The sequence below is a fragment of the Curtobacterium sp. 22159 genome, from assembly GCF_052045775.1.
GTDB lineage: Bacteria > Actinomycetota > Actinomycetes > Actinomycetales > Microbacteriaceae > Curtobacterium.
Window position 1 is genome coordinate 1 of record NZ_JBQEPN010000011.1, and the last position, 56,427, is coordinate 56,427.

Annotated in this window: 53 protein-coding genes and 1 tRNA gene (1 of these 54 only partly in view); 22 read left to right on the top strand and 32 right to left on the bottom strand. The window is 71.6% G+C overall.

Annotated elements, in window-relative coordinates:
• On the bottom strand, positions 1-357 hold a 357-nt coding region (locus ACTJKO_RS13050), incomplete at its 3' end, for an aldo/keto reductase (protein WP_440689366.1).
• A gap of 210 nt (positions 358-567) precedes the next feature.
• Here ACTJKO_RS13050 and ACTJKO_RS13055 point away from each other — a divergent pair.
• The 3 genes from ACTJKO_RS13055 to ACTJKO_RS13065 all read left to right on the top strand — a co-directional run bounded on the left by ACTJKO_RS13055 (position 568) and on the right by ACTJKO_RS13065 (position 2,938).
• Entirely contained in the window at positions 568-1,128 is a 561-nt protein-coding gene (locus ACTJKO_RS13055) for a YceI family protein (RefSeq protein WP_440689368.1), read from the top strand.
• Between the two features lie 230 nt (positions 1,129-1,358).
• Positions 1,359-1,925, top strand: coding sequence for a TIGR03086 family metal-binding protein (locus ACTJKO_RS13060; protein WP_440689370.1), 567 nt, complete (start codon positions 1,359-1,361; stop codon positions 1,923-1,925).
• Positions 1,922-2,938, top strand: coding sequence for an aldo/keto reductase (locus ACTJKO_RS13065; RefSeq protein ID WP_440689372.1), 1,017 nt, complete (start codon positions 1,922-1,924; stop codon positions 2,936-2,938). The genes ACTJKO_RS13060 and ACTJKO_RS13065 overlap by 4 nt, the downstream gene beginning before the upstream one ends.
• Positions 2,939-2,996: 58 nt before the next feature.
• On the opposite strand, the gene ACTJKO_RS13070 is transcribed toward ACTJKO_RS13065, so the two are convergent.
• Entirely contained in the window at positions 2,997-3,929 is a 933-nt protein-coding gene (locus ACTJKO_RS13070) for an oxygenase MpaB family protein (RefSeq protein WP_440689374.1), read from the bottom strand.
• Positions 3,930-4,002: 73 nt separating this feature from the next.
• On the opposite strand from ACTJKO_RS13070, the gene ACTJKO_RS13075 reads away from it, so the two are divergent.
• Complete coding sequence (locus tag ACTJKO_RS13075; RefSeq protein WP_440689376.1) at positions 4,003-5,688, top strand: long-chain-fatty-acid--CoA ligase; 1,686 nt, start codon at positions 4,003-4,005, stop codon at positions 5,686-5,688.
• Positions 5,689-5,704: 16 nt separating this feature from the next.
• Here ACTJKO_RS13075 and ACTJKO_RS13080 read toward each other — a convergent pair whose 3' ends face one another.
• The 5 genes from ACTJKO_RS13080 to ACTJKO_RS13100 are packed head-to-tail and all read right to left on the bottom strand — an operon-like array spanning position 5,705 to position 11,370.
• A complete protein-coding gene (locus ACTJKO_RS13080) occupies positions 5,705-6,640 on the bottom strand; it encodes a DMT family transporter (RefSeq protein WP_440689378.1) in 936 nt (311 codons plus the stop codon).
• A complete protein-coding gene (locus ACTJKO_RS13085) occupies positions 6,637-8,622 on the bottom strand; it encodes an amino acid transporter (protein ID WP_440689380.1) in 1,986 nt (661 codons plus the stop codon). The genes ACTJKO_RS13080 and ACTJKO_RS13085 overlap by 4 nt, the downstream gene beginning before the upstream one ends.
• A gap of 53 nt (positions 8,623-8,675) precedes the next feature.
• Positions 8,676-9,524: an ABC transporter permease gene (locus tag ACTJKO_RS13090; RefSeq protein WP_440689382.1), complete on the bottom strand. Its 849-nt coding sequence runs from the start codon at positions 9,522-9,524 to the stop codon at positions 8,676-8,678.
• Positions 9,521-10,537, bottom strand: coding sequence for an ATP-binding cassette domain-containing protein (locus ACTJKO_RS13095; protein ID WP_440689384.1), 1,017 nt, complete (start codon positions 10,535-10,537; stop codon positions 9,521-9,523). The genes ACTJKO_RS13090 and ACTJKO_RS13095 overlap by 4 nt, the downstream gene beginning before the upstream one ends.
• Positions 10,538-10,593: 56 nt before the next feature.
• Positions 10,594-11,370 (bottom strand): hypothetical protein, encoded by a 777-nt coding sequence (locus ACTJKO_RS13100; protein WP_440689386.1) that lies wholly within the window; start codon positions 11,368-11,370, stop codon positions 10,594-10,596.
• 211 nt (positions 11,371-11,581) lie between these two features.
• Here ACTJKO_RS13100 and ACTJKO_RS13105 point away from each other — a divergent pair, with 211 nt between their 5' ends.
• Positions 11,582-11,962, top strand: coding sequence for a helix-turn-helix transcriptional regulator (locus ACTJKO_RS13105; protein WP_440689654.1), 381 nt, complete (start codon positions 11,582-11,584; stop codon positions 11,960-11,962).
• A 10-nt stretch (positions 11,963-11,972) separates the two neighbouring features.
• Positions 11,973-12,377 carry a VOC family protein gene (locus tag ACTJKO_RS13110; RefSeq protein ID WP_440689388.1) on the top strand — a complete coding sequence of 135 codons (405 nt, stop codon included), beginning with the start codon at positions 11,973-11,975 and terminating at the stop codon, positions 12,375-12,377.
• On the opposite strand, the gene ACTJKO_RS13115 is transcribed toward ACTJKO_RS13110, so the two are convergent.
• Positions 12,368-13,957: an inositol monophosphatase family protein gene (locus tag ACTJKO_RS13115; protein ID WP_440689390.1), complete on the bottom strand. Its 1,590-nt coding sequence runs from the start codon at positions 13,955-13,957 to the stop codon at positions 12,368-12,370. The two genes, ACTJKO_RS13110 and ACTJKO_RS13115, sit on opposite strands and share 10 nt — an antisense overlap.
• Positions 13,958-14,029: 72 nt before the next feature.
• Between ACTJKO_RS13115 and ACTJKO_RS13120 the strand changes: the two genes are divergently transcribed.
• Positions 14,030-14,449, top strand: a complete 420-nt coding sequence (locus ACTJKO_RS13120) for a DUF3054 domain-containing protein (protein WP_440689392.1) — start codon at positions 14,030-14,032, stop codon at positions 14,447-14,449.
• A gap of 16 nt (positions 14,450-14,465) precedes the next feature.
• Here ACTJKO_RS13120 and ACTJKO_RS13125 read toward each other — a convergent pair whose 3' ends face one another.
• Both ACTJKO_RS13125 and ACTJKO_RS13130 read right to left on the bottom strand, forming a co-directional pair.
• Positions 14,466-15,119, bottom strand: coding sequence for a spermidine/putrescine ABC transporter substrate-binding protein (locus ACTJKO_RS13125; protein ID WP_440689394.1), 654 nt, complete (start codon positions 15,117-15,119; stop codon positions 14,466-14,468).
• 51 nt (positions 15,120-15,170) lie between these two features.
• Positions 15,171-16,112 (bottom strand): DUF3097 domain-containing protein, encoded by a 942-nt coding sequence (locus ACTJKO_RS13130; protein WP_440689396.1) that lies wholly within the window; start codon positions 16,110-16,112, stop codon positions 15,171-15,173.
• 79 nt (positions 16,113-16,191) lie between these two features.
• On the opposite strand from ACTJKO_RS13130, the gene ACTJKO_RS13135 reads away from it, so the two are divergent.
• From ACTJKO_RS13135 to ACTJKO_RS13165, 7 genes are all read left to right on the top strand, one after another.
• Entirely contained in the window at positions 16,192-17,241 is a 1,050-nt protein-coding gene (locus ACTJKO_RS13135) for a zinc-binding dehydrogenase (RefSeq protein WP_440689398.1), read from the top strand.
• Positions 17,242-17,334: 93 nt separating this feature from the next.
• The gene (locus tag ACTJKO_RS13140; protein WP_440689400.1) at positions 17,335-18,576 is read left to right on the top strand and encodes an ROK family transcriptional regulator; all 1,242 of its coding nucleotides are present in this window, start codon (positions 17,335-17,337) and stop codon (positions 18,574-18,576) included.
• A gap of 150 nt (positions 18,577-18,726) precedes the next feature.
• Complete coding sequence (locus ACTJKO_RS13145; protein ID WP_440689402.1) at positions 18,727-20,076, top strand: extracellular solute-binding protein; 1,350 nt, start codon at positions 18,727-18,729, stop codon at positions 20,074-20,076.
• A gap of 2 nt (positions 20,077-20,078) precedes the next feature.
• Positions 20,079-21,134, top strand: a complete 1,056-nt coding sequence (locus ACTJKO_RS13150; RefSeq protein ID WP_440689404.1) for a carbohydrate ABC transporter permease — start codon at positions 20,079-20,081, stop codon at positions 21,132-21,134.
• A complete protein-coding gene (locus ACTJKO_RS13155; protein ID WP_440689406.1) occupies positions 21,134-22,027 on the top strand; it encodes a carbohydrate ABC transporter permease in 894 nt (297 codons plus the stop codon). The genes ACTJKO_RS13150 and ACTJKO_RS13155 overlap by 1 nt, the downstream gene beginning before the upstream one ends.
• A 7-nt stretch (positions 22,028-22,034) precedes the next feature.
• The gene (locus ACTJKO_RS13160) at positions 22,035-23,342 is read left to right on the top strand and encodes a 6-phospho-beta-glucosidase (protein WP_440689408.1); all 1,308 of its coding nucleotides are present in this window, start codon (positions 22,035-22,037) and stop codon (positions 23,340-23,342) included.
• Entirely contained in the window at positions 23,330-24,487 is a 1,158-nt protein-coding gene (locus ACTJKO_RS13165; RefSeq protein WP_440689410.1) for an N-acetylglucosamine kinase, read from the top strand. Before ACTJKO_RS13160 ends, ACTJKO_RS13165 begins: the two co-directional genes overlap by 13 nt.
• A 445-nt stretch (positions 24,488-24,932) precedes the next feature.
• On the opposite strand, the gene gap is transcribed toward ACTJKO_RS13165, so the two are convergent.
• The 11 genes from gap to mnmA form a co-directional block, all read right to left on the bottom strand.
• Positions 24,933-25,937, bottom strand: a complete 1,005-nt coding sequence (gene gap, locus ACTJKO_RS13170) for a type I glyceraldehyde-3-phosphate dehydrogenase (protein ID WP_440689412.1) — start codon at positions 25,935-25,937, stop codon at positions 24,933-24,935.
• Between the two features lie 105 nt (positions 25,938-26,042).
• A complete protein-coding gene (locus ACTJKO_RS13175; protein ID WP_440689414.1) occupies positions 26,043-26,993 on the bottom strand; it encodes a GlxA family transcriptional regulator in 951 nt (316 codons plus the stop codon).
• Positions 26,994-27,010: 17 nt separating this feature from the next.
• Positions 27,011-27,733, bottom strand: coding sequence for a methyltransferase domain-containing protein (locus ACTJKO_RS13180; RefSeq protein ID WP_440689416.1), 723 nt, complete (start codon positions 27,731-27,733; stop codon positions 27,011-27,013).
• Positions 27,730-28,890 carry a type III polyketide synthase gene (locus ACTJKO_RS13185; protein ID WP_440689418.1) on the bottom strand — a complete coding sequence of 387 codons (1,161 nt, stop codon included), beginning with the start codon at positions 28,888-28,890 and terminating at the stop codon, positions 27,730-27,732. Before ACTJKO_RS13185 ends, ACTJKO_RS13180 begins: the two co-directional genes overlap by 4 nt.
• Before the next feature lie 49 nt (positions 28,891-28,939).
• Positions 28,940-30,445 carry an Asp-tRNA(Asn)/Glu-tRNA(Gln) amidotransferase subunit GatB gene (gene gatB, locus ACTJKO_RS13190; protein WP_440689420.1) on the bottom strand — a complete coding sequence of 502 codons (1,506 nt, stop codon included), beginning with the start codon at positions 30,443-30,445 and terminating at the stop codon, positions 28,940-28,942.
• Positions 30,445-31,992: an Asp-tRNA(Asn)/Glu-tRNA(Gln) amidotransferase subunit GatA gene (gatA, locus tag ACTJKO_RS13195; protein WP_440689422.1), complete on the bottom strand. Its 1,548-nt coding sequence runs from the start codon at positions 31,990-31,992 to the stop codon at positions 30,445-30,447. The genes gatB and gatA overlap by 1 nt, the downstream gene beginning before the upstream one ends.
• Positions 31,989-32,288: an Asp-tRNA(Asn)/Glu-tRNA(Gln) amidotransferase subunit GatC gene (gene gatC / locus ACTJKO_RS13200; protein ID WP_440689424.1), complete on the bottom strand. Its 300-nt coding sequence runs from the start codon at positions 32,286-32,288 to the stop codon at positions 31,989-31,991. Before gatC ends, gatA begins: the two co-directional genes overlap by 4 nt.
• Positions 32,289-32,336: 48 nt before the next feature.
• Complete coding sequence (locus ACTJKO_RS13205; protein ID WP_440689426.1) at positions 32,337-34,658, bottom strand: transglycosylase domain-containing protein; 2,322 nt, start codon at positions 34,656-34,658, stop codon at positions 32,337-32,339.
• Positions 34,659-34,743: 85 nt separating this feature from the next.
• Positions 34,744-35,958, bottom strand: a complete 1,215-nt coding sequence (locus ACTJKO_RS13210; RefSeq protein ID WP_440689428.1) for an alpha/beta hydrolase — start codon at positions 35,956-35,958, stop codon at positions 34,744-34,746.
• A gap of 327 nt (positions 35,959-36,285) precedes the next feature.
• On the bottom strand, positions 36,286-38,631 hold the full coding sequence (gene ligA, locus ACTJKO_RS13215; protein WP_440689431.1) for an NAD-dependent DNA ligase LigA: 2,346 nt from the start codon (positions 38,629-38,631) through the stop codon (positions 36,286-36,288).
• A 66-nt stretch (positions 38,632-38,697) separates the two neighbouring features.
• Positions 38,698-39,804, bottom strand: coding sequence for a tRNA 2-thiouridine(34) synthase MnmA (gene mnmA, locus ACTJKO_RS13220; protein ID WP_440689433.1), 1,107 nt, complete (start codon positions 39,802-39,804; stop codon positions 38,698-38,700).
• 39 nt (positions 39,805-39,843) lie between these two features.
• On the opposite strand from mnmA, the gene ACTJKO_RS13225 reads away from it, so the two are divergent.
• The 3 genes from ACTJKO_RS13225 to ACTJKO_RS13235 all read left to right on the top strand — a co-directional run bounded on the left by ACTJKO_RS13225 (position 39,844) and on the right by ACTJKO_RS13235 (position 42,142).
• Positions 39,844-41,136 carry an MFS transporter gene (locus ACTJKO_RS13225; RefSeq protein ID WP_440689435.1) on the top strand — a complete coding sequence of 431 codons (1,293 nt, stop codon included), beginning with the start codon at positions 39,844-39,846 and terminating at the stop codon, positions 41,134-41,136.
• A 57-nt stretch (positions 41,137-41,193) separates the two neighbouring features.
• A tRNA-Leu gene (locus ACTJKO_RS13230) sits at positions 41,194-41,274 on the top strand.
• A gap of 127 nt (positions 41,275-41,401) precedes the next feature.
• Positions 41,402-42,142: a DedA family protein gene (locus ACTJKO_RS13235; RefSeq protein ID WP_440689437.1), complete on the top strand. Its 741-nt coding sequence runs from the start codon at positions 41,402-41,404 to the stop codon at positions 42,140-42,142.
• Between the two features lie 34 nt (positions 42,143-42,176).
• Here the strand turns inward: ACTJKO_RS13235 and rdgB are convergent, their stop codons facing one another.
• Genes rdgB through murI form a run of 3 tightly spaced genes read right to left on the bottom strand, consistent with a single transcriptional unit; the run spans position 42,177 to position 44,343 of the window.
• Entirely contained in the window at positions 42,177-42,764 is a 588-nt protein-coding gene (rdgB, locus tag ACTJKO_RS13240; RefSeq protein WP_440689439.1) for an RdgB/HAM1 family non-canonical purine NTP pyrophosphatase, read from the bottom strand.
• A complete protein-coding gene (gene rph, locus ACTJKO_RS13245; RefSeq protein ID WP_440689441.1) occupies positions 42,761-43,501 on the bottom strand; it encodes a ribonuclease PH in 741 nt (246 codons plus the stop codon). The genes rdgB and rph overlap by 4 nt, the downstream gene beginning before the upstream one ends.
• Positions 43,498-44,343 (bottom strand): glutamate racemase, encoded by an 846-nt coding sequence (gene murI, locus ACTJKO_RS13250; protein WP_440689443.1) that lies wholly within the window; start codon positions 44,341-44,343, stop codon positions 43,498-43,500. The genes rph and murI overlap by 4 nt, the downstream gene beginning before the upstream one ends.
• A 79-nt stretch (positions 44,344-44,422) precedes the next feature.
• Here murI and ACTJKO_RS13255 point away from each other — a divergent pair, with 79 nt between their 5' ends.
• Positions 44,423-45,712, top strand: coding sequence for a nicotinate phosphoribosyltransferase (locus ACTJKO_RS13255; protein WP_440689445.1), 1,290 nt, complete (start codon positions 44,423-44,425; stop codon positions 45,710-45,712).
• A 27-nt stretch (positions 45,713-45,739) separates the two neighbouring features.
• Here the strand turns inward: ACTJKO_RS13255 and ACTJKO_RS13260 are convergent, their stop codons facing one another.
• The 3 genes from ACTJKO_RS13260 to ACTJKO_RS13270 are packed head-to-tail and all read right to left on the bottom strand — an operon-like array spanning position 45,740 to position 48,919.
• Complete coding sequence (locus ACTJKO_RS13260; protein WP_440689447.1) at positions 45,740-46,000, bottom strand: DUF3039 domain-containing protein; 261 nt, start codon at positions 45,998-46,000, stop codon at positions 45,740-45,742.
• Between the two features lie 49 nt (positions 46,001-46,049).
• Positions 46,050-47,621, bottom strand: coding sequence for an ABC transporter permease (locus ACTJKO_RS13265; RefSeq protein ID WP_440689449.1), 1,572 nt, complete (start codon positions 47,619-47,621; stop codon positions 46,050-46,052).
• The gene (locus ACTJKO_RS13270; protein ID WP_440689451.1) at positions 47,597-48,919 is read right to left on the bottom strand and encodes an ABC transporter ATP-binding protein; all 1,323 of its coding nucleotides are present in this window, start codon (positions 48,917-48,919) and stop codon (positions 47,597-47,599) included. The genes ACTJKO_RS13265 and ACTJKO_RS13270 overlap by 25 nt, the downstream gene beginning before the upstream one ends.
• A 300-nt stretch (positions 48,920-49,219) precedes the next feature.
• On the opposite strand from ACTJKO_RS13270, the gene ACTJKO_RS13275 reads away from it, so the two are divergent.
• The 4 genes from ACTJKO_RS13275 to ACTJKO_RS13290 all read left to right on the top strand — a co-directional run bounded on the left by ACTJKO_RS13275 (position 49,220) and on the right by ACTJKO_RS13290 (position 51,967).
• Positions 49,220-49,915 carry an NTP transferase domain-containing protein gene (locus ACTJKO_RS13275; protein WP_070416669.1) on the top strand — a complete coding sequence of 232 codons (696 nt, stop codon included), beginning with the start codon at positions 49,220-49,222 and terminating at the stop codon, positions 49,913-49,915.
• Positions 49,916-49,959: 44 nt separating this feature from the next.
• On the top strand, positions 49,960-50,784 hold the full coding sequence (locus ACTJKO_RS13280) for an ABC transporter permease (protein WP_440689453.1): 825 nt from the start codon (positions 49,960-49,962) through the stop codon (positions 50,782-50,784).
• Entirely contained in the window at positions 50,784-51,554 is a 771-nt protein-coding gene (locus tag ACTJKO_RS13285; protein ID WP_440689455.1) for an ABC transporter ATP-binding protein, read from the top strand. Before ACTJKO_RS13280 ends, ACTJKO_RS13285 begins: the two co-directional genes overlap by 1 nt.
• A gap of 110 nt (positions 51,555-51,664) precedes the next feature.
• Positions 51,665-51,967 carry a hypothetical protein gene (locus ACTJKO_RS13290; RefSeq protein WP_440689457.1) on the top strand — a complete coding sequence of 101 codons (303 nt, stop codon included), beginning with the start codon at positions 51,665-51,667 and terminating at the stop codon, positions 51,965-51,967.
• Between the two features lie 28 nt (positions 51,968-51,995).
• On the opposite strand, the gene ACTJKO_RS13295 is transcribed toward ACTJKO_RS13290, so the two are convergent.
• From ACTJKO_RS13295 to ACTJKO_RS13315, 5 genes are all read right to left on the bottom strand, one after another.
• Complete coding sequence (locus ACTJKO_RS13295; RefSeq protein ID WP_440689459.1) at positions 51,996-53,228, bottom strand: CDP-glycerol glycerophosphotransferase family protein; 1,233 nt, start codon at positions 53,226-53,228, stop codon at positions 51,996-51,998.
• 42 nt (positions 53,229-53,270) lie between these two features.
• Positions 53,271-54,179: a glycosyltransferase family 2 protein gene (locus ACTJKO_RS13300; protein WP_440689461.1), complete on the bottom strand. Its 909-nt coding sequence runs from the start codon at positions 54,177-54,179 to the stop codon at positions 53,271-53,273.
• Entirely contained in the window at positions 54,176-54,994 is an 819-nt protein-coding gene (locus ACTJKO_RS13305) for a CDP-alcohol phosphatidyltransferase family protein (protein ID WP_440689463.1), read from the bottom strand. The genes ACTJKO_RS13300 and ACTJKO_RS13305 overlap by 4 nt, the downstream gene beginning before the upstream one ends.
• A gap of 9 nt (positions 54,995-55,003) precedes the next feature.
• Positions 55,004-56,047: a glycosyltransferase family 2 protein gene (locus tag ACTJKO_RS13310; protein ID WP_440689465.1), complete on the bottom strand. Its 1,044-nt coding sequence runs from the start codon at positions 56,045-56,047 to the stop codon at positions 55,004-55,006.
• Positions 56,048-56,214: 167 nt separating this feature from the next.
• A protein-coding gene (locus ACTJKO_RS13315; RefSeq protein WP_440689467.1) for a S1C family serine protease crosses the window boundary here: on the bottom strand, positions 56,215-56,427 show its 3' portion. The gene runs 1,734 nt beyond the window's last position; only the last 213 of its 1,947 coding nucleotides appear in the window; the start codon falls outside the window, past its right edge — the gene reads right to left on this strand; it ends in the stop codon at positions 56,215-56,217.

A 56,427-nucleotide genomic window follows, 5' to 3' on the forward strand; every position in this document is an offset into this window, starting at 1 on the left:
GTACAGGTCGACGTAGTCGGTCTGCAGGCGCTCGAGCGATCCGTCGATCGACTCCATGATGTGCTTGCGGCTCAGGCCGACGTCGTTGTGGCCCTTCGGACCGGTCGGCCAGTAGACCTTCGTGAAGATCTCCAGCGACTGGCGCCGCTCGCCCTTGAGCGCCTCGCCGAGGACCTTCTCGGCCGCGGTGTTGGCGTACGTGTCGGCGGTGTCGAACGTGGTGATGCCGGCGTCGAGCGCTGCCCGCACGCACTGGGTGGCGACGTCGTTCTCGACCTGCGAGCCGTGCGTCAGCCAGTTGCCGTAGGTGATCTCGGAGATCTTGAGTCCGGAGTTGCCCAGGTACCTGAATTCCATGGTGCCGACGCTAGCGGAGTGAGCGCTCCCGTGAGGGGTCGCGCGAGTACCTGCCGGGCACCGCTCGGCGACACGGGGATGAACATTGGTTGACGCTTCAACCAAACCGGTGCAGAATGGGCTAGCATCAACTTCGATGCAGGCGCATGGAACACGGTTCCGCCCGACGCCTGCTCGGGAACGCAGTCCACACGCTTCGAAGGAGTCACCATGACGCTCACCGCCTCGACCATCCCCGGCTACCAGACCGGCACCTGGAAGATCGACCCCACGCACTCCGAGGTCACGTTCTCGGTCCGCCACCTCGCGATCAGCAAGGTCAAGGGCAAGTTCGAGACCTTCGACGCCACCGTCGTGACCGCCGAGAACCCGCTCGAGTCCACCGTCGAGGCGAACATCGACGTCGCCTCGATCAACACCGGCCAGGAGCAGCGCGACCAGCACCTCAAGACGAGCGACTTCTTCCTCACCGAGGAGCACCCGCAGCTCACCTTCCGCTCGACGGGCATCGAGGCCAAGGGCGACGACCTGCACATCGCCGGCGACCTCACCCTCCGCGGCGTCACCAAGCCCGTCGTCCTCAAGGCCGAGCTCGGTGGCTTCACCACCGACGGCTACGGCCAGGTCAAGTTCGGCGCCGAGGCGACGACCAAGATCGACCGCACCGAGTTCGGCGTGAACTGGAACGCCGCGCTCGAGGCCGGCGGCTTCACGCTCGGCAACGAGGTCACCATCAACCTCGACGTCCAGTTCGTCCTCCAGGCAGCCTGACGCCCGAAGGACTCCCGACCCGCAGGGTCCGCCACCCGGCGTGACCCTGGGGACACCGAACCGCAGCACACTGCAGCACCCGAGACGGACGGCCCGACTCCCCCGCGGAGTCGGGCCGTCCGCCGTCTCCGGGCAGTAGCGTGGGGAATCCGCGGTGGCACCCGCTGGTTGCACGGGAGCACCGCTCGACCGAGCACCGCACGCCGACCCCCACGAACAGGAGCACCACCATGGCCACGGACTGGATCGCGCTGCAGGCCCTCGCGGCGGCCGAGTTCGGACGCCGCGTCGCCGCCGTCACGGACTGGGACGCACCGACTCCCGACTCCGAGTGGACGACCCGCGACCTCGTCCGCCACGTGGTCGAGGAACAGCGCTGGATCCCGAAGCTCCTCACCGGCTGCGACCACGCCCAGGCCGAGGCCGACCTCGAGGACGTCGGGGACGACCTGGTCGCCGAGTGGCAGCGATTCGCCACGGCCGCGACCGCAGCATGGCGGGACGCTCCGCAGGACACGCCCGTGCACCTCGCGACCGACGTGGTCCCGGCGGGCGAGTACCTGACGGAGCAGACGAGCGACATCACGATCCACACGTGGGACCTCGCCCGCGCGACCGGCAGCGACGAACAGCTGCCCGACGAGCTCGTGCGCGCGGTGTGGGAGTACTTCGAACCGAAGATCGAGCACCTCGCCGCGACGGGGCTCTACGCCGCCCCCGTCGACGTCGGCGACGACGCTCCGTTGCAGGTCCGCCTGCTCGCGGTCACAGGCCGCGATGCCAGGGTGAACGCATGAGCGCAGACGCAGCATCCCCCACCCCCGCCGTCGGCACCGTCCGTCTCGGTGACAGCGGCCTCGAGATCAGCGGCGTCGTCCTCGGGATGATGTCCTACGGCGACCCCGACCAGGGCTCGCACGCGTGGAGCATCGGCCTCGACGACGCCCGCCCCTTCGTCCGCCGCGCGTTCGAGGCGGGCATCACCACGTTCGACACCGCCAACGTGTACTCCGCGGGCAGCAGCGAGGAGATCACGGGCACCCTCCTCAAGGAGCTCGCCCCGCGCGAGGAGGTGCAGGTCCTCACCAAGGTCTTCAACCGGATGCGACCCGGCCGCAACGGCGCCGGACTCTCCCGCGCGGCGATCATGCACGAGATCGACGCCTCGCTCACACGCCTCGGCACGGACTACGTCGACCTCTACCAGATCCACCGCTTCGACCCGCGCACGCCGGTCGAGGAGACGATGGAGGCCCTGCACGACGTCGTCAAGGCCGGCAAGGCGCGCTACATCGGCGCGAGCAGCATGTGGGCGTGGCAGTTCGCCGAGATGCAGCACGTCGCGGACCTCCACGGCTGGACGCGGTTCGTCAGCATGCAGGACCAGTACAACCTCCTCGAACGCGAGGAAGAGCGCGAGATGCACCCGTACTGCCTGCACACGGGCGTCGGCGTGATCCCGTGGAGCCCGCTCGCACGTGGTCGGCTCACCCGCTCCTGGGACGCCGCCGGTTCCGGCACGCGCGCGGACACCGACGAGTTCGGCAAGACGCTCTACCGTCAGGACGAGGACGCGAACCGCGCGATCGTCGACGCCGTGCGGTCGGTCGCCCACGAGCGGGGCGTGCCGATGGCGCAGATCGCCCTGGCGTGGGTGGCGGGCAAGGAGGCCGTGTCGGCCCCGATCGTCGGTGCGACGAAGGAACACCACATCGACGACGCCGTCGCCGCAGCGGCCATCACGCTCACCGACGACGAGGTGACACGGCTCGAGTCCGCCTACACCCCGCGGGTGCCGTCGGGCTTCTGACGGACAGGAGCGTGAGACACCAGGCGCGGTGCACGTCGTGCGCCGTGCCCGGTGTCCGTCACGGGGTCGGTTCGGACGTCCGCCGCTCGCGCTCCAGCCGCGCGATGCGGACGAGCGCCGCGCGCTCCGTGCCGGGGCGGTGACCGAGCACGGCACCGATGCCGTCCAGCACGACGCCCGCGGTGCGGCGCACGGGGAACGACACCGGGCCGATCCCCGGCGTCCGCAGTCCGAGCATCGACCGGTGCCGGGGATCGAGCGAGGCGACAGCACCGTCGAACACCGCCCGGTACCCCGGGCGCAACAGGCGGGCGAGGGGCGGGTCCTTGATGAAACGCACGACGTCGCGTGTCCGCGCGGTCACGGCGAGTTCCCCGCGGTCGAGGTAGCCGTTCATCTGCCGCCGGAGCTCGGCGTCCGACTCGGGAGCGTCCTCGACGCCCATGAGACGGCCCGCCACGGCCCATTCCCGGACGTAGGCGTCGGGACCGCCCGGGATGGGGTCGCCCCAGAGCTGCGCGCTCCGCAGGAACGCGTCGGTGAAGGCCAGGTGCACCCACCGGGCGAGGTCCGGGTCGTTCGCGGCGTACGGCCGGGTGACACCGTGGCCGTCGACGTACTCGCCGCGGACCCGCTCGTGCAGACCACGTACCCACGCACTGGCACCCTGCGCGGCGGCGGTGTCCCCGTGCGACACCGTGTAGATCCACCGGATCGTCCCCGCGAGGCGGCCGAACGGGTCCTCGCGGTAGCGGGAGTGGTCGGCGACGCCGGCGAGCGCACCCGGGTGCAGCGCCTGGACGAGGAGCGCGCGGACCCCGGCGAGGATCGTCTGGTTCCCGCCGTGCACGGCCCAGGTCGCCGAACCGGGCCCGAAGTAGCCAGCGTCGCTCCCCTGCTCGAGCTCGTCGATCCACGCCGGACGCTCCGTCGCACCACCGGTGAACGTGTCGTTGAGACGGGAACGGAAGGCATCTGCGACCGAGGGCATGCCGCCATCGTCCGTCGCGCCCCTGACAACCGGCTCCCAGCCGCTCCACCGGCGGCCCGCTAGGTTGGTCCGCGTGAGCATCGACACGCCTCGTCCCTGGCTTGCCTCGTACGCCCCGGGGGTCCCGCACGACATCGACGAGCCGACGGGGTCGCTGTACGACATCGTCGAGGGGTCGGCCCGGCGCTTCCCGAAGAAGGTCGCGCTCGAGTTCTTCCGGCGGACCACGACGTACGCCGAGCTCGAGGAGCAGATCCTCCGCGCGGCGAACGGACTGCGCAAGCTCGGTGTGACCGCCGGTGACCGGGTGGCGATCGTCCTGCCGAACTGCCCGCAGCACATCGTGGCGTTCTACGCGGTGCTCCGGCTCGGGGCCGTCGTCGTCGAGCACAACCCGCTCTACACGCCGCGGGAGCTGCGCCACCAGTTCGAGGACCACGGCGCGAAGGTCGCGATCGCCTGGGACAAGTCCGTGGCGACGCTGCAGGACTTCCCCGCCGACGTGGCGCTCGACGCCGTCGTCTCCGTCGACCTGACCCGGGCGATGCCCCGCAGCACCCGGCTCGCGCTCGCGCTCCCCGTGGCGAAGGCCCGCGAGTCCCGGGCGAAGCTGACGACCGCGGTCCGGGGCACGACGAAGTGGGACGACCTCGTGTCGAACCGTCGGCTGCCGAAGCGTCACCCGCGTCCCGGGACGGACGACATCGCCCTGATCCAGTACACGTCCGGCACCACCGGCGTGCCGAAGGGCGCCGTCCTGACGCACCGGAACCTCATCGCGAACGCCGCGCAGTCCCGCGCCTGGGTCCCGCAGATCCAGCCGGGCGACGGCAGCGTCGTGTACGCGGTGCTCCCGATGTTCCACGCGTACGGGCTGACGCTCTGCCTGACCTTCGCGATGAGCATGGCCTCGCGGCTGGTGCTCTTCCCGACGTTCGACCCCGCGCTCGTGCTCGCCGCGATGAAGAAGCACCCGCCGACGTTCCTGCCCGCCGTGCCGCCGATCTACGCGCGGCTGCAGCACGCGGCGGACTCCGCGAAGGTCTCTCTCAAGGGCATCGCGATCGGGATCTCGGGGGCGATGCCGCTCTCGAAGGACGTCGTCGAACCGTGGGAAGCGCGCACCGGCGGCTACCTCGTCGAGGGGTACGGGCTCTCCGAGTGCTCCCCCGTGATCATGGCGAACCCGGTGTCGGACGACCGCCGCCTCGGGTCCATCGGCCTGCCGTTCCCCTCGACCGAGGCCCGCGTGGCCGACCCGGACGACCCGACGAAGGTGCTCGGGACCGACGAGCCCGGTGAGCTCCAGGTCCGCGGGCCGCAGGTGTTCCGCGGGTACTGGGGCAAGGCCGAGGCCACCGACGAGGTGTTCACGCCCGACGGTTGGTTCCGGACCGGCGACATCGTGGCGATCGACGCCGACGGGTACGTCCGGATCGTGGACCGCCTCAAGGAGCTCATCATCACGGGCGGCTTCAACGTGTCCCCCTCCGAGGTCGAGGACGCGCTCCTCAAGCACCCCGGCGTCAAGGAGGTCGCCGTCGTCGGCATCACGCAGGGCGGCAACGAGCAGGTGGTCGCCGCGGTGGTGCCGAAGGACCCCGCGACGTTCGACGGCGAAGCGCTCCGCGCCTGGTCACGTGAGCAGCTCGCGGCCTACAAGGTGCCCCGCCGTGTCGTCGTGGTGGACGACCTGCCCCGCTCGATGATCGGCAAGGTCCTGCGCCGCAAGGTCCGCGACCAGATCCTCGGCGACTGACGGCTCCGCGCGGTCCTCACGGGCGGCGGCGCGTCGGCAGGGCGAGCAGCGCCAGACCGCCGACCACGAGCCCGATCCCCGTCCACCCGGTCGGGCCGAGGTGCTCACCGACCACGACGACCGCCAGCCCGGCCGCGACGACCGGCTCGAGCAGGGACAGCAGCGTCGCCACCGACGCCCGCACGCTCCGGAGGCCGACCGCGTAGAGCGAGTGTCCGAGCACCGTCGGGACGAGCGACAGGTACAGGAACACCGGCCAGTGCGACGCGACGCCGAGGGACTCGTGCCCACCGACGACGGCGAGCACGACGAGCGGCAGCGCCGCGAGGCCGAACACCGCCCCGACCAGTCCGCGCTCGCTCGACCGCTGCCCGCTGGCGCCGACCGCTTCCATGCCCCGTCCGACCGCCCAGGAGTACAGCGCGTAGGTGAGCCCGGCGAGGAGGGCGCAGCCGAGCCCGAGGACGAGCGGGTGATCCCGTCCGTCCTGACCGCCCGCGCCGTCCGACCGGGCGAGCGTGACGGCGACCATGCCCACGACGCTCACCAGCGTGGCGACCACCCAACGGGTAGTGACGCGCCTGGCGTCCACCGCCCACTCGACGAGACCGGCGAACACGGGCGACGAACCGATCGCGACGGTGGTGCCGAGCGCGACACCGGCACCGGCGAGGGCAGCGTAGAAGGCGACGGCGTACACCACGAGCGCCCCGGCTCCGAGCAGCACCCATCCCCGGGTCCCGCGTCCGGCGAGGACGCCCACCGTGCTGCGCCCCGCGGTGACGGCGAGGACGAGCCCGCCGAGCCCGAAGGTCACCGCGCCGAACACGAACGCGGGAACGCCGGGCGCGAAGTGCGTCGCGGTCCCGGTGGTGCCCCACACGGCTGCGGCCACGACGACCGCCGCGGCGCCCGTGACGGGGCGGGAGGACGGACCCGCGGGCACGCTCACGACACGTGGACGCTCGGTCGGCGGTTCACGTCGGGCTCCGCCTCGCGAAGGACCTCGCGGGTCACCGGGGCGACGTCGCCCACCCCCGTGAAGACGAAGCGCAGGGCGTTCCGGATCGGGCTGCCCTCGTTCCACTCGAAGTAGATGCTCGGCACCACCCCGGCCAGGTCACGGATCGCCAGGAGCGTCGACGCGATCGTGTTCGGGACGTTCCCGGAGCGGACCTTGAGCACCCGGAAGCCGTGGATCACGTGCCCCTCGACGACGAGGTCCTCCTCGAAGTCGGAGGAGTCGGCGGGCAGGACCTCGAGGAACATCGTCGGCACGCGTGCGGGGATGCCGGAGTCGCGCCGCTCCTCCCGGCCCTTCGATCGGTACGCCTCGGCCGTGCCCGCGCCGGGTTCGTTCGCGATGATGCAGACGGAGCTGAACTGGTCGGCGTCGGCCTCGACGAACTGCCGTGCGGTGGCGTCCAGCTCGATCGACGAGGCACGCAGCTCGAACGACCGGCGCACCCGCGACACGAGCGAGACGACGACGATCGCGATGATGAAGACGGCCGCGATCCGGACGCCGTCGGGTCGCTCGATGACGTTCGCGATGGTCGTGTACACGAACACGAGCGAGATCACACCGAACGCGATCGTCCGGCCGCGCTGCTGCTTCCGGCGCGCGGACAGCGTCACCGCCACCGCGGCGCTCGTGATGAGGACGAGCACGCCCGTGGCGTAGGCGCCGCCCTGCGCGTCGACGTTCGCCTGGAAGATGAGCGTGATCGCGAACGCGATGAGCGTGAAGATGATGACGAGGGGGCGCACCGCACGTGCCCACTGCGGGGCCATGCCGTAGCGCGGCAGGAACCGCGGCACGAGGTTGAGCAGTCCGGCCATCGCGCTCGCACCGGCGAACCAGAGGATCGCCACGGTCGAGAAGTCGTAGACGGAACCGAACACGCCGCCGAGGTACTGGTGGGCCAGGTAGGCGAGCGCTCGGCCGTTCGCGCCGCCGCCCGGCTGGAACTCGTGCTGCGGGATGAGGAACGTCGTGGCGATCGACGACGTGATGAGGAACGAGCTCATGATCACCGCCGCGACGGTGAGCAGCCGCTTCGTGCCGCGGATGCGACCCTCCGGTCGCGCGGCCGTGTCGTCCGACGCGTCCCCGCGGATCTGCGGCATGACGGCGACGCCGGTCTCGAAGCCCGACAGGCCGAGCGCCAGCTTCGGGAAGACGACCAGCGCGATGCCGACCATCACGAGCGGATTGCTGTGCTGCGCCGTGAGGCCGCTCCACCAGTCGCTCGCGACCATCGGGTGCTCGAAGACGTGCCAGAGCGCCACGACCACCACGATCGCGTTGAGCACCAGGAACACGCCGACGAGGCCGACCGCGATGCCGATCGCCTCCTTGAAGCCCCGCAGGAAGACGATGCCGAGCAGGAGCAGCAGTGCCAGGGTGATCGGCACGGGGATGTCCGTGAACCAGTGCGGCGTGTACGGGTTCTCGGCGATGTGGGCGGTGGCGTCGGCGGCGGACAGCGTCATCGTGATCATGAAGTCCGTCACCGCGAACCCGAGCAGCACGAGCACCAGCAGCTTGCCGGCCCACCAGGGCAGCAGCTTCTCGAGCATCATGATCGACCCGGCACCGCGGAAGCTGTCCTGCGCGACCCGTCGGTACACGGGCAGCGCACCGAAGAGGGTGACGAGGACGAGCACGATCGTGGCGATCGGCGAGAGGAGCCCCGCGGCGAGCGCTGCGATCGCGGGTTGGTACCCGAGCGTCGAGAAGTAGTCGACGCCCGTCAGGCACATGACCCGCCACCAGGAGTGCGTCTTCTCGACCTCGACCTGGTGCGGGCCCTGGTGGGAGGCGCCCTGGTCGGCCCCGTGGAGCATCCACCGGCGCAGGCGGGTGCTGCGGTCGGGGGACGGTTCGGTCGCGTCGCGTGCCGCGACCCGCTCGGCGTCAGTCGCGGTCACGTGACGATGCTAAGCCGTCCGGGTGCCGCGGGTGCCCCGTACGGCAGCTCGCGTCACTTCGCGCTGATCCGCGTGTACTTGTCCACCGCCCACGGCACGAAGACCACGAGCATCACCGCGATGCCGATGAGCACCGTGAGGACCGGGTGCTGCATCGTCCAGACGTCCGGCACCTCGGCCGTCCCGACGTTGCCGAAGAGCTGCCGAGCCGCCTGCACGAGCGACGACACCGGGTTCCACTCCGCGAACACGCGCAGCACGAGCGGCAGCGTGTCGCTCGGCACGAACGCGTTCGAGATGAACGTCAGCGGGAACAGGATCATGAACGAGGCGTTGTTGATGACCTCGGGCGTCTTGACGCTCATGCCGAGCAGGGCCATCACCCAGCTGAACGCGTAGCTGAAGAGCAGCAGCAGCGCGACGCCGGCGAGGAACTCGAGCGGTGAGGAGTCCACCCGCCACCCGACGACGAGCCCGGTGAGCATCATGATGGTCATCGAGATGCCGTTGAGCACCAGGTCGGAGTTCGTCCGTCCGATGAGCACCGCCGATGCCGACATCGGCAGCGTCCGGAACCGGTCGATGAGCCCTTCCTTGAGGTCCTGCGCCATCGCCGAACCCGAGAACGTCGCGCCGAACACGACCGTCTGGGCGAAGATGCCGGCCATCAGGAACTGCGTGTAGTCCGTGCCGCGGACGGAGATCGCCCCGCCGTACACCTGGCTGAACAGCAGGACGAACATGATCGGCTGCAGCACCGCGAAGACGAGCATGTCCGGCGACCGCTTGATCTTCACGAGGTTGCGCTTCGTGACCGTCCAGCCGTCCTCGAACCAGAGGGCCGCGGGCGCGGTGACGACGACGGGCAGTTGCCGGCCGAGCGCCGAGGTGGTCGTGGTCATCGCGTCGTCTCCTTCTGTCGGTCCTTCGAACCGGTGCCCTGCTCGGAGGGAGGCGGGTCGTCATCGGTGGCCGCGTGCCCGGTGAGCCGGAGGAACACGTCGTCGAGCGTGGGCCGACGCATGCCGGCGTCGTGGAGCTCGATGCCGGCCTCGCCCAGGTCGGCGAGGACCCGCTGCAGTGCCGACGGGCCGGCGTCCACGGCGATCGCGTAGGTGCGTCCGTCCCCAGAGGCCTCGACCTCTCCGGTGCCGGAGCGACGGAGGACGGTCGTGGCGGCGGCCCCGTCGGTCTCGTCGACGAGGGTGACGACCACCCGGTGACCGCCGACCTGGGCCTTGAGCTGGTCGGACGTGCCCTCGGCGATCACCGTCCCACCGTCGATCACGGCGATGTCGTCGGCGAGCTGGTCGGCTTCCTCCAGGTACTGCGTGGTGAGCAGCACCGTGGTGCCGCCTGCCACCAGGTCCTCGATGATTCCCCAGAGCGCGAGTCGGCTGCGGGGGTCGAGACCCGTCGTGGGTTCGTCGAGGAACAGCACCCGCGGGTTCATGACGAGCGCCCCAGCCAGGTCGATGCGTCGACGCATGCCGCCGGAGAAGCCCTTCACCGGCCGGTCGCCGGCCTCGGACAGGTCGAACACGTCGATGAGTTCCCGCGCGCGGTCGCGCGCGGTCCGCCGGCCGAGGTGGTAGAGCCGGCCGATCATCTCGAGGTTCTCGAAGCCGGTGAGGTTCTCGTCGACGGCGGCGTACTGCCCGGACACCCCGATCGCCCGACGTGTCGCCTGCGGGTCGGCGACGACGTCGATGCCGTCGATGACGGCGGTGCCGGAGTCGGGCGTGATCAGGGTGGTGAGCACCTTCACCGTCGTGGTCTTGCCGGCGCCGTTCGGCCCGAGCAACGCCGTCACGGTGCCCTGCGGCACCGCGAGGTCGAGCCCCGCGAGGGCGTGCACCGGCCCCGCCTTCGACCGGTACGTCTTGGTCAGCCCGGAGGCTTCGATGATGGCCATGTCGCTCCCTTGTCGACCATGGAGAATATCAGTATTCCGGGGAGCGACGCCGCCGTTCACACGTCGAAGTCACCGCCGAAGTCGCCGAAGCCACCGCCGAAGTCGGATCCGCCGTCGCCCCAGCCCGCACTCTCGAACCCGCCGCCGTCGGTCGCGCCGCCGTCACCCGGGTCGGCACCAGTGTCCTCCGGACCACCGTCACCCGCAGCATCGGTACCGCCGTCGAACGAACCGGGGTCGGGCAGGAACGCGCTCATGAGCGTCGAACCGATCACGTACCCGGCCACCGTGCCGAGGATCGACGCGCCGATCATGCTGCCGAACGACGGGCCCGAGCGCTGCCCGGCGCCACCGAACAGCCCGCCGGCCCCACCGGGACGACCGGCCCCCATCCCGCCGAGCGAACGCTCCACGAAGCCCGGCTGACGGATCTCGGAGCGCGTCGCGGCCTGGGCCAGGGAGCGCGGGTCGTCACCGCGCGGCGCCTCGCCCGCGGGTGCGGTCCGGGTGAACTCGTCGTAGACCATCCGGCGCTGCTCGGGCGTGAGGGTCGCGAACGCCTCGGCGTGGACCTCCTCGATGCGCTCCGGCGGCGCGGTCCGGAGGAGGTAGCGGTAGCGCTCGACCGCGCGCTCGTCGTCGGTCGCCGCCGCTCCGCCACCCGGGGTGGCGGTGCCCCACTGCGGCGTGCCGTACGGGTCGGCCGGTCGGGCGGGCTGCTGGTAGGACTGCTGGCCGTAGCGGTACCCCTGTTGCTGCGGCTGCCACCCGCCCTGGCCCGCGGCGTCGTGGTCGCGGGACGGGCGTCCGAGCAGGCGGTCGAGGAATCCCATGGTCGATGCTCCTTCGGGTGCGGCCCACCGGGAGGTGGTGGTGCCGGTCGGCGGGTGCCGACCGGTCCGGCCGTGGACTGCCACCCTAGGGAGGACGCACGACCCCTGACTGAACGCACGCACAGAGTCCGCCGAGAGCGCGCGGGGGCAGGATGGCTCCGTGACCACCGACATCGACGAGCTCCGGCGGCTCCGGCGAGCACGCAGCCGGATGGACCGCGAGTACGCGGAGCCGCTCGACGTGCCGTCGCTCGCCGCGGCCGCGTTCATGTCACCCGCCCACTTCAGTCGTCGCTTCCGGGCCGCCTACGGCGAGAGCCCGTACGCGTACTTGATGACGCGTCGGATCGAGCGGGCGCAGGCGCTGTTCCGCAGCACCGACCTCAGCGTGACCGAGGTCTGCACGGCCGTCGGCGCCTCGAGCCTCGGGTCGTTCTCGTCCCGGTTCACCGAACTCGTCGGGATGACCCCGACGCAGTACCGCGCTGCGGACCACGACGCGCTCGCCGGTGTCTGGAGCTGTCACACGATGGTCGTCACGCGCCCGGTCCGAGCAGGATCGGAGAAGCGCCGCGCCACCGAGCAGCCCTAGTCTCGCTGCCATGACGATCCAGATCAGCGGCGTGCACGTGCTCGCCGACGACATCGACGCCGCCGTCGCGTTCTACGGCGACGTCCTCGGCTTCTCCGTCCGGAACACCGTCGAGAACGGCGGGTTCCGGTGGGTGACCCTCGTGAGCGAGGACCACCCCGACCTCGAACTCGTCCTGTCCGAGCCGCACGCCGGCCGCTCCCAGGAGGACGGCGACGCCATCGCCGCCCTGCTGGCGAAGGGCGGTCTCTCGATGCTGCAGCTCCGCGTCACGGACCTCGATGCGACGTTCGACCGGATCACGGCGAGCCCCGACGCCGAGGTGCTGCAGGAGCCGACCGATCAGTTCTGGGGCGTCCGCGACGCCGCCGTCCGGGACCCCGCCGGCAACATGGTCCGGATCGCTCAGGCCTGACCTGCGGCGAGCGCCGCCGTCCACACGGCGTGCAGTTCGTCGGCAGCGCCGGGATGGGCGACGAGGAACGGCTCGCCCACGGGCGGGAAGCCCTCCACCGGGCCCGACCGGGTCAGCACGACGCCGCCGGCCTCGTGCACGAGCAGCACCGCGGCACCGTGGTCGACGGGGTCGAACGCCCACACGCAGCCGCCGATCCCCCGTCCGGCGGCGACCTGGGCGATCGTCAGCGTGCCGGAGCCCTGCACCCGGACGGTGCAGGACCGGTCGGCGAGGGCGTCCAGCAACGCGCCGAACCCGGGCCAGGGCCGGTGCCCGTCCAGCTCGGTACCCACGGCGGCGCCGGCGAGGGCCCGGGGCGCGTCGTCGAGCCGCAGCGCACGGTCCCGGACCCGGGCGCCACGGCCGCGTCGCGCCTCGAGGACCTCCCCGCGCCACGGGTCCGCCACGACCCCGACGAGCGGACGGCCACCGCGCGTGAGGCAGAGCGACATCGAGGTCCAGGGGATCCCGTTCACCAGGTTGGTCGTGCCGTCGACCGGGTCGAGGTACCAGCGGTGCCGGTCGCCCGGCGCATCGCCGAACTCCTCGCCGGTGAAGGCGTGTGTGGGGAACGCCGTCCGGACGCGCGATCGGACGTGCCGCTCGACGAGCCGGTCGACGTCCGTGACGAGGTCCGCCGGGTCCCCCTTCGCTGCGACCGTGACGACGGGGTGCTCACGGGTGAAGGCGATGACCTCGTGGGCGACGCGGTGGGCCAGCGCCTCCGCCCGCGTGGCGACCTCGGCCTCGGTGGGTTCACGGTCCGGCACGGGCCACCCATCGCGTTCGGCGGCGGCCAGCGCGGCACGGAGCGTCGCGACGTCGTCCGTGGTGATCGAGTCGACGCGGAGCCGGGCCGCCCAGAGCGCCGGCTCGACCTCGTCCACCGTCCACACCGCGACGGCGAGACCCATCGCGTGGGCAGCCTCGACCGTGCGCGGGGTGAGGAACGCGACGTCGAGGTCGAGCGTCGAGGGCCGGAGTGCCTCGAGGTCCGACGGCGTCGGCGGCTCGAGCGTCTCCCACCCGAGCCACAGGTCGGCGTCGGGCAGCTCGGCGCGCACGACGGCGAGGGCCTCGGGGGCGCCGCGCCACGCGACCCGCGTGAGGGCACCCGACGCTGCGACGGTCCGTGCGGCGACGACGGCGTCCTCCGGCGTGGTCACGTGGACGACGAGGGTCGCGTCGCACCCGTCGAGCCGTTCGAGCACGTCGTCCAGTCGCGGGATGCGGTCGAGTCCGTTGCCGAGCCGCGCGACCTCGCACCAGTCGACCTCGGACACACGGCGGGCGTCGCTCCACATCCGCCCGAGGGTCTCGTCGTGCAGCAGGACGGCGACACCGTCGGCGGTTCGTCGGACGTCGACCTCGACGGCCTCGGCGCCGAGCGCCTCGGCGACCGCCACGGCGGGCATGGTGTTCTCGCGACGGACGCGCGGCGCACCGCGGTGGGCGACGAGACGGGGCGGACGCACGCCGCGCCTCCCGGTCGCCCCGGGGTGCTCCGCCTGCGCGACCGGGGACTGCGTCGTCGTCATCCGCGCATCGTCCCGGACGACGGCGAACCGCAGGTGACGTGCTCGTGAACGCGCGGCTGCGAGAATGGCACCGTGACAGAACGCACCTGGGGCTGGCTCGCAGCCGTGATCGACGTCGTGCTCATCGTCCTCTTCGCCGTGATCGGTCGTTCCTCCCACGGTGAGGCGGACTCCGCGCTCGGGCTGTGGACGACGGCGTACCCGTTCCTCGCCGGGTGGGCGATCGCCTACGTCACGAGCGGTGCCTGGGCCCGTCCGCTGCGCTTCTGGCCGACCGGCGTCGTGGCGTGGATCCTGACCGTGTTCGTCGGCATGGCGATCCGGGTCGCGACGGGGCAGGGCGACGTCGACGGGGACCCCCTGCCGATCTCGTTCGTCATCGTCGCGACCGTCGTGCTGGGCGTCTTCCTGCTCGGGTGGCGGGGGCTGGCACGGCTCGTGCTCCGCGGGGTGCGGCGGCGGGAGCGCACCCCGGCGGACTCCGCTCGCTGAGCGAGGTCAGGCCGGCTCAGAACAACCCGTCGCGCGGGCCGTCCGGTCCGTCGTCGAAGCCTCGGAACATGTCCGACACGAGCGCCTCGATCTGCGGCTCGACCAGACGCTCCACCGCCTCCGCGATGCGCGGGCGGTGCTCGATGAGCGCGAGGCACACCGCGGTCCCGGTCGACCGGGCGCACTCGTCGGAGAGCTCGATCTCGTGCCGGAGTGCCGCCTTGGCCTCGTCCGACAGCGGTTCGCGCGGGGTCTGCTCGCCGGCGCCGGTGCCGGTCAGCTCACCGAGGGTGAACAGGAACGGCTCCCCCGGCGACGGCTCGGGATCGACGTCGAGCCCCTGGAACTCGGGCGAGAGTCCCTCGGTCGGTTGGTACCCGGCGTGCCGCTTCCGGGCGGCTGCCCGCTCGAGTTCGCGCTGCAGCAGCGGCAGGTTCTTCGCGGTGTAGTCGTCCACCGCGTCCTCGACGATGGTCGAGATCCGTCCGATGAGCGCGTGCTGCACCGCGTGCGGCACGTCCGGCCCGAAGCCCGCCGCGCTCGCGATCGGCGAGCCGGTGCACTTCCGGCAGATGCGGGTGCGGGGACGGGCGGTGCCGATCTGCCACCGGGGCAGCCAGCGCAGCCAGACATCGACCGCGCCGCGTACACGCCCTTCGATGCCGTCCATCCCTCAACAGTAGGCCGGGAGGCGCGGTGCGGCCCCGCGACGCCCGGCCTGTCAGGCCTTCGGTTCCGTCACGAAGTCGATGAGCTCCTCGACCCGGCCGAGCAGCTGCGGTTCGAGGTCGGCGAACGTCCGGACCTGCCCGAGGATCCGCTGCCAGGCCCGTGCGATGTCCGCCTGGTCGGCGTGCGGCCAGCCGAGGTGCTGACAGATGCCCTTCTTCCACTCGATCGACCGCGGGATCGTGGGCCACGCGTCGAGTCCGAGCCGCGCGGGCTTCACGGACTGCCAGACGTCCACGAACGGGTGTCCGACGACGAGCACGTGCGCGCCCCACTTCCCGCGCATCACGGCGTCGGCGAAGCGGGACTCCTTCGACCCGGGGACGAGGTGGTCGACGAGGACCCCGACCCGGCGGTCGCGCGACGGACGGAACTCGTCGAGGACCTCGGCGAGGTTGTCCACGCCCTCCAGGTACTCGACGACGACACCCTCGACGCGGAGGTCGGCGCCCCAGACCTTCTCGACGAGTTCGGCGTCGTGCCGGCCCTCGACCATGATCCGCGAGGGCAGCGCCACCCGCGCCCGCTGCTGCTCGACGGCGAACGAGCCGGACGCGGTGCGGAGGCGACCGCCGTCGGAGGCGTGACGGACCTGCGGGGCCGCACCGGGCCTCCCGTCCGAAGTGACGGACGCTCCGCGTGCCGGACCCGACGACGTCCTGCCGGGCCGGCCCACCGGCGCCTGCGGGCGGCCGAGCGTGACGAGTTCGCCCTCGAGCAGGAACTGCCCGGTGAACGGGAACGAGCGCGTCCGACCCTTCCAGTCCTCGAGCTCGACGTTGCCCGCCTCGAGCCGCACGACGGCACCCGCCCACCCGGACGCCGGGTCCTCGAGCACCATGTCGCGTTCGAGCGGCACCTGCCGCACCTTCTCCACACCCCGCGAGCGCCAGTCGCCCGAGAGCACGTCACTGCCGTACCGGTCGTCGTCCACCCGCACGAGGGTACTGTCGAGTGGGCTCCGGACGACGTCGACCGGCCGGTCCCCCACCATCTCGACGGAAGGCCCCCTCTTGCGCGCAGCGATCATCCACGCCCCGAACGACATCCGTGTCGAGGACCGCGACCAGCCCGGCATCCTCACACCCCGGGACGCGGTCGTGCGGGTCGTGGCTGCGTGCGTGTGCGGTTCGGACCTGTGGCCCTACCGCGGCGTCACGCAGACGAAGGAACCGCGTCCGATCGGGCACGAGCTCGTCGGCGAGGTCGTCACGGTCGGCGACGGCGTGACCGGCCTGCACGAGGGCGACTTCGTCATCTCGCCCTTCACGACGAACGACGGCACGTGCCAGGCCTGCCGCCACGGCATGACCACCGGGTGCGTCCACCGCTCCGGGTTCGGCGCGGTGGACGCGTACGGCGACCCGGTGGGCGGCGCCCAGGCGGAGTACGTCCGCATCCCCGACGCCGAGGCCACCCTCGTCGCGGTCCCCGGTCCGGTCGACCCGGCGCTCGTGCCCTCGTTGCTGACCCTGTCCGACGTCTTCTCGACCGGCCACCACGCGGCCGTCTCCGCTGCCGTGGGCCCCGGCAAGACCGTGGTCGTGGTCGGCGACGGCGCCGTCGGGCTGTCGGCGGTGCTGGCCTCGAAGCGTCTCGGCGCCGAGCGCATCATCGCGATGAGCCGGCACACGGACCGGCAGGCGCTCGCTCGTTCCTTCGGCGCGACGGACATCGTCGAGGCCCGCGGTGCCGACGGCGTCCAGGCCGTCCGGGACCTCCTCGACGGCGACCTCGCCGACTGCGCGGTCGAGGCCGTGGGCACGGAGCAGAGCATGGAGCAGGCCCTGCACTCGGTCCGCCCGGGCGGCAACCTCGGCTTCGTCGGTGTCCCGCACGGGGTGCCGACCATCGGGACGCGGTACCTCTTCGACACGAACATCACGGTCGCGGGCGGGATGGCGCCTGCCCGCACGTACATCCCGGAGCTGCTGCCGGACGTCCTCGACGGCACGATCGAGCCCGGACGCGTGTTCGACCTCGAACTCCCGCTGGACGAGGCGGCCGAGGCGTACCGGGCGATGGACGAGCGCCGGGCGATCAAGGTCCTGCTCCGTCCGTAGCCGGGCCGGCACGTGTTTCGCGGAACAGAACGCGTGTTTCGAATCCGTAAACAAACCTTTCAGTAAAGAAGGTTGTCCGTTAGAGTCCTCGACATGACCACTCGAGGACGCACCCCCGGCCAGCCCGGCCTGCTGCGTGTCCTCAACGACCGCGCCGCGCTCGAGCTCCTCCTCGACGACGGCCCGCTCACCCGCAACGAGATCGCGCAACGAACCGGGCTCAGCAAGCCCACGGCGGCCGAGATCATCCGCCGCCTCGAAGCAGCCGCGCTCATCCGTGAGGCCGGCACCGCGACGCAGACCGGCCGCCGCGGCCCGAGCGCCGTCGTGTACGAGGCGATCACCGACCGCGACCTCGGCGTCGCCGTCGACGTGCAGCTCGTCGACGTCTGCTCGACCGTGGTGGACGCCGCGGGCCGCCGGTTCCCCGTCGCGACGCACACCATGACGGCGGAGGAGATGCGCGCACCCGGCGCCGACATCGTCGCCGCAGCGATCTCCCGCGCCGCAGCGGCCGCCGACGTCGACCCCGAACTCGTCACCGCCGTCGCGGTCGGCGTGCAGGCGTCCGTCGACCACGCCACGGACACCCTGATCTTCACCGACGGCCTCCCCGGCTGGCCCCGCGACCAGGTCTCGGCCACACTCTCCCGCGCCCTCGGCGTCCGGGTCGTCATCGAGAACGACGCCAACCTCGCGGCGATCGCCGAGCGGAACATGGGTGCGGGCCGCGCGCCCGGATCGTTCGCGCTCTTCTGGATGGCGGAGGGCCTCGGCATGGCCCTCGACCTGCACGGCCACCTGCATACCGGCGCGTCGGGCGCCGCGGGTGAGATCGGCTACCTCAGCGTGCCCGCCGACGCACGCTCCATCGACCCGACGGCCACGATCGTCGCGGACCTCATCTCCGAGTCCGCGATCCTCGCCCTGGCCGCCGAACACGGGATCACGGCACCGGACGGCACCGCAGCCGACTGGCGCCAGGTGCTCCCGCAGCTGCCCGGACTGCCCGAGCAGCACCCGTTCACCGCCGCCCTCGGCGAGCGCGTCGGGCACAACGTGCTCCCGGCCCTCGCCGTCGCCGATCCCGAGACGGTCGTCCTGCACGGCCCGACCGGGATCGCGGGCGGTCCCGCCCTGGCCGCCGCCGTGACCGCCTGGCTCCGGACCCGCACACGCTGGTCCACCGCCGTCGTGGCGCCCGGCGTCCCCGACACCCCCGTCCTGCACGGTGCCAGACACGTCCTCATCGACGTCGTCCGCACCGCGCTCGCGGACCGGCTCGAACGCATCACCGACGATGCGCCCGCTCCGGACCCCGTCGAGCGCCCCTGAGAAGTCCCACCCGCACCACTCGAGGCACCATCACCCGGCCCTGACCCAGGGCTCTTCGGCGCGCCCGGAAACGACCGCCGCCCACGGCCCAGGCCGCGGACGCGGCACGCCCGGACGCACCCGGAGCGAGACCAGAGAGCGAGTACCACCGTGTCCCTCCCCGAACCGAACCGGCGGGCGTTCCGCCGCATCGCCACCGCCACGGCCGTCGCCGCCGTCGGCGCCCTGGTCGTCGCGGGCTGCAGCTCCGGCAGCAGCGCCGACGCCATCGACAAGTCCGCACCCAAGGAGCTCAAGGGCACCGTGTCCCTCTGGCACTTCTTCACCGGCCGCGAGGCGGGCGTCGTGCAGAGCGCCGTCGACGGGTTCGAGAAGGCGAACCCGGGCGTGAAGGTCGACATCCACGCCGGACAGGACGACGAGAAGCTGCAGAAGGCGATCTCGTCCGGTCAGAACATCGACGTGGGACTGTCGTACTCCACGGCCATCGTCGGCAGCTTCTGCTCCTCCGGCGCGTTCCGCGACCTGTCGCCGTACATCGAGCGGGACAAGGTCGACCTGTCGGACATCCCGAAGGCCGTGCGGTCGTACACCGAGTACAAGGGCAAGCGGTGCACGATGCCCGCGCTCGCCGACGTGAGCGCCCTGATGTACAACAAGCCGCTCCTGGCGAAGGCCGGCATCACGACGCCGCCGAAGACGCTCGACGAGCTCAAGGCCGACGCGCTGAAGCTCACCACGTACAACGCCGACGGCTCGATCAAGCAGCTCGGCTTCAACCCGCTCATCGACTTCTACGAGAACTCGCCGGAGCACTGGGCGCCGATGGTCGACGGACGGTGGCTGGACAGCAAGGGCAACAGCGTGATCGGGACCTCCGACGCGTGGAAGAAGCTCATCACCTGGCAGAAGGGCTTCGTCGACGAGATCGGCTACGACAAGCTCAAGGCGTTCACCTCGGGGCTCGGGCAGGAGTTCGCCGCCGACAACGCGTTCCAGACCGGCCAGGTCGCGATGCAGATCGACGGTGAGTACCGCACCGCGTTCATCAAGGACCAGAAGCCGGACCTCGACTACGGCACCGCACCGACCCCGGTGATGGACGGCCTCGGCAACTACGGCTCGACGTACATCGCCGGGAACGTGGCGGGCATCGCGAAGGGCTCGAAGCACCCCGAGCTCGCGTGGGCGCTGCTGAAGTACCTGTCGACGAACACCGACGCCCAGGTCACCATGGGCAACGGGCTGAAGAACATCCCGACGCTCACCTCCGCGCTGCAGTCGTCGAAGCTCGAGGTCGACGAGAACTACAAGACCTTCGTCGACGTCGCGGGCAACAAGGACACGATGACCTCGCCCGGCACCGCCGACGGGGCCGCCTACATCGGCACCTTCACGAAGTTCTGGCAGGCGTACCAGGAGAACGGCGGCGACCTGTCCGCGAAGCTCAAGAAGCTCGACTCCGACATCGACAACGCCAACCAGCTGGCAGGTCCGTGACCATGACGGACGTCACCACCCCCGAAACCGGCAGCCGGGAGGCGCGGCCCACCCGCGCCTCCCGGCCCACCGGCCCGACCGGGTCGGCTCCCGACCCCGTGGCCGGCTCCGCGCGCCCGCCCCGGCGGCGGCGCTCCGCCGAGTCCCGTCGGCGACTGGTCGCCCTGACCATGCTCGCGCCCGCCCTGGCCGGACTCGTGATCTTCTTCGCGTACCCGCTCGTGGCGTCGATCTTCTACTCGTTCACCCGCTACAACCAACTGCAGGAACCCGAGTTCGTCGGTCTGCTGAACTACAAGTTCCTGTTCACGCAGGACCCGCAGATCGGCCCGGCGGTCGTCAACACGCTCTGGTTCGTGGTCATCCTCGTGCCGGTCCGCATCGTCTGCGGCCTGCTCGTGGCCGGCCTGCTCAGCCGGGCCAAGACCGCGACCGGGTTCTGGCGCACGCTGTTCTACCTGCCCGCCCTGGTGCCGCCGGTGGCGAGCGTCGTCGCCTTCGTGTTCCTGTTCAACCCGGGCACCGGGCCGGTCAACCAGATCCTGCGGCTCTTCGGGATCGACGGCCCCCTGTGGTTCAACGACCCGGCGTGGTCGAAGCCCTCGCTCGTGATCATGGGCGTCTGGGTGATGGGCGACATCATGATCATCTTCCTGGCGTCGCTGTTGGACGTGCCGCGCGACCTGTACGAGGCCGCGTCGCTCGACGGCGCGAACGGCATCCAGCAGGTGCGGCACATCACGCTGCCGACGATCGCGCCGGTGATCGGGTTCGCGGTCGTCACGGGGGTGATCGCGGCCCTGCAGTACTTCACCGAGGCCGCGGTGGCGTCCGGCGTCGCGAGCGGCAAGGCGACGATCGGCGGTGGCACGGCGGCGCAGCTCGGGTACCCGGGCACGTCGTTGCTCACGTACACCGAGCTGCTCTACCAGCACGGGTTCGCCAACTTCCAGTTCGGCTACGCGTCGGCGATGGCCGTCGTGCTGTTCGTGATCACCGCCGTGGTCCTCGTGTTCACGATGCGCCGCATCTCCGTCTTCCGTCCAGAGGAGTCCTGATGACCGCCGTGTCCCAGCCCCGGATCGCCCGCGCTCCCCGCGGCGCCGCACCGGGCACCGCCCGCGGTCCGCGCCGCAGCCTCCTCGTCTGGATCGCCGAACACGCCGCCCTCGTGGCGCTCGGGGTCCTGACGATCGCGCCGATCGTGTTCGTGGTGCTCACGTCGCTCATGTCGAGCAACCAGGCGCTCACGGCGTCGATCCTGCCCCGGCCGTTCGACTTCTCGAACTACGCGCGGGTGTTCACCGAACTGCCGCTGGCGCAGTGGTTCGGCAACTCCTCGCTGTACGCCGTGCTCGCCACCGCGTTCATGCTCGTCAGCTCGGTCCCGGCGGCCTACGCGCTCGCCCAGATCAAGTTCCGCGGGGCGAACGCGATCTTCACGATCATCATCGTCGCGATGCTCCTGCCCCCGCAGGTCACCGCCGTGCCGGTCTACGTGATGTGGTCCGAGCTGCACCTGACCGGCACGCTCTGGCCGCTCATCCTGCCGAACCTGCTCGGCGACGCATTCAGCATCTTCCTGCTCCGCCAGTTCTTCCTGACGATCCCGAAGGAGTACGGCGACGCCGCGCGCATGGACGGCTGCAGCGAGTGGGGCGTGCTCTGGCGGGTCGTGGTGCCGATGGCCCGACCCGGCATCGCCTCGGCGGCGATCTTCATGTTCTTCCACTCGTGGAACGACTACTACGGCCCGCTCCTGTACGCGTCCGAGAACCAGGCCGCCTGGCCGGTGGCGTACGGGCTCGCCACGTTCCGCGGACAGCACGGCACCGACTGGTCGATGACGATGGCGATGACCGTCGTCGTCATGGTCCCGGTCGTCGTCATCTTCTTCTTCGCACAGAAGGCATTCGTCGAGGGCATCGCGCTCACCGGCGTGAAGGGATAGCACCACAGTGAAACTCGCAGTCATCGGTGGCGGATCCACCTACACCCCCGAACTCGTGGACGGCTTCGCCCGGCTCCGCGACCAGCTGCCGATCGACGAACTCTGGCTCGTCGACCCGGACCCGCAGCGTCGTGAACTCGTCGGCGGCGTCGCGAAGCGGATGTTCGCCCACGCCGGCCACCCCGGCACCGTCCACGTCACGGACGACGTCGTGGCGGGGGTCGCGGACGCCGACGCCGTGATGTTCCAGCTCCGCATCGGCGGGCAGGCGGCGCGGCAGCAGGACGAGACCTGGCCCCACGAGGCCTGCTGCATCGGGCAGGAGACGACCGGCCCCGGCGGGTTCGCCAAGGCGCTCCGCACCGTCCCGGTCGTGCTCGAGTACGCCTCGCTCGTGCAGCGGTACGCGAAGCCCGACGCCTGGATCGTCGACTTCACCAACCCGGTCGGCATCGTCACCCGCGCCCTCCTCGAGGCCGGACACCGCGCCGTCGGCCTCTGCAACGTCGCCATCGGGTTCCAACGGCGGTTCGCCGCGGAGTTCCAGGTCGCGCCCGAAGCCGTCCGTCTCGACCACGTCGGCCTCAACCACCTGACATGGGAGCGGGGCGTGCACGTCACGGACGCATCGGGAGCCGAACGCGACGTCCTGTCCGAGCTGCTCTCAGCGGACACCGGCGCCCTCGACCGGATGGCGTCGAGCGTGCACATGCCGGCCGACCTCATCCGCCTGCAGCACGCCGTGCCGTCGTACTACCTCCGGTACTTCTACAGCCACGACGTCGTGCTCGAGGAACAGCTCCACGAGCGCACCCGCGCCGAAGCGGTGATGGACACCGAGCGGGCGCTGTTGGCGAAGTACGCGGACGAGGCCGTCGTGACGAAGCCGGTCGAGCTCGAACAGCGCGGCGGGGCGTACTACTCCGAGGCCGCCATCGACGTCCTGTCCTCGATCCTCGGTGACCGCGGCGACGTCCAGGTCCTCAACGTGCGGAACGACGGCACGTTCCCGTTCCTGCCGGACGACCACGTCATCGAGGTCCCGGCGCGTGTGACGCGACAGTCGATCACGCCGCTCCCGGTCGCCCCGCTCGACCCGGACATGGCCGGGCTCGTCGCCCACGTCGCCGGGTACGAACGACTCGCGCTCGAGGCGGCGGTGCACGGTGGACGCGACCGGGTGCTGCGCGCGATGTGGGCGCACCCGCTCGTGGGACAGGTGGACAAGGCCGAGAAGCTCACCGACCTCCTGCTGGCCGCGAACGCGGAGCACCTGCCGTGGGCGCGATCGGAGCAGGCATCGTGGGTGGCCTGAGCCGAGCCGACGAGGCCGCGCTCCCCGCCGACGCTGCGCTCCCCGCTGACGCCGCGCTCCCCGCTGGTGCTGCGTTGCCCGGCGCTGCCGGGACGGGGCTCGCCGGCCACGTCCCCCTCGTCCCGTCGGAGGAGGGTGACGTGGTGCTCGCCGTCGACGGCGGCGGCAGCAAGACCGACGTCGTCGCGATCGGCCTGGACGGCAGCATCGTCGGGCACGCACGAGGGCCGGGCTCCAACCCGCAGTCCCGTGGGTGGGAGGTCGCCGGCCCGATCCTCGACGACGTCCGTGGACGGGTCGTGAACCGTCTCGGCGGTCGCCACATCCGCACCACCCACGTCTACCTCGCCGGACTCGACCTGCACGACGAGATCGTCGCCGCCACGGCCGCACTCGCCCGGTGGGACGCGGACGGCGGCGCGCCGGACGTCCTCGACAACGACCTGTTCGCGCTGCTGCGAGCGGGCACGCTGTCGCCGGACGCCGCTGCCGTGGTGTGCGGCACGGGGATCAACGCCCTCGCGGTCCGGGCGGACGGTGCCACGGCACGCTTCCCGGCGATCGGCGACATCTCCGGGGACTGGGGTGGCGGTGCCTACCTCGGCAACCGGGCACTCTGGCACGCCGCACGCGCGGACGACGGGCGCGGACCGGCGACCGCGCTCACCGAGGCGGTCCCCGCCGCGCTCGGGCTCGGCTCCGTCCGCGAGGTCACCGAGGCCATCCACTTCGGACGCCTCGACCAGCGCGTGTTCAACCGCCTCTGCCCGGTGCTGTTCGAGGTCGCCGGAGCCGGTGACGCCGTGGCCGCCGGGGTCGTCGCACGGCAGGCCGAGGAGATCGTGCTGCTCGCGTCCGTCGCACTCGGGCGGCTCGGGCTCGGGGCGTCGGCGGCGTCGCCGGTGCCCGTCGTGCTCGGCGGCGGGGTGCTCGCGGCGCGGGACCCGCTGCTCGTGGACGGTGTCGTGTCGGGGCTCGCCGAGCGGGTGCCGGGAGCGGTGCCGACCTGGGTCACCGATCCCCCGGTGCTCGGGGCGGGTCTGGCGGCGCTGGAGTCGGTCGGGGCGGACGACGCCGCGCTCGACCGGTACCGCGAGGCCGTGCGCTCCCGCTCCTTCGCCTCCACCACTGCGACGATCCGCTGACGCGGCCGCGCCGCGCCGGCGCGGCTGGCCCGGCCCCGAGACTCGGCCTCCGCGACAGTTCTCGCGCTCCAGCGCGCGAGAACTGTCGCCCAGCCCGAGTCTCGCCGGCGCCGCACCGAGTCTCGGCCGCGACCTCACGCGCTGAGCGACAGCTCACGCCGCCACGAGCGCGTGAACTGTCGCCCAGCGCGAAAAGGCGCCCACGCGCCGGACGGGAGGCACGGCGCCAGCCCGCACCGCGCCTCCCGTCCGCAACAGCGCGCCGAGACTCGCTCCCTGCGACAGTTCTCGCGCTCCAGCGCGCGAGAACTGTCGCCCAGCCCGAGTCTCGGCGGCGACCTCACGCGCTGAGCGACAGCTCGCGCCGCCACGAGCCCGTGAACTGTCGCCCAGCGCGAAATCCGCCCACGCACCGGACGCGCTCTCGTCCCCGCGCCGTCGCCCGTCACGCCCGCGCGAGCATCCCCAGCGTGTCGACCACCCGGTTCGAGAACCCCCACTCGTTGTCGTACCAGGCGACGACCTTCACGTGCCGCCCCTCGTCGACGCGGGTCAGCAGCGAGTCGAACACGCTCGACTCCGGCCGCCCCGTGATGTCCGTCGACACGAGCGGGTCCGCCGTGAACGCGAGCACACCGGCGAGCGGACCGGCAGCCGCAGCACGGTACGCCTCGTTGACCTCGTCCACGCTGACCGACCGCGACACGACGGTGTTGAGCTCCACGATCGACCCGACGGGCACGGGCACCCGGATCGAGTCCCCGGAGAGCTTGCCCTCAAGGCGCGGCAGGACCAGCCCGATCGCCTTCGCCGCGCCGGTCGACGTCGGGACGATGTTCACCCCGGCGGCACGGGCCCGACGGAGGTCGCGGTGCGGCCCGTCCTGCAGGTTCTGCTCCTGCGTGTAGGCGTGCACGGTGGTCATGAACCCGTGCTCGATGCCAGCCAGGTCGTCGAGCACGGACGCGAGGGGTGCGAGCGCGTTCGTCGTGCACGAGGCGTTCGACACGACGGTGTGCACGGCCGGGTCGAAGACGTCCGAGTTCACGCCGTAGGCGATGGTCGCGTCCGCGCCGGTGGCCGGGGCACTGATGAGCACCCGTCGGGCTGCTGCGGTGAGGTGCGCCGCGGCCGCGTCCCGTGCGGTGAAGCGGCCCGTCGACTCGAGGACGACCTCGACACCGAGCTCCGCCCAGGGCAGCTCCGCCGGCTCGCGCGATGCGAGGACGCGGACCGGGTGTCCGTCGATCACGAGCGTGTCGCCGTCGACCTCGACGGTGCCGGCGAACGGGCCGAGGGCGGAGTCGTACCGGAACAGGTGCGCGAGCGTCTCGGGTGCGGTCAGGTCGTTGACGGCGACGACCTCGAGGTCCTCACCGCCCCGGGCGATGAGCGCGCGGAGGGTGTTGCGTCCGATGCGGCCGAAGCCGTTCACGGCGATGCGGGTCATGGGGGTTCCTTTCGTTCCGCGGTCCATGCTCACGGGCTGGGAGGCGCCGCTCCAGTGGCAGGGAAGCCATCGTCCGGAAGGATCTCGCCAACGCCGTCCTGGGGATCAGTCCTGGAAGGTGCGCCGGTACTCGGTCGGCGACGTCCCGAGGATGCGCCGGAAGTGCGTCCGCAGGTTCGCGTCCGAGCCGAGCCCCGCGCGCTCCGCCACCTGGTCGACCGACAGGTCCGAGCGCTCCAGCAGTTCCCGCGCGAGGTCGACCCGGGCACGCAGCACCCACTGCATCGGCGTGTACCCGGTGTCCTCGACGAACCGACGCGAGAACGTCCGCGGTGAGACCGTCGCGTTCCGGGCGAGGACCTCGAGCGTGAGCGGTCCGGCGAGGTGCCGGAGCGCCCACTCCCGCGTCTCCGCGAACACGTCGCCGAGCGGCTCGGGAACACTGCGGGGGACGTACTGCGCCTGCCCGCCGCTCCGGTACGGCGCGCTGACGAGCCGTCGGGCGACGTGGTTCGAGAGCGCGACTCCGTGGTCCTGCCGGACGATGTGCAGGCACAGGTCGATCCCGCTCGCGGCCCCGGCGCTGGTGAGCACCGATCCGGCATCGACGAACAGCACGTCCTCGTCCACGTCGACCTCCGGGTAGCGGTCCCGGAGCACGCGGGTGTAGTGCCAGTGCGTCGTGGCACGGCGTCCGTCGAGCAGGCCGGCCGCCGCGAGCGCGAACGCTCCCGTCGAGATCGCCGCGATCCGGACGCCCCGTCGGTGCGCCCGGGCGAGCGCCGCGACGACGTCCGCCGGCGGGGGCGTGTCCGCGGGGAAGCGGTAGCCCGGCACGAACACCGTCTGCGCCCAGTCCAGGGCGTCGAGCCCGTGGTCGACCGCGTACGCGAGGCCGTCCCCGCCGGCGATGCGTCCCGCCCGGGGCCCGCACACCCGGACCTCGTACGGCATGCTCGGCCGGTTCGAGAACACCTGCGCCGGGATCCCGACGTCGAGCGGTTTCGCCCCGTCGAGCACGAGGACCGCGACACGGTGCAGCTGGGACGGTGCCATGCTGCGACGGTAGCGCGTCAGGCGTCGCGGATCGCCAGCACCCGGTGCGGGGCCGCCTGCTCCGCGCGCCAGCCCCCGGGCAGCGCGTCCCGCAGTTCCGACAGCGTGAAGGACCGGCGGATGGAGCGCAGGCCGTCGACCCGGATGAACGTCCCCGCCGCGACGAACGTCGACCCGAGTGCGTACGCGCGGTACGCCTGCGGGGACCGACGGATGTCCGAGTGCAGGCTCCGGCGCGAGGCCAACCGCTCGGAGTCTGCCAGGAACCCGTGCCGCTCCTCGTCGCCGAGGTGGTGGAGGACGTGGTTGGACACGACCACGTCGAACCGCTCCCCCGCCGCCACCAGCTCCGCGCTCGACTGCTGCCGGAACGTCACGCCGCGCGGGGTGGAACGCGTCGCGGCGTCGATCGCCCGTGCGTCCGGGTCGGCGCCGACGACCTCGATGTCGAACCCGTCGCTCGCGGCCCACCGCACCAGCGCTCGGGCGAGGTCCCCGCCGCCGCATCCGAGGTCGAGCACGCGTCCGCGGCCGTGCGCCGGCAGCGCGGGTGCCACGCGGGTCCGCCAGGCGGTCCGCCACCCGCTGACGAGCGCGTTGACGAGCGCGAACCGCCGGTAGGTCCGCGCGAGCTGGCGCGGGTCGCAGTCCGGCTCGTCCATGAGTTCGCGGAGGTCGACGGCGCGCGTGGTGAGGTCGACGGCCGGGAGGCGCGGCGCGGCCGGGTCGCGTCGGCTCACGACACCCCCGCGGTCGCCGTCTCGAGTCGTTCCCCGGCAGCGCGGGCACCACCGGTCGACGCGCTGGTACCGACGGCGGTGAGCCGGGCGGCCTCGACCGTCAGACCGGGCCCGAAGGCGAGCGCGACGACCGGGGTACCGTCGTCGAGTCCGTCGTCGAGCGCCTGCCGGAGCACGAAGAGCACCGTGGCGCTGGACACGTTGCCGTGGTCTCGGAGGACGGCGCGACTGGCCGACAGTGCCGACGCCGGGAGGCCCAGTGCGTCCTCCGTCCGGTCGAGGATGGCCCGACCGCCGGGGTGCACGGCCCACACGGGGACGTCCGCAGCCGCCCCGAGCCCGCGGGCCCGGTCGAACAGCGGGGCGACGGCCCCGGCGACCGTGGCACCGACGAGCTTCGGGACCGCGGTGCTGAGGACCATCTCGAAGCCCTCGTCGCCGATGTTCCACGCCATCTCGGACGCCCCCTCGGGCACCACGGTGGTCGCGAAGTCGTCGAGTCGGAGGCCGGGCCCCGTGGCGGTGACGACCACCGCGGCGGCGCCGTCGCCGAAGACGCTGTTGGCGACGATCTGGTCCGGGTCGTCCGATGCCCGCACGTGCAGCGTGCAGAGCTCGGCGCACACGACGAGCACCACCGCGGCCGGGTCGGCCTCGGCGAAGGCTGCAGCGATGCGGAGCGCCGGGAACGCTGCGCAGCACCCCATGAACCCGATGTGCTGACGGAACACCGTGGGGGCGAGGCCGAGCTCGCGGACGATGTCGAGGTCCGGCCCCGGCTGGGTGAACCCGGTGCAGGAGACGGTCACGACGTGCGTGACGGACCCGGCGGCCACGCCCGCGCGGTCGACCGCGTCACGCGCGGCAGCGACGAACAGCGGCGGGGCGAGCTCGCGGTACCGGTCGTTCCGCGTCCCGGTCGACGGGGACAGCAGCACGCCGTCCTCGTCACGGAACGCGCCGGCCGGTCGGTCGGTGTCGAGTTCGTCGAGCACGGTGTGCCGGTGCTCCACGGCGGATGCGTCGAACGCCGCCGGGACGAGCCGACCGGCGAGGCGGCCGAGACTCGGCTGCGCGGAGAAGAGGTCCCGCACCGCCGCCTGGTCGAGGGTCGTCCGGGGGACGGCGGTACCGATGGCGCGGATCGTTGCGGTCACGACTCATCCTGTCACCGGGTTGCCGACGCGTCCCCAGGTACGACGGACGCTACGACTGCTGCGCACGCTCCAGCACGAGCTCGCGCACGCGGGCCGCGTCCGCCTGGCCCTTCATGGCCTTCATGACCGCGCCGATGATGGCACCGGCCGCCTGGACCTTGCCGTCCTGGATCTTCGCGAGCACGTCGGGCTGGGCGGCGAGCGCTTCGTCGACCGCGGCCGTGAGCGCCGAGTCGTCGGAGACGACCTTGAGGCCGCGGGCCTCGACGACCTGGGCGGGCGAGCCCTCACCGGCGATGACGCCCTCGAGCACCTGGCGCGCGAGCCGGTCGGTGAGGTCGCCGGACTCGACGAGCGCGATGGTCTGGGCGACGTGCTCCGGCGACACGAGGTCACCGGGGGCGGCGTCCTGCGCGTTCGCGACGCGGCTGATCTCACCCGTCCACCACTTGCGCGCGGCCTGGGGCGCGGCACCCGCGGCGACGGTGGCCTCGACCTCGTCGAGCAGCCCGCCGTTGACGACGTCCTGGAACTCGAGGTCGCTGAAGCCCCACTCGCCCTTGAGGCGACGACGACGGGCGACGGGGGCCTCCGGCAGGGACGCCCGGAGTTCCTCGACCACGGCCGGGTCTGGCACGACGGGGAGCAGGTCCGGCTCCGGGAAGTAGCGGTAGTCGTTCGCGTCGGACTTCGGGCGCCCCGCGGAGGTGCGGCCGGTGTCCTCGTGCCAGTGCCGGGTCTCCTGCGTGACCGAGCCACCGGCGGCGAGGATCGCGGCCTGGCGCTGGATCTCGTAGCGGATCGCGCGCTCGACGGCACGGAAGGAGTTGACGTTCTTCGTCTCCGTGCGGGTGCCGAGCTTCTCCTGCCCGCGCGGGCGCAGCGAGATGTTCGCGTCGCACCGGAGGTTGCCGCGCTCCATGCGCGCCTCGGACACGCCGAGCGCCCGGACGAGGTCGCGGATGACCTGGACGTAGGCGGCGCCGAGCTCGGGAGCACGCTCCTCGGTGCCGAAGATCGGCTTCGTGACGATCTCCACCAGCGGGACGCCGGCACGGTTGTAGTCGACGAGCGAGTACTCCGCGCCCTGGATGCGCCCGGTGGCGCCACCGACGTGCGTGAGCTTGCCGGCGTCCTCCTCCATGTGGGCCCGCTCGATCGGCACCTGGAAGATCGTGCCGTCGGCGAGTTCGACCTCGACCTCACCCTCGTACGCGATCGGCTCGTCGTACTGGGAGATCTGGTAGTTCTTCGGGTTGTCCGGGTAGTAGTAGTTCTTCCGGGCGAACCGCGAGGACTCCGCGATCGAGCAGCCGAGCGCGAGCCCGAGCTGGATCGAGTAGCGGACGGCCTGCTCGTTCACGACCGGGAGCGAACCGGGCAGTCCGAGGTCGACCGGCGTCACGTTGGTGTTCGGCTCGCCGCCGAAGAAGTTCGGCGCGTCCGAGAACATCTTCGTCTTCGTCGCGAGCTCGACGTGGACCTCGAATCCGAGGACCGGCTCGTACCGCCGGAGTGCCTCGTCGAAGTCCATCAGCGCGTCCTTCTGCGCCATCAGATCACACCTTCCTGCGCAGCGGACTGCTGAGACTGGTCGAGGTCCGGGATGCTGTCGATGAGCGGGTGACCCCACTGCTGTTCGAGGAGCCGTTCGAGCGCCGCACCGTACCGGTACAGACGGGCGTCCTCACGCTGCGGTGCCATCAGCTGCACGCCGGTGGGCAGGGAGTCCTCGGGGGCGAGGCCGTTCGGGATGCTCATGCCCGGGACACCGGCGAGGTTCGCCGGGATCGTCGTCAGGTCGTTGAGGTACATCGACAGCGGGTCGTCGATGCGCTCCCCGATGGGGAATGCCGTGGTCGGAGCGGACGGGCTGATGAGCAGGTCCACCTGCTCGAACGCCGCCTGGAAGTCGCGCTGCACGAGCGTGCGGACCTTCTGCGCCGACCCGTAGTAGGCGTCGTAGTACCCGGCGCTGAGCGCGTACGTGCCGAGGATGATGCGGCGCTTCACCTCGGGGCCGAAGCCGACCTCGCGCGTGGCGGCCATGACGTCCTCGACGGTGGCGCCGTTCTCGGGCGTCACCCGGAGGCCGAAGCGCACCGAGTCGAACTTCGCGAGGTTGGAGGACGCCTCTGCCGGGAGGATGAGGTAGTACGCGCTGATCGCGTACGCGAAGGACGGGGCGTCGATCTCGACGACCTGCGCACCGGCACCCTCGAGCAGCGCGACGGTCTCCTGGAAGCGCTGGGTGACGCCGGCCTGGAAGCCCTCGCCGCCGGCGAGCTCCTTCACCACGCCGACCCGCAGGCCGCGGAGCGTGTCGGCCTGGAGGCCCTCGCGCGCTGCGGCGGCCATCGACGGCCATGCGTCGGGGATGCTCGTCGAGTCGCGGGGGTCGTGGCCGCCGATGACGTCGTGCAGCAGTGCCGCGTCGAGGACGGTGCGCGACACCGGGCCGATCTGGTCGAGGCTGGACGCGAGGGCGATCGCGCCGTAGCGGCTGACACCGCCGTACGTCGGCTTCACGCCGACCGTCCCGGTCACGGCGCCGGGCTGGCGGATCGACCCGCCGGTGTCGGACCCGAGGGCGAGGGGAGCTTCGTGCGCGGCGACCGCCGCGGCCGAACCGCCGCCGGAGCCACCGGGGATCCGGTCGAGGTCCCACGGGTTGTGCGTCGGGCCGTAGGCCGAGAACTCGGTCGTCGAGCCCATCGCGAACTCGTCCATGTTCGTCTTGCCGAGCGGCACGAGCCCCGCGGCTCGGAGCTTCGCGACCGGGGTGGCGTCGTACGGCGGGACCCAGCCCTCGAGGATCTTCGAGCCGGAGGTCGTCGGCATGTCCTGCGTGCACAGGACGTCCTTGACGGCGATCGGCACACCGGCGAGCGGACCGAGGTCGTCCCCCGCGGCGCGGCGCGAGTCGATCGACTTCGCTGCCGCGATCGCGTTCTGGTTCACGTGCAGGAACGCGTGCACGTCCCCGTCCACCGCCTGGATCCGGTCGAGGTGGGCCTGCGTGGCCTCGACGCTCGAGACGTCACGCGACACGAGGGCGTCGGCGAGCGCCGCGGCGCTGAGGCGGGTGATGTCGTCGGTCACTGCTCTTCTCCCAGGATCGCGGTCACACGGAACCGCTCGCCGTCGGAGTCCGGCGCACCCGAGAGCGCCTGCTCCTGCGTGAGCGTCGGACCGACCACGTCGGGTCGGGTGACGTTGCCGAGCGGCACGGGGTGGCTCGTCGCCGGGACGTCCGGGGTGGCGACCTCGGCGACCTTGGCGACGCTGTCGACGATCTGCGACAGCTCCCCCGTGAGCTTCTCGATCTCCTCGGGCGTGAGGGCGATGCGTGCGAGGTTCGCCAGGTGGGCGACCTGCTCGCTCGTGATGTCAGGCATGGTGCTCCGTCGATCGGTTCGTGGAATGCCCACCAGTCTATTGGTGCGTCACTTGCCGTTCTGCGTCTGCCCCTGCTGCTGGTTCGTCTGCGTCTGCTGCTGGTTCTGCTGGTCCTGCTGCTGGTTCGTCTGCGTCTGCTGCTGCGTCTGCGTCTGCGTCTGGCCCTGCTGCGTCTGCTGCTGGTTCGACTGTGCTCCGGACTGGGAGCCGGACGACGTGCTCGACGAGGCGTGGCTCGCCTGCCCGATCATCGCCGGGTCCGGCGTGGGGAGCGCGTCCCCGCCGACCGTCTGGTCCAGGTAGGCCATCATCGCCTTCCCGACCCCGAACTTCGCGCTGTACCCGGTCGTGCCCTGCAGGAACGGCCAGTTCGCCAGGCTCACGCTGCCCTGCACGTTGCCGATCCAGGTCGCGTTCGTGTACTTCGTCGTCGACGCGACGAGCCAGTTCTGCACGTCGCCGTCGGTCGTGCCGGTCTTCGCGAACTTCGGGACGCTGTCGCCGGGGTTCGCGCTCGCGGCGGTGCCGGACCCGTTCAGGACACCCTGCAGCGCGTAGTCGACCGTTCCCGCGACGTCCGCCGAGACGCCGCGCGTGCAGGAGGACGGCGTGGGCGTGATCTTCGTGCCGTCGGACTCGGTGACCGAGTCGATCGCCGTCGGGGTGCACACGATGCCGCCGTTCGCGAACCCGGCGTACGCCTCGGCGAGGTCGATCGGCGAGAGCTCGTTGACGCCGAGGATCGAGGACGGGATCTGCTTGAGCGGTGTGCCGTCCGCCCGGTGGATGCCCATCGACTCCGCGAGCTGCGCGATCTTGCAGAGGTCGAGCTGCTTGCCCATCTGCGCGTACGCCGTGTTGATCGACTCGGACGTCGCCGCCTGCACCGTCATCGACGAGGGGACCGACTCGGCGTTCGCCACCGGCCAGGTGCCACCGCTGACGTTCTCGCACGAGTTGGTGAACTCGGCGTTCTGGAACGTGTGCTCGGTGGTCGACACGGACTGCGAGAGCGTGTGCCCGGTCGCCAGCCACTCGGCCAGCGTGAAGACCTTGAACGTCGAGCCGGTCTGGAACCCGCCGGAGTTCCCGTACCCGCTGTCGGCGCTGTAGTCCACGGCGGTCGAGCCCGCGCCGGCGTTGTCGCCCTGCGTGTAGGACGTGTTCTGCACCATCGAGATGATGCGTCCCGTCCCGGGCTCCACGGTGACGTTCGATCCGCCGACGTCCACGCCGGCCATCGTGGACGGGACGTAGGTCGACAGCGCCGACTGGGCCGTCGCCTGCACGTCGAGGTCGAGGGAGGTGTGGATCTCGAGCCCCTTGGTGTCGAGCGTCGCGATGCGGTCCGCGGCGGTCTTCCCGAACGCCGGGTCCTGCAGCACCTGGTCACGCACGTAGTCGCAGAAGTAGCCCGCGTCGTACCCGGTCGCGGCGGAGGAGCAGCCGTTCGCGGTCGCCGTGATCTTCGGCGTGATCGGGGTGGCCTTCGCGGCGTCGAGCTGCGCCTTGCTGATGTCGTGGTGCACGTACATCCGCTGCAGGACGTAGTCGCGCCGTGCCTTCGTGGCCGCGTACCCGTTCTTGGCGCCGTTGTCGGCGTTCGACGGCTGGTCGATGCGGAGGTTCGACGGGTTGTTGAGGATCGCCACGAGCGTCGCCGACTGCGCGAGCGACAGGTCCTTCGCGTGGACGCCGAAGTAGTACTCGGCACCCGCCTCGGCGCCGTAGACGCGGCCACCGAGTCCGACGAGGTTGAGGTACCCGGTGAGGATCTGGTCCTTCGAGTACTTCTTGTTGACGGCGATGGCGTAGCGCATCTCCTGCAGCTTCCGCTGCGGGGTCACGCCGGCGGCGTCCTCGTAGCACGCTGCGATCTTCGCCTTGGTGTCCGCGGCGTTCTTCCCCGTCAGCTCCTCGCACTGCTGCACGAGGACGTTCTTCACGTACTGCTGGGTGATGCTCGACCCGCCCTGGACGTCTCCGCCCACGACGGTCGCCGCCGCGCCGCGCAGCGTGCCCACGACGTCGATGCCGCCCTCGTCGTAGAACCGCGGGTCCTCGGTGTCGATCGCCGCCTGCTTGAGGGTCTTCGCCATCGCGTCGGAGGCGACGTTGGTCCGGTTCTCGGCGTAGAAGGACGCGATCTTGACCTGCTGGCCGCCCTTGGTCGCGTAGACCGAGGAGACCTGCTGCGGCGCCTGGATGTCGAGGTAGCTCGGCAGGTCCTCGAAGAACGCCACCGCGCCGGAGGTGCCCTCACCCGCGACGGCGACCCCGGGCGTGACGGCTACGGCGACGAGCATGCCGGCCAGCGCCGACATCGCGCCGAACGTCAGCAGAGCACCAGGCCATCGCACCACACGCATGGACGGCACCGTACGGAAACGGTCTGTACTGGTTCTGCCGTGGAACCGGTCACAGCTGCGCCGCCGTTCAGGTTGTCACCCAGACTCACTCGCGCGGCTGGAGGTCCTGCGGACGGACGAGGTACATGTCCGGCGAGGTCTGCGGGACCCCGTCACCCCCGCGCTCGCCACGACGGAGCTGTTCGCGCACCAGGTCGCCGCGCCCGACGGCGATCAGCGCGACGTCGTGGAGTGACGCGGTCCCGGGCTTGAGGTAGTCGTTGTGCCCGACGGGCCGACGGAACACGTCACCGGCGTCGTCGGTGTCGATGCCGCCGGCGAGGTCGAGGACGGTCGAACCGAACGAGGCGGAGCCCGGGTCCGTCCCGAAGTACCCCGAGCCGGCGATCGGGTCGCTGTGCGCGTCGCCGACGAACACCTGGCCTCTGCCGACGGCGAGCTGCTTCGCGGTCTGCACGTCGCTGCCCGGCGACCCGAGCACCGTCAGGGTGTCGGCGCTCATCCGGCCGGACGAGAGTGCCATCAGTGCCGTCGTCGAGCCGTACGAGTGCGCGACGACGTTGATCCGCGGCTGCGCGCTCCCGCGGGCCTCGCGGAGGCCGCCGACGGTGCGCTCGAGCCGCTCGGCACCCGTCTTGGCGAGGCTCAGCGACAGGATGTTCGACAGGTCCGGCGTGCGGTACCCCATCCACGCCACGACGGCGACACCGCTCCCCGACCCCGGCGCCGCCACCCCGGCCAGCGTGGCCTGCTCGCTGTAGAGGTCGTTCGCGGTGTTCGTGAAGTCCGCCATCTGCCCGGTCACCGTGAAGAACATGCCCGGGACGACGACCGTGACGTCGGCCGCGCTGTCGAGGTCGCCGATGGCGATCTCGGCGCGTCCCGAACCGCGGGTGTCGAGGGTGATGAGGAAGCGTTCCGGTGTGCCGGGTCCGTGCTCGAGCGAATCCCGCACCTGCCCGAGCATCGCGGTCCGGGCGGCTCCGGTGCTGGGGTCGGCGAGCCCCGCGCGCAGCGCCGTCCGGTTCGCCCGGTCCCGCACCCGGTACGGGACGCCCTCGAGGTTGCCGACGATCGAGGGCGCGACCGTCGCGAGCGTCTGCCGTTCCTCGTCCCCGAGACCACGCCACCAAGCCGCGACCTCGGCGGCCGATGGCGGATCGTCCTGCGCCGTCGCGAGGACCCGACGATCGCGATCGGCGCGGGCGAGGTCCGCCCCGCCGAGTCCGGACAGGTCGGTGAGGAACGCGCGACCCCGGGCCGTCGTGACCGCGTCCGGCGCGATCTGTCCCCCGGTCATGACCTCTTGGTGAGCTGAGGAAGTTTCGTGGACTCGTGCCGAGACCGCCACCGCACGGACGGCGTGCGCGGGAGGCGCGACTGGGGCCTCGACCACTCCGAGCGAGTGCATCGAGGCGGTGAGCAGAGCCGCGGCGAGGAGCAGCAATCGGGTCTCCCCCGGGAAGGCCGTCCCGTCGTCCCCCTGCAGACGACGGGTGATGCTCTATCGAGTGTAAGGAAATCGGCCTCTTCCGGGGGTGCGGGATGCAACTTGTCCCCTGAACTGGGTGGGGAACAGGGCGCGTCGCGTGCTGCGGACAGTGGTTCGACGTGCTGCTGCCCCGGATCAGCCCTGCGGCTCGTCCTCTGCGGCGTCGGCCGGAGCGTCCCCGAGGGCGGCGGGACCCTCGGTCACGAGCACCCGGAACTGCTCGGCGTCGATGATGCGGACGCCGAGCTGCTCGGCCTTCGTCAACTTCGATCCGGCACCCGGACCGGCCGCGACGAAGTCCGTCTTCTTGCTCACGCTCGACGCGGCCTTGCCCCCCGCGGCGATGATCGCCTCTTGTGCGCCCTCTCTGCTGTACCCCTCCAGCGAGCCGGTGGCGACGACCGTGAGACCGCTGAGGACCCCGCCCTCGGCACTCGCCGCGCCCGGCCCCGGGTGGTCCGGCGTCGAGAACTGCACGCCGGCGGCGGTCCAGCGATCGATGATCTCGCGGTGCCAGTCGACCTCGAACCAGTCGAGCAGGGCGTCGGCGATGATCCCGCCCACACCGTCCACGGCCGCGAGTTCCTCACGCGAGGCCGCGCGGATGGCGTCGAGGGAACCGAAGTGACCGGCGAGCGCCCTGGCCGCGACGGGCCCGACGTGCCGGATGCTCAGGCCGACCATGATGCGCCAGAGCGGCTTCGTCTTGGCGGCGTCGATGTTCGCGAGCATCTCGAACGCGTTCTTCGAGGGGTACCGGCTCGGCTCGCCGGTGTAGTCCGCACCGCGTGCGTCCGGGTCGAACGGCGGGTCGGTCTTCTTGCGCGCGCGGCTGAAGGGCGTGACGCGCTTCGGGGCGCCGCCGTCGTCGGTCTTCTCCATGCCGGTCTCGGCGTCGCGCACGACCACCTCGATCGGGACGATGTCCTCCATCGTCAGGTCGAACAGCCCCGCCTCCGTCTCGAGCGGCGGACGTTCCGGGGAGGACGGCTGCGTGAGTGCCGCTGCCGCCACCTCGCCCAGGCCCTCGATGTCGAGCGACCCGCGGGACGCGATGTGCTCCACACGGCCGCGGACCTGTGCGGGGCAGCTCTTCGCGTTCGGGCAGCGGAGGTCGATGTCGCCTTCCTTCGCGGGCGCGAGGGGCGTCCCGCACTCGGGGCAGTTCGTCGGCATGACGAACTCCCGCTCGCTGCCGTCGCGGAGTTCCACCACCGGTCCGAGTACCTCGGGGATGACGTCGCCGGCCTTCCGGAGCACGACCGTATCCCCGATCAGCACGCCCTTCGCCTTGACGACCTGCTGGTTGTGCAGCGTCGCCTGGCGGACGACCGACCCCGCGACCTCGGCGGGGGCCATCACCGCAAACGGCGTGGCCCGACCGGTGCGCCCGACGCTCACGACGATGTCGAGGAGCTTCGTGTGCACCTCTTCCGGCGGGTACTTGTACGCGATCGCCCAGCGGGGCGCCCGCGACGTGGAGCCGAGTTCCTCGTGCAGGGCGAGGTCGTCGACCTTGACCACGATGCCGTCGATCTGGTGTTCGACGGACGCGCGGCGGTCGCCGTAGTCCTGCACGAAGGCCGAGACCTCGTCGATGGTGTCGAAGACCCGGTAGTGGCTGCTCGTCGGCAGTCCCCACGACTGCAGCAGCTCGTAGACCTCGGACTGCGCGCGGACGTCGGTGTCCCGCTCGAGTTCACGGACCGGCCACGCGCCGATGCCGTGCACGAGCATGCGCAGCCGGCGGAGCCGGTCCACCATGAGTGCACGTTTGGCCTCGGACTTGCCGTCCTCCTTCTGTCGGAGGGACCCGGCAGCGGCGTTCCGCGGGTTCGCGAAGACGCGCTCGCCCGCTGCACGTTGCCGGGCGTTCAGCTCGTCGAACTGCTCGACCGGGAAGAAGATCTCGCCGCGGACCTCGACGAGGGGCGGGTGCCCCGTGCCGGACAGACGGTCCGGGATGGTGCCCATCGTGCGGACGTTGCCCGTGACGTCCTCACCGACGACGCCGTCGCCGCGCGTGGCCGCCGAGACCAGCCGGCCGTTCTCGTACCGCAGGTTGATCGCGAGACCGTCGATCTTCAGCTCGGTCAGGAACCGGACCCGCTCCGCGCCGGCGTCGCGCTGCACCTTCACCGCCCAGTCGGTGAGTTCTTCCGGGCTGAAGACGTTGTCGAGGCTCAGCATGCGCTCGGCGTGCTCGACCGGCGCGAACTGGATCGTCTGGAGCTGCGCGCCGACGGTCTGGGTCGGGCTGTCCTCGGTCACCAGCTCGGGGAAGCGGTGCTCGATGGCGTCGAGACGGCGGGCCATCACGTCGTAGTCGGCGTCCGTCACCGTCGAGCCGTTCTCGCCGAAGTAGTAGGCGGCCCGGAGTTCGTTGATGCGCGCGCGGAGGCGGTCCACCTCGCGCTGGGCCTGCGCCGCGTCGAGCTCGTCGGGGTCGATGGTCTCGAACGTGGCGTCGGTCTCGCTCATACCCACAGTTCTACCGCCTGCCACCGACGCGCGGCGCAGCAGCGACGTACGCCGGGAGCGCCGCGGTCAGGCGCTGACGGGAACCGCCGAGATCGTGGCGTCGATCGTGCACTGTCCGAGCACGCGGGTACCCACGTACACCACGGCGGTCTGCCCCGGGGCGACACCGGACAGCGGCTCGTCGACGTCGATCACGAGCGCCCCGTCGGCCACCCGCGCCGTCGCCGGCACCGGGTCCGCGTGCGCGCGGATCTGGACGTCGCAGGCGAACGGCACGGCGGGGTCGGCCGGTGCGGTACCGGCCCAGGTGAACCGGGATCCCGACATCGACGTCACGTCGAGGGCCTCCTTCGGGCCGACGACGACGGTGTTCTCCTTCGGGCGGATCTCGAGCACGAACCGCGGCTTGCCGTCGGGTGCCGGTCGACCGAGGTGGAGGCCGCGGCGCTGCCCGACCGTGTAGCCGGTCGCACCCTCGTGCGCACCGACGACCGTGCCGTCCCGCTCGACGACGTCCCCCGGCGCGGCGCCCACCCGGTCGGCCAACCAGCCGCGGGTGTCGCCGTCCGGGATGAAGCAGATGTCGTAGGAGTCCGGCTTCTGCGCGACGGTGAGTCCACGCGCCGCGGCCTCCGCCCGGACCTCGTCCTTCGACGGCGTGGCACCGAGCGGGAACATCGCGTGCTGGAGCTGCTCGGCCGTCAGCACGCCGAGCACGTACGACTGGTCCTTCGCCCACGCGGCGGAACGGTGCAGCTCCCGCGCGCCGTCCGGCCCGGTGACGATCGACGCGTAGTGGCCGGTGCACACCGCGTCGAAGCCCAGGGCCAGGGCCTTCTCGAGCAGGGCAGCGAACTTGATGCGCTCGTTGCAGCGCATGCAGGGGTTCGGCGTGCGCCCTGCCTGGTACTCGGCCACGAAGTCGTCGACGACGTCCTCCTTGAACCGCGCCGAGAAGTCCCACACGTAGTACGGGATCCCGAGCGCGGACGCGGCGCGCTGGGCGTCCATCGAGTCCTCGATCGTGCAGCAACCGCGGCTGCCGGTCCGGAGCGTCCCGGGCATCCTGCTGAGCGCGAGGTGCACGCCGACGACGTCGTGCCCGGCGTCGACGGCCCGTGCCGCGGCCACCGCCGAGTCGACGCCGCCGCTCATCGCTGCAAGTACTCGCATGCATCCAGGGTAAGCGTCCGGCGTAGCGTTGCACGAGCGATGACCTCCGAGACCCCTGCCTTCGACTTCCGGGCGGTCGTGCTGTCCGGCTTCCTGCCGGCGGCGCTCTTCGCGATCGGCGAGGGCGCGATCATCCCGATCATCCCGATCGCGGCGAGTTCGCTCGGCGCGGGCCTCGCCTTCGCCGGCTTCGTGGCGTCGCTGATCCTCGTCGGCGAGCTCATCGGCGACGTGCCCTCCGGCGTGGTCGTCGCCCGCATCGGCGAACGGAACGCGATGATCGGCGCGGCGATGGTCTCCATCGTCGGCCTCCTGGTCTGCACGGTCGCGCCGGACGCGTGGGTCCTCGCGGTCGGGGTGTTCCTCGTCGGGGTCTCCACCGCCGTGTTCGCGCTCGCCCGGCACGCCTACATGACGACGGCCATCCCCGTGCACGTCCGGGCACGCGCGCTCTCGAGCCTCGGCGGGGTGTTCCGCTTCGGGTACTTCGTCGGGCCGTTCGTGTCCGCGGCCGTCGTGCACCTCACCGGCACCACGCAGAGCGCGTTCTGGATCCACGTGACGTGCTGCCTCGCCGCCGCCGTGGTCCTCCTCGTCCTGCGCGACCCGGCGACGGGCGCGCGCGGTCTGCGGTTGCCGAGCCGCGCCTCCCGGCCGTCCGTCGACACCGCGGAGGAGCTGCGCGAACCACCCACCGACACCGGCGCCCAGTTCGTGCAGGAGGAGGCACACGGGCTCTTCCGCACGATCCGCGCGAACCGCGCCGTCCTGCTCCGGCTCGGCAGCGGCGCCGGGCTGATCGGCGCGCTGCGGGCCGGGCGACAGGTGATCCTGCCACTCTGGGCCGTGAGCGTCGGCCTCGACGACGCCACCGCCGCCCTCGTCATCGGCATCGCCGGAGCGGTCGACTTCGCACTCTTCTACACGAGCGGGCAGATCATGGACCGGTGGGGTCGGCTGGCGAGCGCCCTGCCGTGCATGCTCGGGCTGAGCGTGAGCTACTTCCTCCTCGCCTGGTCCGGGCACCTCGACGCACGGGTCGGCTGGTTCGTCGCCATCGCGATCGGCATGTCCCTCGCCAACGGGGTCGGGTCGGGCATCCTCATGACGCTCGGCGCGGACCTCGCGCCGCGGGACCACCCGGCGCCGTTCCTCGGCGCGTGGCGCTTCACGGGCGACTTCGGGTCCGCGGCGGCGCCGCTGGTCATCTCCGGGGTCACCGCGGTCGCGTCGCTCGCGCTGGCGAGCGGGGTCATGGGCGTGCTCGGCCTGGTCGGCGCGGGCATCCTGCTCCGGTACGTGCCGCGGTACCTCCCCCGCGCGTTGCGCTGACGGGAGGCGCGGACCACGCCCGTCACGCCGGCGCCGGTCGGTAGACTGCCGCTGCTCGCGGGAGTGGTGGAATCGGTAGACACGCAGGATTTAGGTTCCTGTGCCCCAGGCGTGAGGGTTCGAGTCCCTCCTTCCGCACCGAACACAGCGCTCCCGCACCGCCGGACAGGTCATACCACCGAGGGATGGGCTCGCAACCCGTGGGCGGTACCCTCGTTCCGCGGGAGTCCTGCCCGTGCCTCTCGCCTCCACGACCGGAAGAACCATGCACTCCGTCGCACTCGCCCTCATCCCCTGGCTGGATCCGCAGTACATCCTCGACCACTTCGGGGCGATCGCCGTGCTCGTGGTCTGCGCCATCGTGTTCGCCGAGACCGGCCTGCTCATCGGGTTCATCTTCCCCGGCGACAGCCTCCTCGTGATCACCGGCCTCTTCGCCTTCGACCGCGGTGGACAGATCGGCGGCATCCCGGTGTGGGTCGCCGCGCTGATGATCGGCGCCGCGGCGTTCCTCGGCGGTGAGCTCGGCTACTACATCGGCAAGAAGGCCGGTCCGCCCATCTTCGAACGCCGCGAGAGCGGGCTGTTCTCGAAGGAGAACGTCGACCGCACGAACGCGTTCTTCCACCGCTTCGGTCCGCTCGCGGTCATCCTCGCCCGGTTCGTGCCGGTCGTGCGCACGTTCCTGCCGATCGCGGCCGGCGTCGGACGCATGAACTACCGGAAGTACTCGCTGTACAACGCGATCGGTGCCGTCATCTGGGGCGTCGGCGTCACGTTCCTCGGGTTCGTGCTCGGCTACATCCCGCCGATCGCGTACATCGTCCGCAACTACATCGACGTGATCCTCATCCTCGCGGTGCTCGTGACCGTCGTGCCCGCCGGGCTGCACTACTGGCGCACCGCCCGCAAGGCGAAGCACGCCGCCGAGCGTGAGGAGGCGAGGCACCAGCCCGGCGACGCCGGCGCGCCGGAGCGCGGCGAGGCCGGCGCCGGCCAGCTGTAGGGGGCTGTCCTCCGCCCGCACGGCGGGCAGCGGCTCAGACGCCGAAGGCCTCCCGCACGATCGGGGCGATCCCGCGGAAGGCCTTCGAGCGGTGGCTCAGCGCGTTCTTCTCCTCGCGCGTCAGCTCCGCCGAGGTGCGGTCGGCGTCGTCCGGTCGGAAGACGGGGTCGTACCCGTGTCCGCCGGTCCCGATCGGCTCCGTCGTGACCTCGCCGTTCCACACCGCCTCGAACACGTGCTCGGTGCCGTCCGGTGTGACGAACGCGGCCGCGCAGACGAAGGCCGCGGTCCGCTCGACGACGCCCTCGAGGTTCTGCAGCAGCAGGGCGATGTTGTCCGCGTCGACCCGGGTGCCGGCGTACCGCGCCGAGTGGATGCCGGGGGCGCCGCCGAGCGCGTCCACCGCGATCCCGGAGTCGTCCGCCAGCGCCGGCAGCCCCGTGTGCGCGACCGCCGCACGGGCCTTGATGAGCGCGTTCGCGGCGTAGGTGTCGCCGTCCTCGACCGGTTCCGGACCGTCGTAGGCGACCAGTTCGACACCGCCGAGGGCCTCGCCGAGGATCTCGCGGAGCTCGACGACCTTGCCCTGGTTGTGCGTCGCGAGGACGACCGTGCCCGTCACGAGGACAGCCCCAGCACCTCGCGCTGGATCGCGGCGAGCGACCGGTTGCCGGCGAGGCCGAGGTCGAGCAGGACGTTCAGCTCGTCGCGGTCGAACGGCGCGTGCTCCGCCGTGCCCTGGACCTCGATGAACTTGCCGGAGCCGGTCGTGACGATGTTCATGTCGGTGTCGGCGGCGGAGTCCTCGGTGTAGGCGAGGTCGAGCATCGGCTCACCCCCCACGATGCCCACCGAGATGGCCTGCACGCTGTCGGTCAGCGGCGCGGCCTTCTTCGCGATGAAGCCCTTGTCGCGGCCCCACTCGATCGCGTCCGCCATCGCGACGTACGCGCCGGTGATCGACGCCGTGCGGGTGCCGCCGTCGGCCTGCAGCACGTCGCAGTCGATGACGAGCGTGTTCTCGCCGAGGGCCTTGGTGTCCACGACGGCGCGGAGCGAACGTCCGATGAGCCGCGAGATCTCGTGCGTGCGGCCGCCGACCCTGCCCTTGATCGACTCACGCTGCATCCGCTCGTTCGTCGACCGGGGCAGCATCGAGTACTCGGCGGTGACCCACCCCGTGCCCTTGCCGGTCAGCCAGCGCGGGACGCCGTTGGTGAAGGAGGCGGTGCAGAGCACCCTCGTGTTCCCGAAGGAGATGAGCGCGCTGCCCTCGGCCTGCGTGCTCCACCCCCGTTCGATGGTGACGGGACGGTGGTCGGTCGCGGTACGACCGTCGATGCGGAGCGTGTCGCTCATGGGGTCCTTTCGGTGCGGGGCAGCGTGATGGCCCCGGTCTGGAGGTGCCCGACGCTGGAGACCTCGGGGCCGAGGAAGCGTCGGGCGAGTCGGATGAAACCGTTCTTGTCGTCGCCGGTCGCCTCGAACGAGTACGTCGGCGGTTCCGGGGCGGTCCGTTCGAGCCCGTGCTCGACGAGCCGCCGGTACACGTCGTTCGCGGTCTCCTCTGCGCTGGAGACGAGCGTCACGTCCGGCCCCATGACGTACTGGATCGCCGCGGACATGAGCGGGTAGTGGGTGCAGCCGAGCACCAGGGTGTCGACGTCGGCGTCGCGCACGGGCCCGAGGTACCCGGCCGCCACCTCGCGCAGCGCCGGGGAGGAGGTGTCACCCGCCTCGACGAACTCGACGAAACGGGGGCAGGCGGCGAGCGTGAGGGAGACGTCGGACGCCACCGCGAAGGCGTCCTCGTAGGCGCGGGACGCGATCGTGCCGACGGTGCCGATCACACCGATCCGCCCGGTGCGGGTCTGCTTGACGGCGGCGCGCGCCGCGGGCTGGATCACCTCGACCACGGGGATGCCGTACGCCTGCTCGTAGCGTTCCCGGGCGTCCCGGAGCACCGCGGACGACGCCGTGTTGCACGCGATCACGAGCGCCTTGACGCCCTGCTCGACGAGGTCGTCCATCACCTCGAGCGCGTAGCGCCGGACGTCGGCGATCGGCTTCGGACCGTACGGCGAGTGCAGGGTGTCGCCGACGTAGCGGATGCTCTCGCGCGGCAGCTGGTCGATGATCGCCCGCGCCACCGTGAGCCCGCCGACGCCGCTGTCGAAGACTCCGATCGGTGCATCCGTCACGGTGACCAGCGTACCGACGTACGCCGACGTCCCGACGCGGTCCGTGCCTCCCGAGGGGCGCGACAGTAGTGTCGGAGAGGTGACCAGCGCGCTCCTGACGGACCAGTACGAACTCACCATGGTCGACGCGGCCCTCAAGGACGGGACGGCGGACCGACGGTGCGTCTTCGAGGTCTTCGCCCGTCGGTTGCCGGACGGCCGCCGCTACGGGGTGGCGGCGGGCCTGGGGCGGTTCCTCACGGCGCTCGCCGACTTCCGCTTCGGCGACGAGGAGATCGGGTTCCTCCGCGACCGCGGCGTCATCGACGCCGGCACCGCCGGGTGGCTGGCGGACTACCGGTTCTCCGGCGACGTGCGCGCCTACCGGGAGGGCGAGGTGTTCTTCCCGAACTCCCCCGTCCTGCAGATCGAGGGCACGTTCGCCGAGGCGGTCGTGCTCGAGACCCTCGCACTGAGCATCTTCAACGCCGACTCCGCGATCGCGTCCGCCGCGGCCCGCATGGTCTCCGCCGCCGACGGCCGGCCGCTGGCCGAGATGGGCTCCCGACGCACCGGTGAGTGGAACGCCGTCGCCGCCGCCCGTGCCGCCTACATCGCCGGCTTCGGGGCGACGAGCAACCTCGAGGCGGGCCGCACCTGGGGCATCCCCACGATGGGCACCGCAGCACACGCCTTCACGCTCCTGCACGACTCGGAGGAGGACGCCTTCCGGTCGCAGCTCGACGCGCTCGGCACCGGCACGACCCTGCTCGTCGACACGTACGACATCGAGGCCGCCGTCGACACGGCCGTGCGGTTGACCGACGGGAAGCTCGGTGCCGTGCGCATCGACAGCGGTGACCTGCCGTCCGTGGTCGCCGCGGTCCGGGCACAGCTCGACCGACTCGGCGCGACGGGCACGAAGATCACCGTGACGAACGACCTCGACGAGTACACGATCGCCGCGCTCCGGGCAGCGCCGGTCGACTCCTACGGCGTCGGGACCTCGGTCGTGTCGGGGTCGGGTCACCCTGCGGCCGGCATGGTGTTCAAGCTCGTCGCCCACCGGCCGGCGGACGGCGGCGACTGGGTGCCCGTCGCGAAGAAGTCCGCCGACAAGGCGTCGACGGGTGGCCGCAAGGAAGCTGGTCGCCGTCTCCGGAACGGCATCGCCACGGCCGAGGTCGTGCTGGCCTCCGGTCAGGTCGGTCCCGACGAACGGCCGCTGCTCGTGCCCGTCGTGACGAACGGCGAGGTCGACCCGGCGTTCCTCGGAGCACAGGGGGTGGAGGCCGCGCGGGCGCACCACAAGCTCGCGAAGGCGGAACTGCCCGCCGACGCCGCCCGGATCGGCCGCGGCGACCCCGCGATCCCGACGCTGGTGATCTGAGCCCGGGCCCCTCCGCCCGCGTCGGGGCTACTCGTCCCGCATCTTCTCGTAGATCGCCTTGCAGTCCGGGCACACCGGGAACTTCTCCGGGTCGCGGCCCGGGATCCACTTCTTCCCGCACAGGGCCTTCACGGGCTTGCCGGTGAGGGCCGACTGCAGGATCTTGTCCTTCTTGACGTAGTGCGAGAACCGCTCGTGGTCGCCGGGCTCGATGGCTTCCTCTTCGAGGAGCTTCTCGAGCTCGCGGTCCATCACGTCGAGGCCGCCGCCGGGTTCCGTCATGCTCATGCGTCCAGGGTACGACGGTGCAGCTGACGCCGCGACGACGGGAGGCGGGTCAGTTCCGCTGCGCGGCCGCGAGCAGGTCCGGCCCGTGCCGGTCGAAGAGACGACCACCCACGGCCACGCCGACCGCGAGCACGACGACGCCCACGAGCGCCCCGACCACGAGCGTCAGCACGGCCCACGGCGTCGGCCCGGAGACGAACGCCAGCACCGCCAGCCACGCCGCCGGCACGGAGCACACGATGATCCCGACCACCATCGTCGACTGCGCGACCGATGCGATCGCCCCGGCGGCCTGCGGCTGCTGGAACGGGTGGTCGCCCGGACGCACGGTCGGGTACGGCAGCAGCACGGACACGACGCTCGACAGCCCGAGGCCGGACAGCAGGGCACTCGCACACACCCCGACGAGCACGGGGAAGGCCGTCGGGTCGCCGTACAGCCGGGCGGAGACCCACGAGCCGAGGACCAGCGCCGGGATCCCGACGACGAGCACGGGGACGAGGCGCCCGAGCCGGTCGCTCCACCCGGGGGCCCCGGACGCGACGTGCAGCCACACCGCCGTGTTGTCGAACGACACGTCGTTGTGCGGCAGGAACCCGGCGATGAGCGCCATCAGGGGCAGCGGCACGAGGGCGGTCCAGTGCCACGGGACGCCGGCGACGCCGAGCGGGACCACGACGACCGGCACGAACACGATGATGAGGTACGACGCGCGGTACCGGGGATCGCGTCCCCAGTACGTGAGCGCCCGCGCGGCGACGGCGGCCACCGGCGTGGACCCCAGTCGGTCGAACCAGCCGAGCCCACGGTAGCGACGGGTCCGGGCGCGGCCGTCCACGGTCTCGAGCGCCCGGCCGACGAGCGCCCACCACGCCCAGACCAGCAGCCCGACGACGACGAGCGCGACGAGCGCCTTGGCGATGCTCTCGCCGACCCGGCCGCTCGCGACGTCGGCCGGGATCGCCCAGGCGGCACCCCACGGCGTCCACCCGGCGACGTCGGCGACGCGCTGCATCTCGGCACCCGCGGGGTCGAGCCACGCCACGCGCAGCAACAGTGACACCGCCGGGATCGCGAGCACGACGATGACGAGCGCGACGAGCCAGCCGGCGTCCCGGGAGCGGTTCGGGCCGATCACCGCCGAACCCACCGCCGAGCCCACCCGCACCAGCAGCGCACACGTCGCGATGGCGAGGAGGCCGCCCACGACGCCGAGCACGCCGGCTCCGGCACCGCGCATCCAGGTGACCGACTGTGCGACCGCGACGATCGCGACCGCGACGACCGGCACTCCGATCAGGCCGGCGACGCCGAGCCCCACCGCCAGGTCACGTCGGCCGGCGCCGAACACCGTGAACCGGCGGGGATCGAACTGGTCGCTCCGCCCCACGACGAGCGGGACGACGGTGAAGGCGAACGCGATGAGCGCGCCGACGGGCACGACGACCGACCGGGCGACCTCGGGCGTCGCGTCCCGGAGCCCCACGAAGCCGACCGCGACGAACACCGCCGCGACGAGCCCCGCGATGCTGCCGAGCACGACGAGGACGGCCCGACGGGCGCTCCCGCGGACGGCCCCCGCGAGCAGGTCCGCCCTCAGTCGGAGAAGCTGTGCAACCATTCCATGCTCTCTGCCACGACGCGGCCGCCCGCGAGTTCGACGAACTTGTCCTCGAGGCTCTTGCGACCCCGCACCTGCGCCATCGTGCCGGACGCGAGCACCTTGCCGCCGACGATGATGGCGACGGAGTCGCACGTGCGCTGCACGAGTTCCATCGAGTGGCTGGAGAGCACCACCGTGCCGCCCCCGCGGGTGTACCGACGGAGGATCTCGGTGATCGTCGCCGCGCTCACCGGGTCGACCGACTCGAACGGCTCGTCGAGGACGAGCACGCGCGGCGAGTGGATGAGCGTCGCGGCGAGGGCGATCTTCTTCGCCATGCCGACGGAGTAGTCGGCGACCTGTCGGCCGAGCGCCTCGCCGAGCCCGAACGCCTCGGCGAGGTCCGCGCTGCGCTGGCGGGCCGTCGCACCGTCGAGGCCGCGGAGCGTCGCCGAGTAGTACAGCAGCTGCGCACCGGTGAGCCGGTCGAACAACCGGAGCCGGTCGGGCAGGACACCGAGGTCCCGCTTGGCCGCGGTGGGGTCGGTCCACACGTCGTGGTCGAGCACGGTCACGGACCCCGCGTCCGGACGGAGGAGACCGGTGACCATCGAGAGCGTGGTGGTCTTGCCGGCGCCGTTCGGGCCGACGACACCGAAGATCGACCCCTGGCGGATCTCGAGGTCGACCTCGTCGGCTGCGAGCGTCTGCCCGTACCGCTTCACGAGGCCGCTGGCCCGCAGCACGACGGGCTGCTGCGGCTGCTTCGGGGCCGTCGCCGGGCGCTTCGTCGTCGCCGGGCGCTTCTTGGCGGTCTTCGCGGTCGCGGGCGCGGCGGCGCCCTGGGTCGCGGGTGCAGCGGCTGCCGCGTCGGTGGCGTCCGGTGCGTCCTGCGCCGGCTCGCCGGGAGGCACGGTGCCGGTCGTCCCCGCCGTCTGCGTCGGCCGGGTGGCGCGGCCCTTGCCGCCACGGGGCTTGCCCGGACGGCGTGCCGTGGTGGTCGCGGCGCTCGCCTGCGCCGACGCGGTCGCCCGTTCCGTCGCCGTACCGGCGACCGTCGTGTCGGCGACCGTCGTGTCGGCGACCGGCGTCTCGACGCCCGTCGCGTCGGCGACCGTCGTGTCGTCGGTCATCGCTTCCTCAGCGGAGGCGTCGTGCGCATCCCCGTCCCCCATGTCGTCGTCGGCGGCGTCCTGCACCCCGGTGTCGTCGTCCGCGTCGTCCGTGTCCGTCTCGCCGTCGACCTCGGCCGACTCGGTCAGCCAGGCGGCGTCGGACGTGGCGTACACGTCGTCGTCATCTCCTGCTGCGGCCACGGCCCCACCGTACCAACGCTCTCCGGACACTGGCGGACGGGCCGGACCCAGTGTCACGAAATGAACACGAAGCGTCCGGAACCGTCCCCCGTCGGAGGGACGTTCCGTATCATTCACCAGGGCACGACGAAGTGTTCACCACTTGGAAACCTGCCCTGACCGGCGTCTCCTGGCCCGTCCCCACCCTGCGAATGACCGCAGGGACGGCCGGTTCCCGGACAATCCGCATCTCCCAGGAGCAGACTCGACGAGGCCCGCCCGTGCCCCAGGGCGCGCGGGCGGACACCAGAAGGGACCAGCATGACCACGCAGATCGTGATCCTCGCAGCGGGGATGGGCAGCCGTCTCGGGCGCAGCCTGCCGAAGCCGCTGACCGAACTGAGCGACGGCCGCACCATCATGCAGCAGCAGTTCGACAACATCCGCGCCGCGTTCGGTTCGAGCGCACGCGTGACGATCGTCGTCGGCTACAAGTCGGAGTACATCGTCGAGGCCTTCCCCGAGGCGAACTTCGTCTACAACGAGTCCTACGACTCCACGAACACCTCGAAGAGCCTCCTCCGCGCCCTCAAGGCCACCGGCAAGGGCGGCGTCCTCTGGATGAACGGCGACGTCGTGTTCGACCCGCGCGCACTCGTCCGCGCCGCCGACATGATCGACGAGGACCGCTCCTTCGTCAGCGTCAACACCGACAAGGTCTCCGACGAAGAGGTCAAGTACACGGTCGACGCCGAGGGGTTCATCCACAAACTGTCGAAGCAGGTCGTCGGCGGCCTCGGTGAAGCCGTGGGCATCAACTACGTCTCGTCGAAGGACAAGCAGGCGCTCATCCGTCAGCTCGGCCGCGTCGACGACCAGGAGTACTTCGAAGGCGGCATCGAGGCGGCCATCGCCGAGGACGGGCTACTCTGGAGCCCGATCGACATCTCCGACCTGTACGCGGTCGAGATCGACTTCGCCGAGGACCTCGAGCGCGCGAACAACCTGTTCGCCTGAACCACCGTCAGGACCCCCTCGGCGGTTCCGCCCGAAGGGAAACCGTGACCACAGCGAGTGCGCCGACCGCGCCCGCGGCTGCCGCACCACTGGCGTCCCGGAGCGCCGGTCGGCGCTACCGTCATGCGCTCTGGCTGCTGACCGTCCGTGACCTCCGCGTCCGCTACTCGACGTCCGCGCTGGGGTACCTCTGGTCGATCCTCGACCCGCTGGTGATGTCGGCGATCTACTGGTTCGTCTTCACCCAGGTGTTCCACCGCGGGTCGGTCGGCGAGAAGCCGTACATCGTGTTCCTGCTCTCGGCGCTGCTCCCGTGGATGTGGTTCACCGGTGCGGTGTCCGACTCGACCCGGGCGTTCATCAAGGAGACCAAGCTCATCCGGTCGACCACGATCCCGCGCAGCATCTGGGTCGCCCGGGTGAACGCGTCGAAGGGCATCGAGTTCCTGCTGAGCCTGCCGGTGCTCGCGGTGTTCGCGATCGCCACCGGGGCCCACGTGCACTGGCAGCTCGTGCTGTACCCCCTCGCCATCGTGCTGCAGTGCGCGCTCGTCTACGGCCTCGGGCTGATCGTGGCGCCGCTCGTGGTGTTCTTCCGCGACCTCGAACGGGCGGTGAAGCTCGTGCTCCGCTTCCTGTTCTACGCGTCGCCCATCATCTACGGCACGCAGGCCCTCCCCCACAGGCTGCACGACATCGCGGCGCTCAACCCGCTCAGCGGCATCTTCGGCATCTACCGTTCGGCGTTCTTCCCGTCGCAGCTCGACTGGTTCGAGGTCGGGGTGTCGGTCGTCGTCACGGTCGTGGTGCTCGCGATCGGCCTCGTCGTGTTCCGCCGCAGCGAGCACCGGGTCCTGAAGGAGCTGTGATGACCGCCACCGAGCAGACCAGCCGCGCGGCGACCGTCGCGCCCGTCATCTCCGTGCGGGACGCGGGCATCCGGTTCAAGCGGAACCGCCGGGCGAGCCGCAGCTTCAAGGACCTCTTCGCCGGCAGCAACCGCCGCAAGCGGGCGGACGAGTTCTGGGCGCTCCGCGGGGTGTCGTTCGACGTCCGTCCGGGCGAGGCGATCGGCGTCGTCGGTCGGAACGGCCAGGGCAAGTCCACGCTCCTCAAGCTCGTCGCGCAGGTGATGCTGCCCGACGAGGGGCGCGTGCACGTCGGCGCGGGGGTCGCTCCGCTGATCGAGATCACCGGCGGGTTCGTCGGCGACCTCACCGTGCGGGACAACGTGTACCTGACCGCGGGGCTGCACGGCATGTCCCGGGCCGAGATCCGTGACGCCTTCGACGAGATCATCGACTTCGCCGAGATCGGCGACTTCGTGGACACGCCCTACAAGCACCTGTCGAGCGGCATGAAGGTCCGCATCGCGTTCGCGGTGATCTCGCGCCTCGACGAGCCGGTCATCCTGGTGGACGAGGTCCTGGCGGTCGGCGACAAGGCCTTCCGTGAGAAGTGCTACAAGCGCATCGAGGAACTCCTCGCCGGGGGCCGCACGCTGTTCTTCGTCTCGCACAGCGACAAGGACCTCCGTCGGTTCTGCGACCGCGGGCTCTACCTCGACAAGGGGCGCCTGCAGTTCGACGGGCCGATCGAGGACGCCATGGCCCGCTACGCCGCCGACTCCGCGGTCTGACCGGCCGCTCGACCTCCACAGCTCGCCCTGCCCCGGGCGCTCTCCACAGCTCGCGGACCCGACGGCGGAACCACGGCCCGGACGTCAGACCCTCACCCTACGGTGACGGCATGCACCACCCGACACCGGCCTACGCCGTCCCGTTCACGATCGACCGTTCCCTCGCCCCGCGCCGATACGACCTGGTGAACACCGGGTCCGAGCCGGTCGACGGCCTCACGCTCACACACCTCGGCAACGGCTACTGCCCACCGCTCGCCGTGCGCCGGCTGGAACCGGGCCGTTCCCTGTCGATCGCCGTGTTCGGCGCCGATCCGGAGGACACCGGCGTGGTGGTCGTCCGGTGGCGACGCCCGGACCGGTCGGAGTACCTGTGGCGGATGTCCCTGGCCGGCTCCGGTCGTGGTGCGTGAGCCCCGGCTCGCGGGCCGAGCGCGGGTGTCAGAGCTCGCCGCGAGCCGACGCGACCTCGCGCCAGCGCGCCAGCAGCCGCTCGACCGCCTCGTGCAGACGAGCCGTCGCCGCCCCGGGGGTGGTGTCCCCGAAGTACCGCTGCACCCAGTGCTGCAGCTTCGCGAGCTCGTCGGCGTCGTTCACTGCGGCGTCGATCCGCGCGATGACGTCGGCGGTGTCGGACGCACGCAACCAGTTCGCGTCCCCGAGGTACCCACGCTCGTCCACGTCGGCCTGCGGCGACACCGGACGCGTGACGATGAGCGGCTTGCCGACGGCCAGGCGGTCGTAGATCATGGCGCTGATGTCGGTGATGGCCACGTCCGCCCCCGCGAGCTGCCACCCGAGTTCGGCGCCGTCGTCGTACACGTGGTGCGCACCGGGATCGGCGGCGTTGGCGCTCGCGATGGCCGCGACGATCCGCTCGTGCGCGGCCTTGTACCCGGCGTCGAGGACACCGCTGCGCGGATGCGGCCGGTAGACGAGCCGGTGCGCGGGCGACGCCAGCACCTGCTCGGCGATCGCGGTGCCATGGCTCGCGATCGACCCGTACGCGGCGGCCGGGCGGTCCCCCTCCCACGTCGGCGCGTAGAGCACCACGGTGCGGTCGTCCGCCGGGTACGGCGTGGCGCCGGCGAAGTGGTCCGCCTGCGGTCGGCCGATCGGGATCGCACGCCGGTCGATGTCGTAGTCCCACAGGGCCTCGGTGAGCCGTTCACGAGCGGCGTCACCGGCGATCAGGGCGTAGTCGTACGCCTTGAACTGGTTCGTCGTCATGTACATCTTGTCGCTCTCTCCGTGGTTGACGAAGACGTGCCACATGCGCCCGTACCGCATCATCTGGAAGTTCCGGGCGTTCTGGTTGACGTAGAAGACGATCTTCGGCGCCTGCTGGTCGACGAACCGCTCGAGGTCGACGACCTGCCGTGCGTAGACCGCGGGCACCGGGGACTCGTCGAGCAGTGTGAGCATCGTGCCCGGGTTGCGGGCGATGATCGCGACCGGGTGGGTGGCCGCGAGTTCGGCGAGCGGCGCGTACCACTGCCGGACCTGGTACATGTTCACGGGCCCGTCGGCGAAGTACACCGCGATCTCGATCGTGCCCGGTGCGGGCACCGCGGCGGACGGCAGTCGTCTCGCCAGCTCGCGGCGGCTCCGACGCGACTGCAACAGTCGGCCGGCGAGCCGCAGGGCGGTACGGGCGTCGCTGGTGATCGGCATGGTCCTTCTTCCGGTGACGACGGAGGGTCTTGGCTGGACGGGTCAGACGACGGGTGGCCGGCCGGCCAGCGTCATGCGTCCGATCGTGAGCCACCCCATCACACGCACCGGGCCGCAATCGGCGGACCAGCCCTCCCGGACACCCCCGAACCACGTCGCCAGGCGCCGCGGGTGCCGCCACCAGCGGGCCACCTGAATCGCCGCCCAGGACCCGACGTACAGCGGTCGGAGGACGGCTGGCAGGTTGCGGCGCGCGAGCCAGACCCGGTTCCGGGCGTTCAGGCGGTAGTACTCCGCGTGCCGAGCGGGATCGATCGCCGGGTGGTGCGCGACGAGCTCCCCCGCGTACCAGGCTCGACGGCCGGCGTCCCACACGCGCCAGGCCAGCTCGATGCCCTCGTGGGCGTAGAAGTACGCGCCTCCCCAGCCGCCGGTCGCACGGAAGACCTCCATCGGCAGCACCACGGCCCCTTCCCAGACCGAGAACACGGGCGACGAGTGCTCCGCCGACCCCTTGCGGATCCGGGGGATCCACCGGGTCGGGTTGGCCGCGCCGGTCGGGTCGACGACCCGGGGCTGCACGAGCCCGAGGGACGGATCGCGCTCGAAGAGCCCGATCGCGTCGCGCAGGAACGTGTCCGACGGCACGGACGCATCGTCGTCGAGGAAGAACACGTAGTCGCCGTCGACCACCTCCGCGCCGGCGTTGCGCCCAGCGGGGATCCCGATGTTCTCGGGCAGTGCGAGCGACCGCACCCCCGCCGGCAGCCCGGTCGGCTCCCAGCCGTTCCCGACGCACACGACGTCGAGCTCGACGTCCCGCTGTGCGAGGACCGACTCCAGGCCTCGACGCAGGTCGTCCGGGCGGGTGCCCTGTGACAGGCTCACGACCGCGACCCGGGGGCGGTCACGGTGCGGGACGGCGTGCCGCTGGACGGTGCCGGGCGTCATGCGCGGACCCGCTTCGACGAGATGATCGCGACGAAGTGGCCGAACGTCGCCAGCACGGCGAGCGGCAGCAATGCACCGACGAGGATCCGGTCTGCGAGCGGGTGCCCGATCACGAGTGCGACCAGGGCGAACACGAACGCGAGGATGCTCAGCTCCACCGAGTGGTACAGGCGGTGGAACGGCAGGAAGCGCGCTGCACGACGCAGCCCGGCGAGGCGGCGGCCCGACGGAGCGGTCCCGGCGTCGCGGCGGTCGACGAGCTTGTCGAGCCCGGCGTTCGCACGCGCGACGTGCACCATGTCGTTGAGCGCCTTGTTGAGCACGATCACGAGACCGAGCGCGCAGCCGATCGTCGTCCACATCCAGTCCGCGCCGTGGATCGGCCACGTCGCCGCACGGATGCCGAGCGCGACGGGGATGAGCCCTTCGGTCGTGTAGTGCCCGACCTTGTCGAGGAACACGCCGGCCGGCGAACGGGTGCCCCGCCAGCGCGCGACCTCGCCGTCACAGCAGTCGACGAGCATCTGCAGCTGCCCGAGGACGAGTGCGAGGGCGGCACCCCAGATGCCGGGGATGAGCAGCGCGGCCGCGACGCTCCAGCCGACCAGGATCATCAGACCGGTCACCTGGTTGGCGCTCACACGGGTCTTCAGCAGCAGCCAGGTGAGGTACGGCGAGACGTCCCGCAGGTAGAGCGACGCCGTCCAGTGCTCGGCGTTCGCCCGAGCGCGGACCTCGTCCGGTTGGGCGACGGCGCGGAGCTCGGCGATCGAGGTGGGGCGGGCGTCGCCGCGGCCGGTCGTGTCGTCGGTCAAGAGGTCAGTTCACCGTCCCGTGTGCGTGGTCAGCTCGGACGTCCGGGTCAGGAAGCCGATGATGAATCCGAGTCCCCAGCCGACGTGGATGCAGGGCAGCACCACGAGCAGCCAGAGGAACGTCGTCAGCCCCGACCGCCGCGCGACCGCGACGGCGCCCAGGACGACGAAGACGAGGTAGACCGCCGGCACGACGAACCCGAGCAACGCCCACGCTGCGCCGGTCCCGAGCGCCGCGCCGATGATCCCGACGATGCCGACGACGACACCGAGCGCCATCGCGGCGACCATCGCCGGGGGCACGAAGTACCGCAGACCGTTGTTCGCGGGGAACCGACGGGCGAGCTCACCGCGCCACAGGCCCGTCGCGACGAACTGCCGCACGAGGCGCCGCAGGCTCGGACGCGGACGGTACGTGACGACGAGCTCCGGCGTGAACCACACCGTGCCCCCGGTCTGCCGGAGCCGTCGGTTGAGTTCCCAGTCCTGCCCGCGCTTGATGCCCTCGTCGAACAGGCCGACCTCGAACAGGCGGTCACGACGGAAGACGCCGAGGTAGGCCGTCTCTGCCGGCCCGGCCTGGCCGCCGACGTGGTGCGGGGTGCCCCCGAGCCCGACCCGGCTGCCGTAGGCCAGCGCGACGGCGCGTTCGAACGGGGTCCGCCCCTCGGCACGCATGATCCCGCCGACGTTGTCCGCGCCGGACTCCTGCAGGACGCGCACGGCGACCCGGGTGTAGTCGGTCGGCAGGACGGAGTGCGCGTCGACACGGACCACGACCGGGTGCACGGACGCGCGGATCGCCACGTTGAGGCCGGCCGGCGTCGAACCGAGCGGGTTCTCGATCGCCCGGATGCGCGGATCGGCGGCGCTCATCTCCGCCACGAGCTCGTTGGTGCCGTCGATCGACGGGCCGAGCGCGAGGATGACCTCGAACGGACCGGTGTAGTCCTGTTCCAGGAGACTCTGGACGGCGGCCCGGACCTCAGTGACCTCGTTGAGGACGGGCATCACGTACGAGACGCCCGGCAAGGGCTGTCCGTCTGTCTGCATGCGTACCTCGGGGTCCTCACTGGTGCACGGGACGCACCGCGGACGGTGCCGCCCCGGAGAGCGACCCTGAGCCTATCAAGTCGCCACCGGTGGTCAGGCGCGACCGCCCGACGGACGGGAGGCACGGTGCCAGCCGGCACCGTGCCTCCCGTCCGTCGGCGAGTGCGTCAGCCCTTGTACGTACCGAGCGTGACGTCCGCCTCGCGCGTCTGGCCGTCGCGGATGAACGTGATGGTCGTCTTCGCGCCACCGGCGAAGTAGCGGACCTGCGCCGTCAGGTCGGTCGCGTCCGACACGGTCGCCGACCCGATCTTCGTGACGACGTCACCCTTCCGGAGACCCGCCTGGGCTGCCGCGCCCCCGGAGGAGACGGACTTGAT

What these genes read in the sequence shown, in the direction of transcription:
- ACTJKO_RS13055 (WP_440689368.1), top strand. Translation starts at nt 568, where the DNA reads ATGACGCTCACCGCCTCGACCATCCCCGGCTACCAGACCGGCACCTGG.
- ACTJKO_RS13060 (WP_440689370.1), top strand. Translation starts at nt 1,359, where the DNA reads ATGGCCACGGACTGGATCGCGCTGCAGGCCCTCGCGGCGGCCGAGTTC.
- ACTJKO_RS13065 (WP_440689372.1), top strand. Translation starts at nt 1,922, where the DNA reads ATGAGCGCAGACGCAGCATCCCCCACCCCCGCCGTCGGCACCGTCCGT.
- ACTJKO_RS13070 (WP_440689374.1), bottom strand. Translation starts at nt 3,929, where the DNA reads ATGCCCTCGGTCGCAGATGCCTTCCGTTCCCGTCTCAACGACACGTTC.
- ACTJKO_RS13090 (WP_440689382.1), bottom strand. Translation starts at nt 9,524, where the DNA reads ATGACCACGACCACCTCGGCGCTCGGCCGGCAACTGCCCGTCGTCGTC.
- ACTJKO_RS13095 (WP_440689384.1), bottom strand. Translation starts at nt 10,537, where the DNA reads ATGGCCATCATCGAAGCCTCCGGGCTGACCAAGACGTACCGGTCGAAG.
- ACTJKO_RS13100 (WP_440689386.1), bottom strand. Translation starts at nt 11,370, where the DNA reads ATGGGATTCCTCGACCGCCTGCTCGGACGCCCGTCCCGCGACCACGAC.
- ACTJKO_RS13105 (WP_440689654.1), top strand. Translation starts at nt 11,582, where the DNA reads ATGGACCGCGAGTACGCGGAGCCGCTCGACGTGCCGTCGCTCGCCGCG.
- ACTJKO_RS13110 (WP_440689388.1), top strand. Translation starts at nt 11,973, where the DNA reads ATGACGATCCAGATCAGCGGCGTGCACGTGCTCGCCGACGACATCGAC.
- ACTJKO_RS13115 (WP_440689390.1), bottom strand. Translation starts at nt 13,957, where the DNA reads ATGACGACGACGCAGTCCCCGGTCGCGCAGGCGGAGCACCCCGGGGCG.
- ACTJKO_RS13125 (WP_440689394.1), bottom strand. Translation starts at nt 15,119, where the DNA reads ATGGACGGCATCGAAGGGCGTGTACGCGGCGCGGTCGATGTCTGGCTG.
- ACTJKO_RS13140 (WP_440689400.1), top strand. Translation starts at nt 17,335, where the DNA reads ATGACCACTCGAGGACGCACCCCCGGCCAGCCCGGCCTGCTGCGTGTC.
- ACTJKO_RS13150 (WP_440689404.1), top strand. Translation starts at nt 20,079, where the DNA reads ATGACGGACGTCACCACCCCCGAAACCGGCAGCCGGGAGGCGCGGCCC.
- ACTJKO_RS13155 (WP_440689406.1), top strand. Translation starts at nt 21,134, where the DNA reads ATGACCGCCGTGTCCCAGCCCCGGATCGCCCGCGCTCCCCGCGGCGCC.
- gap (WP_440689412.1), bottom strand. Translation starts at nt 25,937, where the DNA reads ATGACCCGCATCGCCGTGAACGGCTTCGGCCGCATCGGACGCAACACC.
- ACTJKO_RS13175 (WP_440689414.1), bottom strand. Translation starts at nt 26,993, where the DNA reads ATGGCACCGTCCCAGCTGCACCGTGTCGCGGTCCTCGTGCTCGACGGG.
- gatB (WP_440689420.1), bottom strand. Translation starts at nt 30,445, where the DNA reads ATGGCGCAGAAGGACGCGCTGATGGACTTCGACGAGGCACTCCGGCGG.
- gatC (WP_440689424.1), bottom strand. Translation starts at nt 32,288, where the DNA reads ATGCCTGACATCACGAGCGAGCAGGTCGCCCACCTGGCGAACCTCGCA.
- ACTJKO_RS13205 (WP_440689426.1), bottom strand. Translation starts at nt 34,658, where the DNA reads ATGCGTGTGGTGCGATGGCCTGGTGCTCTGCTGACGTTCGGCGCGATG.
- ACTJKO_RS13210 (WP_440689428.1), bottom strand. Translation starts at nt 35,958, where the DNA reads ATGACCGGGGGACAGATCGCGCCGGACGCGGTCACGACGGCCCGGGGT.
- ligA (WP_440689431.1), bottom strand. Translation starts at nt 38,631, where the DNA reads ATGAGCGAGACCGACGCCACGTTCGAGACCATCGACCCCGACGAGCTC.
- mnmA (WP_440689433.1), bottom strand. Translation starts at nt 39,804, where the DNA reads ATGCGAGTACTTGCAGCGATGAGCGGCGGCGTCGACTCGGCGGTGGCC.
- ACTJKO_RS13225 (WP_440689435.1), top strand. Translation starts at nt 39,844, where the DNA reads ATGACCTCCGAGACCCCTGCCTTCGACTTCCGGGCGGTCGTGCTGTCC.
- ACTJKO_RS13235 (WP_440689437.1), top strand. Translation starts at nt 41,402, where the DNA reads ATGCACTCCGTCGCACTCGCCCTCATCCCCTGGCTGGATCCGCAGTAC.
- rph (WP_440689441.1), bottom strand. Translation starts at nt 43,501, where the DNA reads ATGAGCGACACGCTCCGCATCGACGGTCGTACCGCGACCGACCACCGT.
- ACTJKO_RS13260 (WP_440689447.1), bottom strand. Translation starts at nt 46,000, where the DNA reads ATGAGCATGACGGAACCCGGCGGCGGCCTCGACGTGATGGACCGCGAG.
- ACTJKO_RS13265 (WP_440689449.1), bottom strand. Translation starts at nt 47,621, where the DNA reads ATGGTTGCACAGCTTCTCCGACTGAGGGCGGACCTGCTCGCGGGGGCC.
- ACTJKO_RS13275 (WP_070416669.1), top strand. Translation starts at nt 49,220, where the DNA reads ATGACCACGCAGATCGTGATCCTCGCAGCGGGGATGGGCAGCCGTCTC.
- ACTJKO_RS13285 (WP_440689455.1), top strand. Translation starts at nt 50,784, where the DNA reads ATGACCGCCACCGAGCAGACCAGCCGCGCGGCGACCGTCGCGCCCGTC.
- ACTJKO_RS13290 (WP_440689457.1), top strand. Translation starts at nt 51,665, where the DNA reads ATGCACCACCCGACACCGGCCTACGCCGTCCCGTTCACGATCGACCGT.
- ACTJKO_RS13295 (WP_440689459.1), bottom strand. Translation starts at nt 53,228, where the DNA reads ATGCCGATCACCAGCGACGCCCGTACCGCCCTGCGGCTCGCCGGCCGA.
- ACTJKO_RS13300 (WP_440689461.1), bottom strand. Translation starts at nt 54,179, where the DNA reads ATGACGCCCGGCACCGTCCAGCGGCACGCCGTCCCGCACCGTGACCGC.
- ACTJKO_RS13310 (WP_440689465.1), bottom strand. Translation starts at nt 56,047, where the DNA reads ATGCAGACAGACGGACAGCCCTTGCCGGGCGTCTCGTACGTGATGCCC.